At 69.8% G+C, this 56,333-nt stretch carries 53 protein-coding genes, 2 pseudogenes and 2 riboswitches (1 of these 57 running past the window's edge); of the genes and pseudogenes, 33 read left to right on the forward strand and 22 right to left on the reverse strand.

Annotated elements, in window-relative coordinates:
* Together ACGFSA_RS26410 and nadA are read right to left on the reverse strand one after the other, a co-directional pair.
* A pseudogene (locus tag ACGFSA_RS26410) lies at positions 1–307 on the reverse strand (transposase); the annotation flags it as partial.
* A gap of 197 nt (positions 308–504) precedes the next feature.
* Positions 505–1,701 (reverse strand): quinolinate synthase NadA, encoded by a 1,197-nt coding sequence (gene nadA, locus ACGFSA_RS26415; RefSeq protein ID WP_393308263.1) that lies wholly within the window; start codon positions 1,699–1,701, stop codon positions 505–507.
* A gap of 284 nt (positions 1,702–1,985) precedes the next feature.
* On the opposite strand from nadA, the gene ACGFSA_RS26420 reads away from it, so the two are divergent.
* Positions 1,986–2,342: an iron-sulfur cluster assembly accessory protein gene (locus ACGFSA_RS26420; protein WP_030933606.1), complete on the forward strand. Its 357-nt coding sequence runs from the start codon at positions 1,986–1,988 to the stop codon at positions 2,340–2,342.
* 164 nt (positions 2,343–2,506) lie between these two features.
* Here ACGFSA_RS26420 and ACGFSA_RS26425 read toward each other — a convergent pair whose 3' ends face one another.
* Both ACGFSA_RS26425 and ACGFSA_RS26430 read right to left on the reverse strand, forming a co-directional pair.
* A complete protein-coding gene (locus tag ACGFSA_RS26425) occupies positions 2,507–3,955 on the reverse strand; it encodes a hypothetical protein (RefSeq protein ID WP_393308265.1) in 1,449 nt (482 codons plus the stop codon).
* Between the two features lie 139 nt (positions 3,956–4,094).
* The gene (locus ACGFSA_RS26430; protein WP_393308267.1) at positions 4,095–4,292 is read right to left on the reverse strand and encodes a hypothetical protein; all 198 of its coding nucleotides are present in this window, start codon (positions 4,290–4,292) and stop codon (positions 4,095–4,097) included.
* A gap of 159 nt (positions 4,293–4,451) precedes the next feature.
* On the opposite strand from ACGFSA_RS26430, the gene ACGFSA_RS26435 reads away from it, so the two are divergent.
* Complete coding sequence (locus ACGFSA_RS26435; protein WP_393308269.1) at positions 4,452–5,426, forward strand: carbohydrate kinase family protein; 975 nt, start codon at positions 4,452–4,454, stop codon at positions 5,424–5,426.
* Positions 5,427–5,436: 10 nt separating this feature from the next.
* Here the strand turns inward: ACGFSA_RS26435 and ACGFSA_RS26440 are convergent, their stop codons facing one another.
* The gene (locus ACGFSA_RS26440) at positions 5,437–6,819 is read right to left on the reverse strand and encodes a cysteine desulfurase/sulfurtransferase TusA family protein (protein ID WP_393308271.1); all 1,383 of its coding nucleotides are present in this window, start codon (positions 6,817–6,819) and stop codon (positions 5,437–5,439) included.
* A gap of 269 nt (positions 6,820–7,088) precedes the next feature.
* Between ACGFSA_RS26440 and coxB the strand changes: the two genes are divergently transcribed.
* The 4 genes from coxB (at position 7,089) to ACGFSA_RS26460 (ending at position 11,563) form a co-directional block, all read left to right on the forward strand.
* Positions 7,089–8,051, forward strand: coding sequence for a cytochrome c oxidase subunit II (coxB, locus tag ACGFSA_RS26445; RefSeq protein WP_393308273.1), 963 nt, complete (start codon positions 7,089–7,091; stop codon positions 8,049–8,051).
* Complete coding sequence (gene ctaD / locus ACGFSA_RS26450; RefSeq protein WP_393308275.1) at positions 8,048–9,784, forward strand: cytochrome c oxidase subunit I; 1,737 nt, start codon at positions 8,048–8,050, stop codon at positions 9,782–9,784. Before coxB ends, ctaD begins: the two co-directional genes overlap by 4 nt.
* Positions 9,781–10,179, forward strand: a complete 399-nt coding sequence (locus ACGFSA_RS26455) for a cytochrome c oxidase subunit 4 (protein ID WP_366135071.1) — start codon at positions 9,781–9,783, stop codon at positions 10,177–10,179. Before ctaD ends, ACGFSA_RS26455 begins: the two co-directional genes overlap by 4 nt.
* Before the next feature lie 127 nt (positions 10,180–10,306).
* Complete coding sequence (locus tag ACGFSA_RS26460; protein ID WP_393308277.1) at positions 10,307–11,563, forward strand: Ig-like domain-containing protein; 1,257 nt, start codon at positions 10,307–10,309, stop codon at positions 11,561–11,563.
* A 75-nt stretch (positions 11,564–11,638) separates the two neighbouring features.
* Here the strand turns inward: ACGFSA_RS26460 and ACGFSA_RS26465 are convergent, their stop codons facing one another.
* Complete coding sequence (locus ACGFSA_RS26465) at positions 11,639–12,040, reverse strand: hypothetical protein (RefSeq protein WP_393308279.1); 402 nt, start codon at positions 12,038–12,040, stop codon at positions 11,639–11,641.
* A 187-nt stretch (positions 12,041–12,227) separates the two neighbouring features.
* Between ACGFSA_RS26465 and ACGFSA_RS26470 the strand changes: the two genes are divergently transcribed.
* From ACGFSA_RS26470 to ACGFSA_RS26495, 6 genes are all read left to right on the forward strand, one after another.
* Positions 12,228–12,848, forward strand: coding sequence for a heme-copper oxidase subunit III (locus tag ACGFSA_RS26470; protein WP_266986533.1), 621 nt, complete (start codon positions 12,228–12,230; stop codon positions 12,846–12,848).
* Positions 12,849–12,910: 62 nt separating this feature from the next.
* The gene (locus ACGFSA_RS26475) at positions 12,911–13,720 is read left to right on the forward strand and encodes a c-type cytochrome (protein ID WP_393308281.1); all 810 of its coding nucleotides are present in this window, start codon (positions 12,911–12,913) and stop codon (positions 13,718–13,720) included.
* Positions 13,717–14,769 carry a Rieske 2Fe-2S domain-containing protein gene (locus tag ACGFSA_RS26480; RefSeq protein WP_393308283.1) on the forward strand — a complete coding sequence of 351 codons (1,053 nt, stop codon included), beginning with the start codon at positions 13,717–13,719 and terminating at the stop codon, positions 14,767–14,769. Before ACGFSA_RS26475 ends, ACGFSA_RS26480 begins: the two co-directional genes overlap by 4 nt.
* Positions 14,766–16,391 (forward strand): cytochrome bc complex cytochrome b subunit, encoded by a 1,626-nt coding sequence (locus tag ACGFSA_RS26485; RefSeq protein ID WP_393308285.1) that lies wholly within the window; start codon positions 14,766–14,768, stop codon positions 16,389–16,391. Before ACGFSA_RS26480 ends, ACGFSA_RS26485 begins: the two co-directional genes overlap by 4 nt.
* Positions 16,392–16,513: 122 nt before the next feature.
* Positions 16,514–17,578 carry an anthranilate phosphoribosyltransferase gene (trpD, locus tag ACGFSA_RS26490; protein ID WP_393308287.1) on the forward strand — a complete coding sequence of 355 codons (1,065 nt, stop codon included), beginning with the start codon at positions 16,514–16,516 and terminating at the stop codon, positions 17,576–17,578.
* Between the two features lie 84 nt (positions 17,579–17,662).
* Positions 17,663–17,780, forward strand: a riboswitch (SAM riboswitch).
* A gap of 172 nt (positions 17,781–17,952) precedes the next feature.
* Positions 17,953–19,407, forward strand: a complete 1,455-nt coding sequence (locus ACGFSA_RS26495; RefSeq protein WP_393308289.1) for an aminotransferase class V-fold PLP-dependent enzyme — start codon at positions 17,953–17,955, stop codon at positions 19,405–19,407.
* Between the two features lie 67 nt (positions 19,408–19,474).
* On the opposite strand, the gene ACGFSA_RS26500 is transcribed toward ACGFSA_RS26495, so the two are convergent.
* Together ACGFSA_RS26500 and ACGFSA_RS26505 are read right to left on the reverse strand one after the other, a co-directional pair.
* Positions 19,475–19,756, reverse strand: a complete 282-nt coding sequence (locus ACGFSA_RS26500) for an Lrp/AsnC family transcriptional regulator (RefSeq protein WP_037694047.1) — start codon at positions 19,754–19,756, stop codon at positions 19,475–19,477.
* Positions 19,753–20,502, reverse strand: coding sequence for a rhomboid family intramembrane serine protease (locus ACGFSA_RS26505; RefSeq protein WP_393308291.1), 750 nt, complete (start codon positions 20,500–20,502; stop codon positions 19,753–19,755). Before ACGFSA_RS26505 ends, ACGFSA_RS26500 begins: the two co-directional genes overlap by 4 nt.
* A 163-nt stretch (positions 20,503–20,665) precedes the next feature.
* Between ACGFSA_RS26505 and ACGFSA_RS26510 the strand changes: the two genes are divergently transcribed.
* The 5 genes from ACGFSA_RS26510 (at position 20,666) to ACGFSA_RS26530 (ending at position 26,236) form a co-directional block, all read left to right on the forward strand.
* Positions 20,666–20,908, forward strand: coding sequence for a hypothetical protein (locus ACGFSA_RS26510; protein ID WP_266986548.1), 243 nt, complete (start codon positions 20,666–20,668; stop codon positions 20,906–20,908).
* A gap of 38 nt (positions 20,909–20,946) precedes the next feature.
* Positions 20,947–22,308: an NYN domain-containing protein gene (locus tag ACGFSA_RS26515; RefSeq protein ID WP_393308293.1), complete on the forward strand. Its 1,362-nt coding sequence runs from the start codon at positions 20,947–20,949 to the stop codon at positions 22,306–22,308.
* A 283-nt stretch (positions 22,309–22,591) separates the two neighbouring features.
* Positions 22,592–23,620 carry an NlpC/P60 family protein gene (locus ACGFSA_RS26520; RefSeq protein ID WP_393308295.1) on the forward strand — a complete coding sequence of 343 codons (1,029 nt, stop codon included), beginning with the start codon at positions 22,592–22,594 and terminating at the stop codon, positions 23,618–23,620.
* Positions 23,621–23,860: 240 nt separating this feature from the next.
* The gene (locus tag ACGFSA_RS26525; protein ID WP_393308297.1) at positions 23,861–24,889 is read left to right on the forward strand and encodes an NlpC/P60 family protein; all 1,029 of its coding nucleotides are present in this window, start codon (positions 23,861–23,863) and stop codon (positions 24,887–24,889) included.
* Between the two features lie 99 nt (positions 24,890–24,988).
* A complete protein-coding gene (locus ACGFSA_RS26530; protein ID WP_393308299.1) occupies positions 24,989–26,236 on the forward strand; it encodes a hypothetical protein in 1,248 nt (415 codons plus the stop codon).
* Here ACGFSA_RS26530 and ACGFSA_RS26535 read toward each other — a convergent pair.
* Positions 26,193–27,479, reverse strand: a complete 1,287-nt coding sequence (locus tag ACGFSA_RS26535; protein WP_393308301.1) for a glycosyltransferase 87 family protein — start codon at positions 27,477–27,479, stop codon at positions 26,193–26,195. The two genes, ACGFSA_RS26530 and ACGFSA_RS26535, sit on opposite strands and share 44 nt — an antisense overlap.
* 98 nt (positions 27,480–27,577) lie before the next feature.
* On the opposite strand from ACGFSA_RS26535, the gene ACGFSA_RS26540 reads away from it, so the two are divergent.
* Positions 27,578–28,720, forward strand: coding sequence for a glycosyltransferase family 4 protein (locus tag ACGFSA_RS26540; protein ID WP_393308303.1), 1,143 nt, complete (start codon positions 27,578–27,580; stop codon positions 28,718–28,720).
* An 84-nt stretch (positions 28,721–28,804) separates the two neighbouring features.
* Here ACGFSA_RS26540 and ACGFSA_RS26545 read toward each other — a convergent pair whose 3' ends face one another.
* Complete coding sequence (locus ACGFSA_RS26545; RefSeq protein ID WP_393308305.1) at positions 28,805–30,601, reverse strand: AMP-dependent synthetase/ligase; 1,797 nt, start codon at positions 30,599–30,601, stop codon at positions 28,805–28,807.
* A gap of 282 nt (positions 30,602–30,883) precedes the next feature.
* Here ACGFSA_RS26545 and ACGFSA_RS26550 point away from each other — a divergent pair, with 282 nt between their 5' ends.
* From ACGFSA_RS26550 to ACGFSA_RS26575, 6 genes are all read left to right on the forward strand, one after another.
* Positions 30,884–31,690 carry a metallophosphoesterase gene (locus tag ACGFSA_RS26550; RefSeq protein WP_393308308.1) on the forward strand — a complete coding sequence of 269 codons (807 nt, stop codon included), beginning with the start codon at positions 30,884–30,886 and terminating at the stop codon, positions 31,688–31,690.
* A gap of 105 nt (positions 31,691–31,795) precedes the next feature.
* A complete protein-coding gene (locus tag ACGFSA_RS26555) occupies positions 31,796–32,245 on the forward strand; it encodes an SRPBCC family protein (protein ID WP_393308310.1) in 450 nt (149 codons plus the stop codon).
* 4 nt (positions 32,246–32,249) lie between these two features.
* Positions 32,250–33,587, forward strand: a complete 1,338-nt coding sequence (locus ACGFSA_RS26560) for an ArsA family ATPase (protein WP_393308312.1) — start codon at positions 32,250–32,252, stop codon at positions 33,585–33,587.
* Between the two features lie 106 nt (positions 33,588–33,693).
* Positions 33,694–34,152 (forward strand): DUF5304 domain-containing protein, encoded by a 459-nt coding sequence (locus ACGFSA_RS26565; protein WP_393308314.1) that lies wholly within the window; start codon positions 33,694–33,696, stop codon positions 34,150–34,152.
* Positions 34,153–34,227: 75 nt separating this feature from the next.
* Complete coding sequence (locus tag ACGFSA_RS26570) at positions 34,228–35,169, forward strand: ROK family glucokinase (RefSeq protein ID WP_393308316.1); 942 nt, start codon at positions 34,228–34,230, stop codon at positions 35,167–35,169.
* Positions 35,170–35,249: 80 nt separating this feature from the next.
* Entirely contained in the window at positions 35,250–36,014 is a 765-nt protein-coding gene (locus ACGFSA_RS26575; RefSeq protein ID WP_393308318.1) for an endonuclease/exonuclease/phosphatase family protein, read from the forward strand.
* Positions 36,015–36,049: 35 nt separating this feature from the next.
* On the opposite strand, the gene ACGFSA_RS26580 is transcribed toward ACGFSA_RS26575, so the two are convergent.
* Together ACGFSA_RS26580 and ACGFSA_RS26585 are read right to left on the reverse strand one after the other, a co-directional pair.
* Positions 36,050–36,691 (reverse strand): hypothetical protein, encoded by a 642-nt coding sequence (locus ACGFSA_RS26580; RefSeq protein ID WP_393308320.1) that lies wholly within the window; start codon positions 36,689–36,691, stop codon positions 36,050–36,052.
* Positions 36,684–37,463 carry an alpha/beta hydrolase gene (locus ACGFSA_RS26585; RefSeq protein ID WP_393308322.1) on the reverse strand — a complete coding sequence of 260 codons (780 nt, stop codon included), beginning with the start codon at positions 37,461–37,463 and terminating at the stop codon, positions 36,684–36,686. Before ACGFSA_RS26585 ends, ACGFSA_RS26580 begins: the two co-directional genes overlap by 8 nt.
* A 195-nt stretch (positions 37,464–37,658) precedes the next feature.
* On the opposite strand from ACGFSA_RS26585, the gene ACGFSA_RS26590 reads away from it, so the two are divergent.
* The 5 genes and pseudogenes from ACGFSA_RS26590 to ACGFSA_RS26610 all read left to right on the forward strand — a co-directional run bounded on the left by ACGFSA_RS26590 (position 37,659) and on the right by ACGFSA_RS26610 (position 41,660).
* Complete coding sequence (locus tag ACGFSA_RS26590; protein WP_393308324.1) at positions 37,659–38,402, forward strand: lysophospholipid acyltransferase family protein; 744 nt, start codon at positions 37,659–37,661, stop codon at positions 38,400–38,402.
* A gap of 53 nt (positions 38,403–38,455) precedes the next feature.
* Positions 38,456–39,688: a MacS family sensor histidine kinase gene (gene macS, locus ACGFSA_RS26595; protein WP_393308326.1), complete on the forward strand. Its 1,233-nt coding sequence runs from the start codon at positions 38,456–38,458 to the stop codon at positions 39,686–39,688.
* A complete protein-coding gene (locus tag ACGFSA_RS26600) occupies positions 39,685–40,377 on the forward strand; it encodes a response regulator (protein ID WP_393308328.1) in 693 nt (230 codons plus the stop codon). The genes macS and ACGFSA_RS26600 overlap by 4 nt, the downstream gene beginning before the upstream one ends.
* A 12-nt stretch (positions 40,378–40,389) precedes the next feature.
* A pseudogene (locus tag ACGFSA_RS26605) lies at positions 40,390–40,578 on the forward strand (6-phosphofructokinase); the annotation flags it as partial.
* 77 nt (positions 40,579–40,655) lie between these two features.
* Positions 40,656–41,660, forward strand: a complete 1,005-nt coding sequence (locus tag ACGFSA_RS26610) for a 2-hydroxyacid dehydrogenase (RefSeq protein WP_393308330.1) — start codon at positions 40,656–40,658, stop codon at positions 41,658–41,660.
* Positions 41,661–41,850: 190 nt separating this feature from the next.
* Here ACGFSA_RS26610 and ACGFSA_RS26615 read toward each other — a convergent pair whose 3' ends face one another.
* The 3 genes from ACGFSA_RS26615 to ACGFSA_RS26625 all read right to left on the reverse strand — a co-directional run bounded on the left by ACGFSA_RS26615 (position 41,851) and on the right by ACGFSA_RS26625 (position 46,750).
* Positions 41,851–43,719 (reverse strand): anthranilate synthase family protein, encoded by a 1,869-nt coding sequence (locus ACGFSA_RS26615; protein ID WP_393308332.1) that lies wholly within the window; start codon positions 43,717–43,719, stop codon positions 41,851–41,853.
* 98 nt (positions 43,720–43,817) lie between these two features.
* Complete coding sequence (locus ACGFSA_RS26620; RefSeq protein ID WP_393308334.1) at positions 43,818–44,057, reverse strand: trp operon leader peptide; 240 nt, start codon at positions 44,055–44,057, stop codon at positions 43,818–43,820.
* The gene (locus tag ACGFSA_RS26625; RefSeq protein ID WP_393308367.1) at positions 43,964–46,750 is read right to left on the reverse strand and encodes an N-acetylmuramoyl-L-alanine amidase; all 2,787 of its coding nucleotides are present in this window, start codon (positions 46,748–46,750) and stop codon (positions 43,964–43,966) included. The genes ACGFSA_RS26620 and ACGFSA_RS26625 overlap by 94 nt, the downstream gene beginning before the upstream one ends.
* 198 nt (positions 46,751–46,948) lie before the next feature.
* Here ACGFSA_RS26625 and ACGFSA_RS26630 point away from each other — a divergent pair, with 198 nt between their 5' ends.
* Positions 46,949–48,295 carry a class II 3-deoxy-7-phosphoheptulonate synthase gene (locus ACGFSA_RS26630; protein WP_393308336.1) on the forward strand — a complete coding sequence of 449 codons (1,347 nt, stop codon included), beginning with the start codon at positions 46,949–46,951 and terminating at the stop codon, positions 48,293–48,295.
* A gap of 169 nt (positions 48,296–48,464) precedes the next feature.
* Positions 48,465–48,797: a bacterioferritin-associated ferredoxin gene (locus ACGFSA_RS26635; protein WP_393308369.1), complete on the forward strand. Its 333-nt coding sequence runs from the start codon at positions 48,465–48,467 to the stop codon at positions 48,795–48,797.
* 32 nt (positions 48,798–48,829) lie between these two features.
* Here ACGFSA_RS26635 and bfr read toward each other — a convergent pair whose 3' ends face one another.
* Entirely contained in the window at positions 48,830–49,309 is a 480-nt protein-coding gene (gene bfr, locus ACGFSA_RS26640; RefSeq protein WP_393308338.1) for a bacterioferritin, read from the reverse strand.
* 154 nt (positions 49,310–49,463) lie between these two features.
* On the opposite strand from bfr, the gene ACGFSA_RS26645 reads away from it, so the two are divergent.
* A complete protein-coding gene (locus tag ACGFSA_RS26645; RefSeq protein WP_327246867.1) occupies positions 49,464–50,096 on the forward strand; it encodes a sulfite oxidase-like oxidoreductase in 633 nt (210 codons plus the stop codon).
* 24 nt (positions 50,097–50,120) lie between these two features.
* Here the strand turns inward: ACGFSA_RS26645 and ACGFSA_RS26650 are convergent, their stop codons facing one another.
* The 6 genes from ACGFSA_RS26650 to thiO form a co-directional block, all read right to left on the reverse strand.
* Complete coding sequence (locus ACGFSA_RS26650) at positions 50,121–50,681, reverse strand: DUF4396 domain-containing protein (RefSeq protein ID WP_393308340.1); 561 nt, start codon at positions 50,679–50,681, stop codon at positions 50,121–50,123.
* A gap of 83 nt (positions 50,682–50,764) precedes the next feature.
* Positions 50,765–51,622 (reverse strand): deoxyribonuclease IV, encoded by an 858-nt coding sequence (locus tag ACGFSA_RS26655; RefSeq protein WP_393308342.1) that lies wholly within the window; start codon positions 51,620–51,622, stop codon positions 50,765–50,767.
* 6 nt (positions 51,623–51,628) lie between these two features.
* On the reverse strand, positions 51,629–53,539 hold the full coding sequence (gene pknB, locus ACGFSA_RS26660; RefSeq protein ID WP_393308344.1) for a Stk1 family PASTA domain-containing Ser/Thr kinase: 1,911 nt from the start codon (positions 53,537–53,539) through the stop codon (positions 51,629–51,631).
* Between the two features lie 123 nt (positions 53,540–53,662).
* Entirely contained in the window at positions 53,663–54,457 is a 795-nt protein-coding gene (locus tag ACGFSA_RS26665) for a thiazole synthase (RefSeq protein WP_393308346.1), read from the reverse strand.
* 2 nt (positions 54,458–54,459) lie between these two features.
* Positions 54,460–54,678, reverse strand: coding sequence for a sulfur carrier protein ThiS (gene thiS / locus ACGFSA_RS26670; protein WP_393308348.1), 219 nt, complete (start codon positions 54,676–54,678; stop codon positions 54,460–54,462).
* Positions 54,675–55,883 carry a glycine oxidase ThiO gene (gene thiO, locus ACGFSA_RS26675; RefSeq protein WP_393308350.1) on the reverse strand — a complete coding sequence of 403 codons (1,209 nt, stop codon included), beginning with the start codon at positions 55,881–55,883 and terminating at the stop codon, positions 54,675–54,677. The genes thiS and thiO overlap by 4 nt, the downstream gene beginning before the upstream one ends.
* Positions 55,881–55,993, reverse strand: a riboswitch (TPP riboswitch). It overlaps the preceding gene by 3 nt.
* A 51-nt stretch (positions 55,994–56,044) precedes the next feature.
* Here thiO and ACGFSA_RS26680 point away from each other — a divergent pair.
* Positions 56,045–56,333: the 5' portion of a hypothetical protein gene (locus ACGFSA_RS26680; protein ID WP_393308352.1), read on the forward strand. The gene runs 71 nt beyond the window's last position; the window shows 289 of its 360 coding nt (coding positions 1–289); it begins with the start codon at positions 56,045–56,047; the stop codon falls past the right edge of the window.

Here is a 56,333-nt window from a genome sequence, read left to right on the forward strand (position 1 = left end):
CGAAGCCCGGATCGCCGAGGTCCAGCGCGAGGGCGTACTTGAAGTCGATCCTGGCCCGGACCGCCTCCGCGGCCTGCCGGTCGGTGAGCCCCTCCCCGAACTGCAACACCAGCACCAACGCCAGCCGGCCCGGTCACCAGGCAGGCTTGCCCCGCACCGGGAACAGACCGGCGAACTCCGCGTCCGTGAACAACGGACCCAACTCGTCCCGGACCCGGATCGCCAGGCTCCCCTTCGGGAACGCCGCCCGCGCCACCCGAACGGTCTCCGCCGGGATCTCCCCCGACCCCTTCGGCTGCAACGACATCTCCACCCACCCCATACGACAACGTCGGCCCTCAAGACCACAACCAGGTCTTGAGGGCCGACGTCACGCACAGGCCCCGAATTAACCACCAGCATCCCGGTGAACGGTGCCGGGGCCCTCGTGTGCCGGCCTGCCGGGTCCGTACGGGCGACCCCGGCCCCCAGGCGGGGGCGGGGTCCCGGGGAGACCCTGTTGCCCTACGGGAGCGCCAGCATCCGCTCCAGCGCCAGCTTCGCGTACTTCTCCGTCTCGGGGTCGACCTCGATCCGGTTGACCAGGTTCCCCTCGGCCAGCGACTCCAGCGTCCACACCAGGTGCGGCAGGTCGATCCGGTTCATCGTCGAGCAGAAGCAGACCGTCTTGTCGAGGAAGACGATCTCCTTGTCCTCCGCGGCGAAGCGGTTGGCCAGGCGGCGCACCAGGTTCAGCTCGGTGCCGATCGCCCACTTCGAGCCGGCCGGGGCCGCCTCCAGGGCCTTGATGATGTACTCCGTCGAGCCGACGTAGTCCGCCGCGGCCACGACCTCGTGCTTGCACTCGGGGTGCACCAGCACATTGACGCCCGGGATGCGCTCGCGCACCTCGTTGACGGAGTCCACCGAGAAGCGCCCGTGCACCGAGCAGTGCCCGCGCCACAGGATCATCTTCGCGTTCCGCAGCTCCTCGGCGGTGAGGCCGCCGTTCGGCTTGTGCGGGTTGTAGAGGACGCAGTCCTCCAGCGTCATCCCCATGTCGCGGACCGCGGTGTTCCGGCCCAGGTGCTGGTCGGGGAGGAAGAGGACCTTCTCGTTCTGCTCGAAGGCCCACTCCAGGGCGCGCTTCGCATTGGACGAGGTGCAGATCGTGCCGCCGTGCCGGCCGGTGAAGGCCTTGATGTCGGCGGAGGAGTTCATGTACGAGACGGGTACGACCTGCTCGGCGACCCCGGCCTCGGTCAGTACGTCCCAGCACTCGGCGACCTGCTCGGCGGTGGCCATGTCGGCCATCGAGCAGCCCGCGGCCAGGTCCGGCAGCACGACCTTCTGGTCGTCGGTGGTCAGGATGTCCGCGGACTCCGCCATGAAGTGCACACCGCAGAAGACGATGTACTCGGCTTCCGGCCGGGCCGCCGCGTCACGGGCGAGCTTGAACGAGTCGCCGGTGACGTCCGCGAACTGGATGACCTCGTCGCGCTGGTAGTGGTGGCCGAGAACGAACACCTTGTCCCCGAGCTTCTCCTTGGCCGCGCGGGCGCGCTCCACCAGGTCCGGGTCGGACGGGGAGGGCAGATCACCGGGGCACTCGACGCCGCGCTCACTCTTCGGGTCGGCCTCGCGGCCGAGCAGGAGCAGGGCGAGGGGCGTCGGCTGGACATCGAGGTCCTGGACGGGGTGGGCCGTGGTCACGTCACGCACCCTTTCTTCTCTGCAGATAAGCCTTTTCGTCTAATTGACGTTATCTATCATATCCGGTTCACGTCACTTTGACGATGCCGATAGCGTCTATGTGACGAATTCCCTTTGGAGGAGGTCGGGGGCCGTTCCGGGGCCGCGAGAGGCCTCCTCGCCCCGCCCGGCAGCTCTTCCCGGAGGTGTGTGCGAGCATGAAAGGAACAGGCAAGCGCTCGGCCCGGAATGAATCCGCGGTCCCGACGGTTGCAACGTCGGCAAGCAGTCCGCACAACCCGGGAGAGAAGCAGATGTCCGTATCGGACGAGACCACCACCGTGAGCGACGGCATCCTCCTGTCCGACGCCGCCGCAGCCAAGGTCAAGGGCCTGCTGGAGCAGGAAGGCCGTGACGACCTGGCGCTGCGCGTCGCCGTCCAGCCCGGCGGCTGCTCGGGCCTGCGCTACCAGCTCTTCTTCGACGAGCGTTCGCTCGACGGCGATGTCGTGAAGGACTTCGACGGCGTCAAGGTCGTCACCGACCGGATGAGCGCTCCGTACCTGGGTGGTGCCTCCATCGACTTCGTCGACACCATCGAGAAGCAGGGCTTCACGATCGACAACCCGAACGCCACGGGCTCCTGCGCCTGCGGCGACTCCTTCAGCTAAGTCGCGAAGGCGGTTTCGGGCAGCAGCGCCCGACGAAGGCGGCGGCCCCCGGATTCCGGGGCCGCCGCCTTCAGTCATGCCAGGCATCGATCAGCGGGCTGTCACCGACGTCATGATCGAGTACGCCTGGTGCCGTGACAAGGCAAAGCTTGCGGGGAAGGGAGCTAGCCGCGCGGCACCGTGCCGCCCGCCGCGTCGAGCACCTGCCGGTCGCCCAGCGGGGCGTCCAGCGTCACCGTCCGGGTCAGCTCCTTGGCGATCATGATGCAGACCTTCTTCGGGTCCGGGGTCGACTCGGTGATCGTCACCCGTACCGCGTCCGCGCTCTCGGTCGCGCTCGCCGTGTACGTACTGCACACCCCGCCCCAGAACGTCACCCTCAGCGTCCGGCCGTCCGCGGTGTACGAGGTCAGCTGGTGCGTGGACCGGGACGCGTCCCCCGTGCCCGAATCCGGCCCCGGGTCCTTCGAAGGCTTCGCCAGCGAGTCCGGGTCCACCGCGACCTGCGCCACCGTGTTGCCCGTCCCGCCCGCCGCCGGCCTTACCGAGAAGAGCCACGACGGTACGAGCGTCTGCTCGCCGTCCACGTATTGCATCGCAAGGCCGAAGACCGCCTTGTCGACCGTGACGGTCGTCGTCTCCCGCTCCGCTCCGGTCCGTGCCCCGCACCTGACAGCCGACGGCTTCGCCTCGCCCTCCTCCAGCGGTACGGAGGTGGCGCACCCGCCGACGTCGCTCCGCGAAGCGGCCGCGCGACCGGCCTTGTTCAGCTGCTTCAGCGCATCGTCCGCGCTGATCACCGGATATTCCGCGCCTTTCTCCAGGCTCTTCAACTGCCCGCTGCCGCCGACCACTTGACCGTCCGGCCCCACCTGGATCCCAGTTGCCCAGCCGTACGTGGGCAGCCCTCCCGCCACCGGGTTCGCGTTCACCACCCTTACCGAGCCCATGAGTTGGGACGCGTCGAGGGTGGCACCGTCCTGGCCCGCCGCCTTCAGCACGGGCACCGCGGCGGCCCTGGCGGCGTTCTCGCTCACCGGCGATTCCGTGTCGCCCGGCGCCACGTCCTTGCCCGTACACACCGTCGTGCCACGGCAGTTGTCCGTTCCGCCGGAGCCGAAGCGGGCGAAGGACCAGGTACCCGGCGCCTGCTTGTTCACCCGCAGGACCGGACCCGAGCCGTCCCCGTCGGACCCCACCTTCCAGGCCGCGCCCTCGGCCCGCGGAGTGCCCTCCAGGCCCAGAACCTTCGCCAGCCGGGTCACCTCCGCCGCGGAGACGGTGCCCTTCGCGCGGTGGACGGCGGCCTTGGCCGGGCCGTCGGGCAGCTTGCCGGACACGCGGTAGACCACCCCGTCACCGCTGGGGTCGGGCTCGCCCGGAGCGATACCCTCCTGGGGTGCCGTCGGGCTCGACGCGCCCTCGTCGAGCGCGAGCAGGGGAGGCGTGCGGCCACTGCTGCCCGCCCGGCTGCCGCTGCCGCCGTCCGCGGCAGCCCAGTACGCGCTGCCGCCCCCGGCGAGCAGCACCGCTGCCGCCACCGTGGCCACGGCCAGCGGCGACCGCCGCCGCCGGGGGGCAGTCACGTCGTTGTCGGGTCGCTCGGTGCTCACCGGATCGCTCCTTCGACTGCGTTGCCGTCACCATGACCGTCGCACGGCCATCGCCTGTCCCGCGAGTGCGGACAGGGGTGGGACGGAGCAGGGGGGCACCCGGTTCCCCGAGGGTGCCGGAAGCGAGCGGTTGCGGCCGTCAGTCGCCGTACTCGGACATCGCGTCGATCAGCCGTGCGGACGCGTCCGGAACGGTGACGCCATGAATCAGGGACGGCGCGACAGGGGTGGGGGCGGCCTTGGGGGGTACGACCCAGTGCGGAGCCATCCGTGCGCAGTCACCGCGCAGCTCGGCCAGGCTGATCTCGGACTCACGCGGGGCGATGTTGTTCGGCATGTCCGCACCGTAGGCACCGCAGGCCTCAGGACAAAAGACCTACTATCGGGTAGTTTTTCCCCCTTCAGGGCGAGTGCGGCGAACGGGTAGCGTGAACTGTCACGCCGTCCCGGGAACGCGGTCACCCGTTCCCCCCGACCCCGCAGGAGCAGTCTTCCCGTGCGCATCGCAGTTACCGGCTCCATCGCCACCGATCACCTGATGACCTTCCCCGGCCGTTTCGCCGACCAGCTGGTCGCCGATCAGCTGCACACGGTCTCGCTCTCCTTCCTGGTCGACAACCTCGATGTGCGCCGGGGCGGTGTCGCCGCCAACATCTGCTTCGGCATGGGCCAGCTCGGTACCGGCCCGGTCCTGGTCGGCGCCGCGGGCTCCGACTTCGACGAGTACCGTGCCTGGCTCGACCGGCACGGCGTCGACACCGGCTCGGTGCGGATCTCCGAGGTCCTGCACACCGCCCGTTTCGTCTGCACCACGGACGCCGACCACAACCAGATCGGCTCCTTCTACACGGGCGCGATGAGCGAGGCCCGGCTGATCGAGCTGAAGGCCGTCGCCGACCGCGTCGGCGGCCTCGACCTCGTCTCGATCGGCGCCGACGACCCGGAGGCGATGCTCCGCCACACCGAGGAGTGCCGCTCCCGGGGCATCGCGTTCGCCGCCGACTTCTCGCAGCAGATCGCGCGGATGGACGGCGACGAGATCCGGATCCTCCTCGACGGGGCCACGTACCTCTTCTCCAACGAGTACGAGAAGGGGCTCATCGAGTCCAAGACCGGCTGGACCGACGAGGAGATCCTCGGCAAGGTCGGTCACCGCGTCACCACGCTCGGGGCCCGCGGTGTCCGGATCGAGCAGGCCGGTCAGGAGACCATCGAGGTCGGCTGCCCGGAGGAGGAGACGAAGGCGGACCCGACCGGCGTCGGTGACGCCTTCCGCGCCGGTTTCCTCTCCGGCCTCGCCTGGGGCGTCAGCCTGGAGCGCGCCGCGCAGGTCGGCTGCATGCTCGCCACGCTGGTCATCGAGACGGTCGGCACCCAGGAGTACACCCTGCGCCGCACCCACTTCATGGACCGCTTCACCAAGGCGTACGGTCACGACGCCGCCGCCGAGGTCCGCGCCCACCTGCGCTGATCCGGGAACGCTACGACAGCCGGCGGACCACATAGGCCGAGCCCCGGTCCGCCGGCTCCTCACCCACGTACTCCTGCTCCCGCATCTCGCACCACGCGGGGATGTCCAGCCGCGCAGCCTCGTCGTCGGAGAGCACGGTCACCGTCCCGCCCACCGGCACCTCTCCGATCACCTTTGCGAGTTCGATCACCGGGATCGGGCACCGCTTCCCCAGCGAGTCGACCACCAGGGACGCGGCCGTCGCGGGGGAGGGGGCCGGCGGGACGGGTGCGCCCAGCCTCTCCCGTACGCCTGCCACCACCCCCGGCAGCACGTGGAGGAAGCGGTCGACGTCCTCCTCCGTGGTGCCGGCCGGCAGGGACACCCGGACGTTGCCCTCCGACAGCACTCCCATCGCCTTCAGCACATGGCTCGGCGTGAGCGTGCTGCTCGTGCAGGACGAACCGGACGACACGGAAAATCCCTCACGGTCCAGTTCGTGGAGGAGTGTCTCCCCGTCGACATAGAGACAGGAGAAGGTCACCAGATGCGGCAGCCGCCGCACCGGATCGCCGACCACCTCCACATCGGGCACGACCGAGCCCACCGTGGCTCGAATCCGGTCCACCAGCGCCCGCAGCCGCACGGACTCCGCCGCCGCCTCGGCCCGGACGGCCCGCAACGACGCCGCCGCCGCCACGACGGCCGGGATGTTCTCGAACCCGGCGGCCCGCCCCGACTCCCGTTCGTCCGCTGCGTCCTGGGGCGCGAACCGGACCCCCTTGCGTACGGCGAGCAGCCCCACCCCCGAGGGTCCGCCCCACTTGTGGGCACTGGCCGCCAGCAGCGACCAGCCGCCCGGCACCGGACCCCAGCCCAGCGACTGCGCGGCGTCCACCAGCAGCGGTACGCCCGCCGCCCGGCAGGCCTCCGCGACCTCGGCCACCGGCTGCTCCGTACCGACCTCGTGGTTGGCGGACTGCAGGCAGGCCAGCGCGGTGTCCTCGCGCAGGACCTCCCCGTACGCCGCCGCGCTCACCGCCCCCGCCCGGTCCACCGGCACCTCGGCGAACGTTCCGCCCCGAGCCTCATGGGCGGCGGCCGAATGGAGTACGGACGAATGTTCGACCGCCGAGATCACCAGATGGCGGCCGACACGCCGACGCCCGGCGAGGGCTCCGGAAATCCCTGAGTGCACCGCCCGGGTTCCCGACGAGGTGAAGGCCAGCTCGTCCGGGCGGCACCCCACTGCCTCCGCGGCGGCCTCCCGGGCCGCGTCCAGCAGCAGCCGGGCCCGCCGCCCCTCCCGGTAGAGGCGGGCGGGGTCGGCCCAGCCCTCGTCCAGTGCGGCAAGCAGCGCCTGGCGGGCCACGGGGTGCAGAGGTGCGGAGGATGCGGCATCGAAGTAGGGCACATGTCCACGCTAGCTCGCGCCCGCCGTCGCCTCCGGGCGGGCCGCTCACGCAGCCAGGAGAGGGCCCGTCAGATGACGGCCGGAGGCCCGGATTCCACCCCTTCGGGGTGTCGGGCGGCGCGTTGGGCACCCTCCCCGCGCGACCCCAAATAGCGTCCAGTAGGGTTTGGTCCGCATAAACATCCAAACCCCTGCCCGCGTCAGGGCGGCGACCGACCAGACAGACGGCCGCGCCGGACACGCGGGCGAGACTCTCGGGAAGGCGCTACGTGAGTCCCAACGGCTCCGACCGCTCGTCGCGGCGCCCGATGCGGCGGAAGCTGCCGCAGGTGCTGACTGCGGGCCTGATCCTGGCGACCGCCACCGGTTGCACATACAAGGACTTTCCCCGCCTTGGTATGCCCACGCCGGTAACGGAAGAGGCACCACGGATCCTTTCCCTCTGGCAGGGCTCGTGGGCGGCAGCGCTCGCCACGGGTGTGCTGGTCTGGGGCCTGATCCTGTGGAGTGTCATCTTCCACCGGCGCAGCCGCACCAAGGTGGAGGTACCTCCGCAGACCCGGTACAACATGCCCATCGAGGCGCTGTACACCGTGGTCCCTCTGATCATCGTCTCGGTGTTGTTCTACTTCACCGCGCGCGATGAATCGAAGCTCCTCACGCTCTCCCCGAAGCCCGCCCACACCGTCAACGTGGTCGGCTTCCAGTGGAGCTGGGGCTTCAACTACATCGAGAACGTGGACGGCCTGGCCTCCACGGGCAGAGAGATCCCCAAGGAGCTCAACGCCATCCCCGACCGGCTCCGGAAGGACTTCCCCGAGGGTGCGGAAGGCGTCTACGACGTCGGCATCCCGGGAACCCGGAACCCGCAGAACGGCCACCCCGGCCCGACCCTGTGGCTGCCGAAGGGCGAAAAGGTCCGCTTCGTTCTGACTTCGCGTGACGTCATCCACTCCTTCTGGGTGGTGCCGTTCCTCATGAAGCAGGACGTCATTCCGGGCCACACCAACTCCTTCGAGGTGACTCCCAACCAGGAGGGCACCTTCATGGGCAAGTGCGCCGAGCTCTGCGGCGTCGACCACTCCCGGATGCTCTTCAACGTCAAGGTCGTCTCCCCGGAGCGCTACCAGGCGCACCTCAAGGAGCTGGCCAAGAAGGGCCAGACGGGCTACGTGCCGGCCGGTATCGAGCAGACGAACCCGGCCAGGAATGCGGAGACGAACAAACTGTGAGCATCCTCAACGAACCTCAGGGTGCCGCGGCAGCAGACGACTCGTACGAGGACGAGCTGCCGGCCCGCCTGAAGCAGCCGGGAAACGTCGTCGTCAAGTGGTTGACCACCACTGACCACAAGACGATCGGCACGATGTACCTGGTCACGTCGTTCGCGTTCTTCTGCATCGGCGGTCTGCTGGCGCTCTTCATGCGCGCCGAGCTGGCCCGTCCCGGCACGCAGATCATGTCGAACGAGCAGTTCAACCAGGCGTTCACGATGCACGGCACGATCATGCTGCTGATGTTCGCGACGCCGCTGTTCGCCGGGTTCGCGAACTGGATCATGCCGCTGCAGATCGGCGCGCCCGACGTGGCGTTCCCGCGGCTGAACATGTTCGCGTACTGGCTGTACCTCTTCGGCTCGATCATCGCGGTGGCCGGCTTCCTCACCCCGCAGGGTGCGGCGGACTTCGGCTGGTTCGCCTACTCCCCGCTCTCGGACGCCGTCCGTTCGCCGGGTGTCGGCGCCGACATGTGGATCATGGGTCTGGCCTTCTCCGGCTTCGGCACGATCCTCGGTTCGGTCAACTTCATCACCACGATCATCTGCATGCGCGCACCCGGCATGACGATGTTCCGGATGCCGATCTTCGTGTGGAACGTCCTGCTGACCGGTGTGCTGGTCCTGCTGGCCTTCCCGGTGCTCGCCGCCGCGCTGTTCGCGCTGGAGGCGGACCGCAAGTTCGGTGCGCATGTGTTCGACGCGGCCAATGGCGGCGCGCTGCTCTGGCAACACCTCTTCTGGTTCTTCGGCCATCCAGAGGTGTACATCATCGCCTTGCCATTCTTCGGAATCATCTCCGAAGTGATCCCGGTGTTCAGCCGGAAGCCGATGTTCGGCTACATCGGCCTGGTCAGCGCCACGATCGCCATCGCGGGCCTGTCCGTGACCGTGTGGGCGCACCACATGTACGTCACCGGCGGTGTGCTGTTGCCGTTCTTCTCGTTCATGACGTTCCTCATCGCGGTACCGACCGGTGTGAAGTTCTTCAACTGGATCGGCACGATGTGGAAGGGATCGTTGTCCTTCGAGACACCGATGCTCTGGGCCGTCGGCTTCCTGATCACCTTCACCTTCGGTGGTCTGACCGGCGTCATCCTGGCCTCGCCGCCGATGGACTTCCACGTCTCGGACTCGTACTTCGTCGTCGCGCACTTCCACTACGTCATCTTCGGCACCGTGGTCTTCGCGATGTTCTCCGGATTCCACTTCTGGTGGCCGAAGTTCACCGGCAAGATGCTGGACGAGCGGCTCGGCAAGATCACGTTCTGGACGCTGTTCGTGGGCTTCCACGGCACGTTCCTGGTGCAGCACTGGCTCGGCGCGGAGGGTATGCCGCGTCGTTACGCGGACTACCTCGCCGCCGACGGCTTCACCCTGCTGAACACGATCTCGACGATCTCCTCGTTCCTCCTCGGACTGTCGATGCTGCCGTTCTTCTACAACGTGTGGAAGACCGCCAAGTACGGCAAGAAGGTCGAGGTCGACGACCCGTGGGGCTACGGCCGTTCGCTGGAGTGGGCGACCTCCTGCCCGCCGCCGCGGCACAACTTCCTCACGCTGCCGCGGATCCGCTCCGAATCCCCGGCGTTCGATCTGCACCACCCGGAGATCTCGGCGCTCGAACAGCTGGAGCACCACTCCGAGGGTGAGAAGGCCCTCGCTGGTGGCAAGGAGGCCGGCAAGTGAAGATCCAGGGCAAGATGTTCCTCTGGCTGAGCGTCTTCATCCTCGCCATGGCAATCACCTATGGCGTGTGGTCGAAGGAGCCGGCCGGTACCACCGCGCTCGTCCTGGGCTTCGGTCTGAGCGTCATGATCGGCTTCTACCTGGCCTTCACGGCGCAGCGCGTCGACGCGATGGCTCAGGACAACAAGGAAGCCGATGTCGCGGACGAGGCCGGCGAGGTGGGGTTCTTCTCCCCGCACAGCTGGCAGCCGCTGTCACTGGCCATCGGTGGCTCCCTCGCCTTCCTGGGAATCATCTTCGGATGGTGGCTGCTCTACTTCTCGGTCCCGGTCATCATGATCGGCTTGTTCGGCTGGGTCTTCGAGTACTACCGCGGTGAGAACCGCACCCAGTGACACCGCTCCACCGGTGACACCGCTCCACCTGACGGGGGGCCCGCACTTCTCCTCCACGAGAAGTACGGGTCCCCCGTTTGCAGTCATCCGGCGCGCTGAAACTGATGAATCTTCTTAGCGTGGGTTCATGAACCTCACGCCGCGCCTCCGACCCGTAGCGAGCTGCACACTGCTGGTCGTGACCCTGGTTGCAGGGGCGACCGCCTGTGGTGGGCCCGATGGTCATCCGCTGTCCGCGCAGCCGTACGACGCGGCGGACGAGATCTCCTTCAACACCCCGGAGGGTGACAAGAAGGCTGATCCGGACAAGCCCCTCGAAGTCACCGTCACGGGTGACGACGGCCGGATCACGGACGTGACGGCCGTGGACGCGGCCGGACACCATCTCGCGGGTGAGCTCGCCGCCGACGGGAGCCGCTGGCACTCCACCGTCCCGCTCGCCGCGGGCACCCGATACACCGTCAAGGTCAGTGTCGAGGACGACGACGGCACCCCGGGTGCCCGTACGCTCGCTTTCGAGACGGCCCCGGCGAAGAAGTTCCTGAAGGTCGCCTTCGGCCCGCAGAAGGGCACCTACGGCGTCGGACAGCCCCTTACGGCGGTACTCAGCGCTCCGGTCAGGGGCAAGGCCGCCAGGGCCACCGTGGAACGCTCCCTGAAGGTCCGGTCCACGCCCTCCGTGCTGGGCTCCTGGTACTGGGTCGACGACAAGACCCTGCACTACCGCCCGCAGGAGTACTGGCCCGCCAGGGCCACCATCGAGGCCACCAGCACCATGGCGGGCATCAAGGTCACCAAGACGCTGTACGGGGCTCCCGCGAAGGCGTTGAAGATCACTACCGGCGACCGCATAGAGGCCATCACCGACGCCTCCGCGCACACCATGACGGTCAAGCGCAACGGACGAGTGATCAAGACCATTCCGGTGACCACCGGCAGGCCCGGCTTCGACACCCGCAACGGCGTCAAGGTCGTGCTGAGCAAGGAGTACTCCGTACGCATGCGCGGCGAGACGATCGGCATCGCGGAAGGCTCATCCGACTCGTACGACCTGCAGGTCTACTACGCGACCCGCGTCACCTGGAGCGGCGAATACGTGCACGCGGCCCCCTGGTCCGTCGGCTCACAGGGGCTCGCGAACGTCAGCCACGGCTGCACGGGCATGAGCACCAGCGAGGCCGCGTGGTTCTTCAACACCGTGCGCGAGGGGGACATCGTCAAGGTCGTCGGCAGCCAGGGCGCGACGATGACACCGTTCGACAACGGCTACGGCGACTGGAACCTGTCCTGGGCCAACTGGCAGAAGGGCAGCGCCCTGCAGAACAACACCACGCCGGACCGCTCGGACACGATCCAGGCGGCGCGCCTGCGCCCCGAGGTCTGACCGGCCAGGGGAGTGCGCTGCCCCTCGGTGGGACATGAAGAGCCGCGGATGCCGCCGCGGCGGCATCCGGGTCGGTCAGGTGTTTGCGCAGAGCCTGTTGCGCAGCAGAGCGGCCAGGGCGTCCGCGAACTCGACCGGCTCGACCGGAAGGGTCACCGCGGCGTCCGCGCGGCTCCAGGTGGCCAGCCAGGCGTCCTGAGGGCGCCCCATCAGCAGGAGCACCGGCGGACAGCGGAAGACCTCGTCCTTGATCTGCCGGCAGACGCCCATGCCGCCCGCCGGGGCCGTCTCGCCGTCCAGCACGCACGCGTCGATGCCACCGTTCTCCAGAGCGGTCAGGACGGCGGGCAGGGTGGCGCACTCCACGAACTCCAGCGGTGGCACGTCCGCCGCAGGCCTCCGACCGGCGGCCAGCCTCACCTGCTCACGGGTGTTGGCGTCGTCGCTGTAGACCAGGACCGTGGCGGTCGGCTGCATTGTTCCTCCGTGACATCTGTGTCTTCGGGGCTCTCGGGGCATGAACCGATGCGCGGATCGTACTCCGACGGACAGCCTGTCAGCACCGGTAATGACGCCGATTCGATGGGCCGTTCGGGGAGGACACACCCTGCTGACACACCGAACGGCACCCCCCGGAGTGAGGGCGGGATAAGCGACCGACATAATGTCGGTCGTGGCGACAGCAACGACAGTAGAAACCGGGCACGCGCACCCGTCGGTCAATCGACCGAACCTCACCAGCGTCGGAACCATCATCTGGTTGAGTTCCGAGCTGATGTTCTTCGCGGCCCTCTTCGCGATGTACTTCACCCTGCGATCGGTGATGGGACCCGACCACTGGAAGGAAATGGCTTCGGCCCTGAACTTCCCGTTCTCGGCGACGAACACCACGATCCTGGTGCTCTCCTCCCTCACCTGCCAGCTCGGCGTCTTCGCCGCGGAGCGGGGCGATGTGAAGAAGCTCCGTGCCTGGTTCGTGATCACTTTCGTGATGGGTGCGATCTTCATCGGAGGCCAGGTCCTCGAGTACACCGAGCTGGTGAAGAAGGACGGCCTCTCGCTGTCCTCCGACCCGTACGGCTCGGTGTTCTACCTGACCACCGGCTTCCACGGTCTGCATGTGACAGGCGGTCTCATCGCCTTCCTGCTCGTTCTGGGCAGGACATACGCAGCCAAGAGGTTCACCCACGAACAGGCGACCGCTGCCATCGTCGTGTCCTATTACTGGCACTTCGTCGATGTCGTGTGGATCGGCCTCTTCGCCACGATCTACATGATCAAGTAACCGGGCTCGAACCCGAACCACATCCAGCATCGACGCAGAAGATCCTGACACCGGGGTAATCCGTGAAAAAGCTCTCCGCACGACGACGCCATCCGTTGGCGGCGGTCGTCGTACTACTCCTCGCGCTGGCGGCCACTGGGGGGCTGTACGCCGCGTTTGCGCCCGCGAGTAAGGCGCAGGCCGACGACACCGCCCAGTCCCTCGCCATTGATGAGGGCAAGAAGCTGTACTCCGTCGGTTGCGCCAGCTGCCACGGAACCGGCGGTCAGGGCACCACCGACGGGCCGAGCCTGGTCGGCGTGGGCTCCGCCGCCGTCGACTTCCAGGTCGGCACCGGCCGTATGCCGGCGCAGCAGCCGGGTGCCCAGGTACCGAAGAAGAAGGTCATCTACACCCAGGCCGAGATCGACCAGCTCGCGGCGTACGTCGCGTCGCTCGGCGCCGGCCCGATCGTGCCGACCAAGGACCAGGTCAGCCCTGAGGGTGCGGACATCGCCAAGGGTGGCGAGCTGTTCCGTACCAACTGTGCGCAGTGCCACAACTTCACCGGCCAGGGCGGTGCGCTGTCGAAGGGCAAGTACGCGCCCAGCCTTGGGGGCGTGGAGCCGAAGCACGTGTACGAGGCCATGCAGACCGGCCCGCAGAGCATGCCGTCCTTCCCCGACACGACGATGCCCTCGCAGCAGAAGCGGGACATCATCGCGTACATCAAGACCGTGAACAGCGCCGAGTCCGAGAACCCTGGTGGCCTCGAGCTGGGCGGGCTCGGTCCGGTCAGCGAGGGTCTGTTCGCCTGGATCTTCGGTCTCGGCGCACTGATCGCAGTTGCCGTTTGGGTCGCGGCCCACACCGCTAAGGCCAAGAAGTCATGAGTAGCCAAGAGATTCCAGAAGAGAACCTGCCGACTGAGCAGGGCACCGCGCACACCGCGGTAGAGGTCGCGGACGACCCGTTCGCAGACCCGGGGCTGCCGGCCCACAGGCCGCGCATCCAGGACATCGACGAACGGGCCGCGAAGCGGTCGGAGCGCACGGTCGCGCTCCTGTTCCTGCTGTCCATGGTGGCGACGGTCGGCTTCATCGCCTCGTACGTCATCTTCCCGGTCGACAGGATCGTGTACATCTGGCCGTTCGGTCACGTGAGCGCGCTCAACTTCTCCCTGGGTCTGACCCTGGGCGTGGCCCTCTTCGCGATCGGAGCGGGCGCCGTCCACTGGGCGCGCACGCTGATGTCCGACGTGGAGGTGGCCGACGACCGCCACGCCATCTCGGCCGAGCCCGAGGTCAAGGCGAAGGTTCTCGCCGACTTCGCGGCCGGTGCCGAGGAGTCCGCGCTCGGCCGGCGCAAGCTGATCCGCAACACCATGTTCGGTGCGCTGGCCCTGGTGCCGCTCTCCGGTGTGATGCTGCTGCGCGACCTCGGTCCGCTGCCGGAGAAGAAGCTCCGCAACACCCTGTGGGCCAAGGGCAAGCAGCTCATCAACATGAACACGATGCTGCCGCTGCGTCCCGAGGACGTCGCCGTCGGTTCGCTGACCTTCGCCATGCCCGAGGGCCTGAACGAGGACGCGGAGGACTTCCAGAACCAGATCGCCAAGGCCGCGCTGATGATCATCCGTATCCAGCCGGAGAACATCAAGGACAAGCGCGAGCGCGAGTGGGCCCACGAGGGCATCGTGGCCTTCTCGAAGATCTGCACCCACGTCGGCTGCCCGATCAGCCTGTACGAGCAGCAGACGCACCACGTGCTCTGCCCGTGCCACCAGTCCACCTTCGACCTCTCCGACGGCGCCCGCGTCATCTTCGGTCCGGCCGGTCACGCCCTTCCGCAGCTGCGGATCGGTGTGAACGCCGAGGGCAACCTCGAAGCGCTCGGTGACTTCGAAGAGCCCGTCGGTCCTGCCTTCTGGGAGCGCGGATGAGTACTGTGACCGACACGAAGCGCAAGGCGCCCGCCGGTGAGCGGGTGGCCGACTGGGCGGACGGCCGGCTCGGGATCTACTCCCTGGCCAAGTCCAACATGCGCAAGATCTTCCCGGACCACTGGTCCTTCATGCTCGGTGAGATCGCCCTCTACAGCTTCATCATCATCATCCTCACGGGTGTGTATCTGACGCTGTTCTTCCACCCGAGCATGAACGAAGTCGTGTACCACGGCTCGTACGAGCCGATGCAGGGCATCCGGATGTCCGAGGCCTACGCCTCGACGCTGGACATCAGCTTCGACGTCCGCGGTGGTCTCCTGGTCCGCCAGATCCACCACTGGGCCGCGCTGATCTTCCTGGCCGGCATGTTCGTGCACATGATGCGCGTCTTCTTCACGGGTGCGTTCCGCAAGCCGCGTGAGATCAACTGGCTGTTCGGCTTCCTGCTGTTCGTGCTGGGTATGTTCACCGGCTTCACCGGCTACTCGCTCCCGGACGACCTGCTCTCCGGTACGGGTGTCCGCTTCACCCAGGGCGCGATCCTGTCGACGCCGATCGTCGGCACGTATCTCTCGATGTTCCTGTTCGGCGGAGAGTTCCCCGGTCACGACTTCGTCGGCCGGTTCTACTCGGTCCACATCCTGCTGCTGCCGGGCATCATGCTCGGCCTGCTGGTGGCGCACCTGATCCTGGTCTTCTACCACAAGCACACGCAGTTCGCGGGTCCCGGCCGGACGAACAAGAACGTCGTCGGCATGCCGCTGCTGCCGGTGTACATGGCGAAGGCCGGAGGCTTCTTCTTCCTGGTCTTCGGTATCATCGCCGTGATCGCGGGCATCGCCTCGATCAACCCGATCTGGGCCATCGGCCCGTACCGCCCGGACCAGGTGTCCACCGGCGCCCAGCCCGACTGGTACATGGGCTTCGCCGAGGGTCTGATCCGAGTGATGCCGGGCTGGGAGATCAACCTCTGGGGTCACACGCTCGTCCTGGGCGTGTTCATCCCGCTGATGCTCTTCGGACTGGTGCTCGCGATCATCGCGGTCTACCCGTTCGTCGAGTCCTGGATCACCGGGGACAAGCGCGAGCACCACATCCTGGACCGCCCGCGCAACGCCCCGACCCGGACGGCCTTCGGCGTCGCCTGGATCACCGAATACGTCATCGTCTTCATCGGCGGTGGCAACGACCTCTGGGCCACGCACTTCCACCTCTCGCTGAACGCCATCTCGTGGTTCGTCCGGATCTTCATCTTCGTGGGGCCGGTCCTCGCGTTCATCGTGACGAAGCGGATCTGCCTCGGCCTTCAGCGCCGGGACAAGGAGAAGGTGCTGCACGGACGCGAATCCGGCATCATCAAGCGCCTGCCGCACGGTGAGTTCGTCGAGATCCACGAGCCGCTCGGTCCCGAGCAGCTGCACACGCTCACCGCGCACGAGCAGTACAAGCCGGTCGAGATCGGCCCGACGGTCGACGAGAACGGTGTCGAGCGCAAGGTGCCCGCGATGCAGAAGCTGCGGGCCAAGCTCAGCAAGGGCTACTTCGGCGAGCACCACCAGATCGAAAAGCCCACCGTCGAGGAGTACAAGGAGATCACCAGCGGCCACGGCCACCACTGATCACCTGAACTGATCGCCACAGCGGGAGCCCCGTCCATTCGATGGACGGGGCTCTTCGCTGTCCGTGGGGCTCGATAGGGTGGGGTGCATCCCCTTTCGGCTGTGGACCCCAGGAGCGGACCATGAACGTTGTGACCCCGGTCGGCGGCGACAGCGTGGCGGCTCGTTCCTGGCCGGGCGTGCTGAACCCGCTGCTGCGTGGCGAGGACCTGACCGCCGACGACACTGCGTGGGCGATGGACAGCATCATGAGCGGCGAGGCGACCGACGTGCAGATCGCCGGTTTCGTCGTCGCCCTCCGGGCCAAGGGCGAGACCGTCGACGAGGTCACCGGACTCGTCCGCGCGATGTACGAGCACGCCACCACGATCCACGTGCCGGGCCGCACGGTCGACATCGTCGGCACCGGCGGCGACCTCGCCAAGACGGTCAACATCTCCACGATGTCCGCGATCGTCGTCGCAGGCACGGGCGCCAAGGTCGTCAAGCACGGCAACCGGGCCTCCTCCTCGGCCAGCGGCGCCTCCGACGTCCTGGAGAAGCTGGGCGTCAACCTGGAGCTGACCCCGCAGCGTGTCGTCGCGGTGGCGGAGGAAGCCGGCATCACCTTCTGCTTCGCCGTGAAGTTCCACCCCGCCCTGCGGTACGCGGCGAAGGCCCGCAAGGAGCTCGGCGCGCAGACCACGTTCAACATCCTCGGGCCGCTCACCAACCCGGCGCAGGTGCGCTCCCAGGCCGTCGGTGTCGCCGATCCGAAGATGGCTCCCATCGTCGCGGGCGTGCTCGCGGCGCGTGGCAACTCCGCGCTCGTCTTCCGCGGCGACGACGGTCTGGACGAGCTGACGACCACGGCGACCTCCCGCGTCTGGGTGGTCCGCGACGGAGAGGTGCGCGAGGAGGCGTTCGACCCCCGCGACGTCGGTCTGCAGCTGGTCCCCGTCGAGGCGCTGCGGGGCGCCGACGCGTCGTACAACGCCGAGGTGGCCCGCCGACTGCTGGCCGGCGAGACCGGTCCGGTACGCGAAGCGGTGCTGCTCAACTCGGCGGCGGCGCTGGTGGCGCTGGACCCGGGCGAGGGCACGCTGAACGAGCAGCTCGCCGCCGGAATGGCGAAGGCCGCCGAATCCATCGACTCGGGTGCGGCGCGGGCGGCGCTGGAGCGCTGGGTGGCGGTCAGCAACACCTGACCGTACGGAAATGTGGCACAGGGCGCAGTCCAGATCTTGGACCGCGCCTTGCACGTCGGCGCACGTATGGCAGGATGCTCGTCAGGTCATGAGTGACAGCGACTACGGCCCCGGCCCGCTGTCCGGCAACCCTCCGTCCGTGGCGGGGTGCCCCGGGTGAAGACCAGGCCGCAGGCAGCGAGGTCTGCGGCAAGCGCGGACCCCTCGACATCTCTGAATGTCACATCCCTGGGGTCCTGGTCCTCAAGGAGCCTCTTGTGAGCAAGCGAATGCGATAGGGCCCAAGGCCCTTCTCCGCGCACCCTTTTCTTCTTCCTGCGCTGCCGCGTGTCCGCCGGCGCAGTGAATTCGCCTGCCTGTTACGGGAGTTCGCCATGTCTGTCTGTACCGCTGCCGCCGATCAGTCCATTTGTACACCGCTGCCCGTTCTGGGGCGGGATGTGACCGTTCCTCTGGTGACCGGTGGTGAAGTCACGTACGCCGCCCTCGACTACGCGGCCAGCGCCCCGGCCCTGCAGCGCGTGTGGGACGACGTCGCCGCGTACGCCCCGTACTACGGCAGCGTCCACCGCGGCGCCGGCTACCTCTCGCAGCTTTCCACGGACCTCTTCGAGAACAGCCGCAGGACCGTCGCGGAGTTCCTCGGCTGCCGCCCCGAGGGAGACCAGGTGATCTTCACCCGGTCGACGACCGACTCGCTGAACCTGCTCGCCGCGGTGATCCCCGCCGACTGCCAGGTCTTCGTGTTCGAGACCGAGCACCACGCCTCGCTGCTGCCCTGGCGCGACGCCCGCGTCACCTACCTCAACGCCCCGCGCACCCCGGCCGAGGCCGTCGAGACGCTGGAGCGGGCGCTCGCCGACCGCGACCTTTCCCCAAACTCTCAACTCCGTTCGAGCAAGGGAGGCCCCCTGGGTCCGGCGCTGGTCTGCGTCACCGGCGCATCCAATGTCACCGGTGAGCTGTGGCCGGTGAAGGAGCTGGCCGCCGCCGCCCACGCGCACGGCGCGCGGATCGTGCTCGACGCCGCGCAACTCGCCCCGCACCACCCGGTGGACATCGCCGGGCTCGACGTCGACTGGGTCGCCTTCTCCGGACACAAGCTGTACGCGCCGTTCGGCTCCGGTGTCCTCGCGGGCCGCGCCGACTGGCTGCAGGACGCCGAGCCGTACCTCGCCGGTGGCGGCGCCTCGCGGAAGGTCGCCCGGCGCACCGACGGCGGAGTGGACGTCGAGTGGCACTCGACCGCCGCCCGCCACGAGGCCGGTTCGCCCAACGTCATCGGCGTCCACTCCATCGCTTCCGCCTGCAGGGCGCTCACCGAGGCCGGCTTCGACCGGCTCGTCGCCCGTGAGCAGCAGCTCGTCACCCGGGTCCGCGAAGGCCTCGCCGAGGTCCCCCAGGTCAAGGTGCTGTCGCTGTTCGGCGACGACGCCCCGCGGGTCGGCGTCATCTCCTTCGTGGTGGCGGGCTGGAACAGCTCGCACTTCGCCGCGGCGCTCTCCGCCGAATACGGCATCGGGGTACGCGACGGACTGTTCTGCGCCCACCCGCTGGTCCGCACCCTGCTGGGCAGCGGCCCGCAGGACCCGGGCGAGTGCGGTGCGCCGGAGGCCGAGCCGGGCGAGCTCCCCCGGTCTCGAACGGACTCGACCGGGGGGACCCCCTTGCTGAACGCGATCCGGGTCAGTTTCGGCGCCGGTACGCCGGACGAGCACATCGAGCGCTTCGTCCGCGCGGTCAAGGAGCTGGTGAGCAAGGGTGCCCGGTGGGCGTATCGCACCGAGGGCGGCCGCTGTGTCCCGGACCGGGGCGCAGCGCAGATCTGACGGGCCCGTCGGACTTCGGCCGGGGACGGGCAGTGCCGCCCGTCCCCGGCCGAAGTCCGACGCGAACCTACGCGTCGAGACCGATGGCGAAGGCCGCCTCCAGGTCGTGCTGCGAGTACGTACGGAACGCGACATGGGTGTCGGTGCCCTCGACACCCGGGATCTTGCTGATCCGGCCGGGGATGACGTCCGCGAGGTCGTCGTGCCTGGCCACCCGGACCATGGCGATCAGGTCGTACGTACCGGTGACCGAGAAGACCTCGCTGACATTGTCCAGCGCGGCGATGGCCTCGGCGATCTCCGGAATCCGGTCCACGCTGGTTTTGATGAGCACGATCGCGGTGATCACGGCTGGCTTTCTCCCTCGGTGGCCGTGGCTGGAGCCTTCACTCTAGCCCCACCGCGATAGCGTCCCCAGGCGTAGAGGAAGCCGCAGACGAAGCCGACCACATGGGCGAGATACGCCACCCCGGGACCGCTGCCCGCGCCCTGCGCCGCCATCCACTGCAGCACGAACCAGAAGATCAGCACGATCCAGGCGGGAAAGCGCAGCGGAAGGAAGAACAGGAACGGGAAGAGGCTGGTCACACGCGCCCTGGGGAACAGGTAGAGGAACGCCCCGAGCACCGCGGAGATCGCTCCTGATGCGCCGACGAGGGTCTGGTCGGAGTTCGCGTGCGCCGTCGCGTACGCCAGCAGGGCGAGATAGCCGCAGCCGAGGTAGAAGAAGGCAAATTCGGCACGGCCCATCCGCTCCTCGGCCATCGCCCCGAACACGTACAGGAAGAGCATGTTGCCGAGCAGATGAAGCCAGCTGCCGTGCACGAACAGCGCGGTCAGCGGGGTGAGCAGGGCCTGTGCGGAGCCCGCCCACAGCTCGCTCGGGATCACCCCCCAGCGCTCGAAGTACCCGGCCTGGGCGGCGAGCAGGGTGTCGGCGGTGCCGTAGGTGGAGTTGAAGCCGGAGAGCGGGCTGATCAGGAAGACGGCGCAGCACAGGGCGATGAGGGCATACGTCACCTGCGCACCGGCCGCCGTGGCGGCGTGCAGGAGCCTGCCGGTCACTCCGTCTCTCGCGGCCCGCCGATCGATCATGCACAGAGCATGACGCAAGGTGACGGAACGGGACAGACCGCCTCGCCGTGTCTATGGGTATGCGCAAGGCCGTAGGGTTACAGCAGGACATCCGCAGTTCGACGGCGCACCGCGAGATCCTGTGCGGGAAGCAGCACGACGCTCGACGAAAGAGGACGCAACGATGACGACGGTTCCCCAGCCGACCGACGGGACCCGCTGGCGCTGCACGCTCTGCGGAAATCTCACCCGCTTCGACGTGACCCGCACCTCCAAGGTCGTCGAATACGTCCATCTCGACCTGGCCGGTGAGTCGACCGTCGAGGAACGCGAGGTGGTCAGTGAGACCATCGAGTCGGTCCGCTGCCGCTGGTGCAACGCGGTGGACCAGATCGAACTAGTCGACAGACCGGGTGCCGACTCCTGACGGGGCCGTGCGGACAGACATTTTTGGGGTGACGGATCGTGGAGCAGCCCGATAGCGGCGCCGAGCCGGCCGATGGAGCCGGCGACGCCGTCGAGGCGCTCGACCGCCCGCTGCCCGAAGGTGTACGGCGGCGCGTCGTCGCGCTGGTCTCGGACGCGTTCGGCGGCCTGACCGTCACCGAACTCCCGGCCCAGCTCAGGCAGTACGCCCGCTTCACCCCGACCCGGCGCGCCAAGTTCGCCGGGAACGCGATGGCGGCCGCCCTGGAGAGCGCCCCCCTGTTCCGACAGCGCATCGGCGAACGGCTCCGGGAATCCCAGTCGGAGCTGGCCGCTGCCGTGGAGGCCGGGTCGCCGCCCGCCGCCGCCGATCCCGTCGATGTGGCCGCGGCCGCCTATGTGCTGCGCCCGGTCGGCTGGGTGAAACTGGTCGCCGCCGCCGGCGAGGAGGTCCAGCGCGCCGACGCCGAGCGGGCCGACGAGGAGGGCCGGCGCGAGCTGGAACGGCTGCGCGAGGAGCTCGCCCAGGCCCGGACCCAGACGAGGAGCGAGACCGAACGGCTCCGCGCCGAACTCGACGCGGCCCGCAAGGAAGCCGATTCGCTGCAGCGCAAACTCCGGTCCGCCCTCAACGAGGTCAAGCGCGGCGAGGCCGCGGTGCGCCGGGGCAAGGCCGAGGCCGACGCCCTGCGGGCCGAGGCGGCCGCCCGGACCTCCGCCGCCGAGAGCGAGACCCGGCGGCTGCGGGCCCGGCTCGGCGAGGCGGAGGCGTCCGTCGAGGCGAGCCGCAGAGCCTCCAGGGAGGGGCGTTCGGTCGAGGACATGCGGCTGCGGCTGCTCCTCGACACGGTGCTCGACGCGGCCCGGGGGCTGCGCCGCGAACTGGCCCTGCCGCCCTCCTCGATCCGCCCCGCGGACAGCGTCGACGCGGTCGAGCCCGGCGCGATGTCGCCCAAGGACATTGCCACCAGGGCTCTTTCGGAGACCGATCCGGCCCTGCTCGACCAGTTGCTCGCGCTGCCGCAGGCGCATCTGATCGTGGACGGCTACAACGTCACCAAGACCGGCTATCCGCAGCTGCCGCTGGAGAAGCAGCGGCTGCGGCTGCTGGGCGGCCTCGCGGTGCTCGCCGCGCAGTCGGGCGCCGAGATGACCTGTGTCTTCGACGGGGCCGAACTGGCCGCCCCGGTGCTGCTCGCACCTCCGCGCGGGGTGCGCGTGCTGTTCAGCAAGCCGGGCGTGACCGCCGACGAACTCATCCGCCAGCTCGCCCGCGCCGAACCGCCGGGCAGGCCCGTCGTGGTGGTCTCCACCGACCGTGAAGTGGCGGACGGCGTGGCGAAGGCAGGGGCCAGGCCCGTTGCGTCCGTCTTGCTCCTGAAGCGGCTTTCGCGCGTCTGACGCGCCTTGTGGCCACTTGTCGGAAATCAGGGAACGTACCGTCAAGTCGCTGCTACGCCCTGTGTGATGAGAGTAAAGAAGTACCTGTTGTGGCGAGATTTTTCTTGTGAGGATTTGAACTGATCACAAGATGGTCACTAGGGTCGGGCTTCGAACCTTCGCACGGTTGATCACCCATCCGGGGTGGCAGCGAAGGAACCGCCGAGTCCGTGACGTGCACGGAGCCGGGGATTCATCCCCCACAGCCCGGTAGGCGGCTCTGAGGAAGAAGGAGCTCGCCTTCGTGGCGTCCCACCGTCGTCCCAAGCAGCCGAGCCGCGCCCGTGTGACCGTGCTCACCGCGACCGCCGCCGCGGCTGTGGCCCTGACCTCTCAGGCCGCCCACGCCGACCCCAAGCCGACCAAGAGTGAGGTCAAGGCGAAGGTCGACAAGCTCTACCACGAGGCGGAGAAGGCCTCCGAGAAGTACAACGGGGCCAAGGAGCAGCAGCAGAAGCTCGAAAAGCAGGTCGGCGCGCTGCAGGACAAGGTGGCCCGCGGTCAGCAGGAGCTCAACACGCTCCGCAGCGGCCTCGGTTCGCTCGCCGCCGCGCAGTACCGCTCCGGCGGCATCGACCCGTCCGTGCAGCTCTTCCTCGCCTCGGACCCGGACACCTTCCTCGACGAGGCCTCGGCCCTCGACCAGTTGACGGCCAAGCAGACCCAGTCGCTGGAGAAGATCCAGGAGAAGCAGCGGGCCCTCGCGCAGCAGCGCAAGGAGGCCCAGGACAAGCTGAGCGACCTCGCGGACGTCCGCAAGGTGCTCGGCGAGAACAAGAAGAAGTACCAGGGCAAGCTTGCCGACGCGCAGCGCCTGCTCAACACCCTGACCGCCGCCGAGCGCGAGAAGATGGCCCAGGCCGACCAGCGCGCCAGCCGCGCCGCGAGCGACCGGGTCAACCTGGGCAACGAGGTCCCCGCCTCCGCCCGCGGCGCCGCCGCCCTGAATGCCGCCGCGGGCAAGGTGGGCACGCCGTACTTCCGCGGCGGCACCGGCCCCAATTCCTTCGACTGCTCCGGGCTGACCCAGTGGGCCTACGCCCAGGCCGGTGTCCACATCAGCCGCGTCACGTACACCCAGGTCAACGACGGCGTGCAAATAGGCCGCAGCGCCCTCAAGCCGGGCGACCTCGTCTTCTTCAACAGCACGTCGCACGTGGCTCTGTACGCGGGCAACAACACCGTGCTGCACGCCCCGTACCCGGGCGCCTATGTCCGCTACGAGTCGATGAACACGATCGGCAGCTTCCAGTTCGGCGTGCGCGTCGGCTGACGCCGCCCGAACGGGCGAATTCCCACGCCCCCGCAAGACGGCCCGCCCCGCCGGAGACCACAGGTCACCGGCGGGGCGCCGTCGTATCCGGCCTGCACCCATCCGGCACGGTCGTTCGTGCGCTCCGTAGTCGTCCGACTACTGTCTGCCTGCTGTGCGGCTCCCGTCCGTCGGTCCGCCCGTCCCGGGCGGCAGGGGGCCGCGTACGTCTGCGTACAGCGGAAGGGAGTGCGGCGTCCTGTGGTGTCCCATCGCCGTTCCACACAGTCCGGCGTCAACCGGAGCGTCCGGGTCACAGTCCTGTCCGCGGCTGCGGCGACCGCCGCCACGCTCGGGGCGGCAGCCGCGCACGCCGACCCGAAGGACACGTCCCGGACCGCCAGGGCCGAGATCGACCGGCTGTACAGCGAGGCCGAGCACGCCACCGAGCAGTACAACAAGGCGGGGGAGAACGCCGACCGGCTGCGCGGCGAGCTGAACCGGGCCCAGGAACGCTTGGCCCGCGGTCAGGAACAAATCAACCGGATGCGCATGGCGCTCGGTTCGGCCGCCGCCGCGCAGTACCGATCCGGTGGCATCGACCCGTCGCTCGCCCTGCTGCTCTCCGCCGATCCGGACAGCTACCTCGACCGGGTAGCCACCCTGGACCGGCTGAACGCCCGTCAGGCCACCGCCCTGCACGAACTCCAGCACGCCCGGCGCGGCCTCGCGCAGGTCCGCGCGGAGGCTGCCCGCTCGCTTGCCGGCCTGGAGCGCAACAAGGCAGCCGCCACCCGGCACAAACGGACCGTCGAGGGCAAGCTCCGGCAGGCCCGGCAGCTGCTGGGCGCGCTGCCCGCCGCGGACCGGGCGGCTTTCGATCGCGCCTCGCGCTCCGGCCGCGACGCCTCGTTCTCCGCCCCGGCCGATCTGCCGGCCGGGTCGTCCCGGGCGGCGGCCGCCGTCATGGCCGTCCGCCGGGCCGTCGGACTCCCGTACATCTGGGGCGCCAACGGACCCGCCGGATTCGACTGCTCCGGGCTGATGCAGTGGGCGTACGCCCAGGCCGGTGTCGGCCTGCCACGCACCTCGCAGGCGCAGCGGTACGCCGGCCACATGGTGCCGCTCTCCGAGGCCCGCCCCGGCGATCTGGTCGCCTACCGCTCGGACGCCAGTCATATCGGGATGTACGTGGGCAACGGGCAGGTGATCCACGCCCCGCACCCGGGTGCTCCGGTCCGCTACGACCCGGTCGGCATGATGCCGGTCTCCTCGGTGACCCGCGTCTGAGAGCCTGTCGGGGGACCTTCGATCGGAGAGCGTGCGTGCCAGGGCGTGGCCGCCCGATCAGAGGTCACCCGACAGGCTCTGACCCGTACCCTCGGTCACGTGGCTGATCAGGGGCGCACCGCAGGGCGGGGGCATGACGGACGGCGGCGCGCGGCGGGCGCGGCGCTCGCCGGACTGCTGCTCGCGTCCGCCTGCACGGCCCCCGCCCCCGCCACCCCCGACCCCACCGTCCGGGCGATCGGCGCCACCCTGGACCGCCGCGCCGCCGCCGTCCTGGACCACGACCCGGACGGCTTCCTCGCCGCACTCGCCCCCGGGGCCACCGGGCTGCGGACGGCCCAGCGCCGCGAGCTGGACCACCTCGCCGACGTGCCGCTGAGCTCATGGGCGTACAAGGTGACGGACGTGCGCAGGCGCGGAGCCGACCGGGCCACCGCCGACGTCGAGTTGCGCTACCGGATCGCGGGCTACGACAGCGCTCCGGTCACCGCGGACCGGGTGCTCGACCTGGAGCGGGACCCGGCGGACGGCCGCTGGTACATCACCGGGGACCGGGCCGGCCGGGACGGCGGCCTGCAGTTGTGGCAGCAGGGCGACGTCCAGGTCGTACGGGGCAGGCGAAGTCTCGTCCTCGGTGTGGGGCGGACAACGGCGGAGCTCCGCGAGATCGCGGGCACCGCGGACCGTGCGGTGCCCGCCGTCTCCGCCGCCTGGCCGGAGCGCTGGGCCGGCCGCGTGGTGGTCCTCGTACCGGAGACGATCGACGACATGGCCGGGCTGCTGGGGTCACCGGCGGCGAACTACCGGGGCATAGCGGCCGTCACCACCGGCGAGAGTGGCGGACGGGCGCCCGCGGACCGGGTGATCGTCAACCCTCAGGCGTACGCGACGCTCGGCACGTTCGGGCAGCGGATCGTCCTCACCCACGAGACCGCCCATGTGGCCACCCGCGCCCGCACCACCGCGTCCACCCCGACCTGGCTCTCCGAGGGCTTCGCCGACTGGGCGGCCTACCGTGCCGAGCACCGGACCGCTGAGCAGGCCGCGCCCGAACTGGCCGACGCGGTCCGGCGCGGTGAGCTGCCCGCCGAACTGCCCGCCGACGAGGAGTTCGGGTTCGCGGGAGACTCCGGGCGCCTCGCGAGGGCGTACGAGGGCGGCTGGCTGGCCTGCGCACTCATCGCCGACCACTGGGGCGAGAAGAAGCTCTTCGCCTTCTACCGGGCCGTCGGGGGGCACTCAGGACGGGACGGAGCGGTGGAGCAGGCGATGCGGGACGTGCTCGGCACGACGCCGCAGGAGTTCACGGCGCGCTGGCGGGAGTATCTGCGGTCCCGTCTCGGCTGACCCGCCCCGCCGCAGCGGCCGACCGGACCGGCAGCCGGTGCCGGTCCCGGCGGACCGGCGCGGGCACCGTCTCCTTCCACAGTCGCCGGGACGCGACCAGGGTCGCCGCGACCAGCAGACCGTTGCGCACGAACATCAGCGTCACGCCCTGCGCGTCGCTGGTCACCACGTGGATGAACCCGAGCGGGAACTCCAGCTGGGTCACGCCCGTCGCGACCAGCACCAGAACGGCCGGCAGCCCCATGCGGCTGGACCGGAAGACAAGACAGACCGCCGCGAGACCGACCAGCCACAGCATGTACTGGGGGCTGATCACCCGGCTCGTGGTCGTGAACAGCAGCACCGCCGTGAACGCCGTATCGGCCGGCGTGCTCACCCCGAAGTCACGGGCCAGCAGCCGCCACACCACCAGCCAGCCGAACGCGACGATGCTCAGCCCCAGCGCCAGCGTGCTCACCAGCGGCACATGCGGCCCCAGGAACTCCAGCGACCCGTAGTTCAGCTCCACCCGGCCCTGCCAGCCGAACTGCCGCGCCACATGGAAGACCAGCGCCCCCAGCGACTCGACCTCGGTCCCGCGGTCGCGCTGGAACCCGAGAAAGGCCAGCGCTCCCGGCAACGCGGCCGTGCACACCACCAGCAGCCCGGCCGCCGTCACCACCGCCGCCGTCCATGAGCGGCGGGTCGGCTCCCCGCGCGCGGTCCCGGCCAGCAGCAGCACCGGCCACACCTTCAGCAGCGCGCCGAAGGCGGCCAGCGCCCCCAGCACCCGCGGATGCCGTACCCCCGCCAGCAGCGCCGCCACCGCGACCGCCGTCACCATCACGTCGTACCGCGCGTACGCGGTCGTGCCGAGCAGGGGCACCCCCGCCACCCACACCCAGCCGCCCGCGGTCCGCCTGCCGGTACGGCGGCCCGCGTACAGCAGCAGGCCGAGCACCAGCGCGTCGCAGAGGCAGGCGAGGACGAAGAAGGCCGAGGCGTAGTCCAGGAACGGCAGCAGGGCGGGGGAGAGGATGGCGAGCGCGGCGACGGGCGGGTACTGCCAGGTGACATCGTCCAGCGGATACGTCCCGGACTTCAGCACCTCGGACCAGCCGTGGTAGATCACCGAGACGTCGCTCGTCACGTCCGGGCCCGGCAACGTGACGACCTTGAAGACGCAGAGCAGCAACACGGCCCTGGTGAGCGCCCACACTGCGACGGGTGCGAGAAATCTGCCGGTGCCGCCTGCTGCTGTCATGCCCGTGCCCATCCCCTTCGCCAGTGGCTCCGAGCCATGATGCACGGCCTGACCGTGGGCGAGCCATCAAGCCGGGCTGTTCGGTACTGTCGGCGGCGATGGACAAGACCCTGATCGTGACCAACGACTTTCCGCCCCGGCCCGGCGGTATCCAGGCATTCCTGCACAATATGGCACTTCGCCTGGACCCCGGCCGGCTCGTCGTCTACGCCTCCACCTGGAAGCGGAGCCCCGAGGGTGTCGCGGCCACCGCCGCCTTCGACGCCGAGCAGCCGTTCACCGTCGTCCGTGACCCTACGACGATGCTGCTGCCGACCCCGCGGGTGACCCGGCGCGCGGTCCAGCTGCTGCGCGAACACGACTGCACCTCCGTCTGGTTCGGGGCCGCGGCCCCCCTCGGGCTGATGGCACCGGCACTGCGGAGAGCGGGTGCCCGGCGACTGGTCGCCACCACCCACGGGCACGAGGCCGGCTGGGCCCAACTTCCCGCGTCTCGCCAGCTGTTGCGCCGGATAGGCGAGGGCACGGACGCGATCACGTACCTCGGCGAGTACACCCGCTCCCGGATCGCCGGCGCGCTCACCCCCGAGGCCGCCGGCCGCATGGTCCAACTGCCGCCCGGCGTCGACGAGAAGACCTTCCACCCGGACTCGGGCGGGGACCGGATCCGGGCCCGGCTCGGACTCGCGGACCGGCCCGTCGTCGTCTGTGTGTCGCGGCTGGTGCCCCGCAAGGGCCAGGACACCCTGATCCTCGCGATGCCCGCGATTCTGGCGCGGGAGCCGGACGCCGTCCTGCTGATCGTCGGCGGCGGACCGTACGCCAAGGAGCTGGAGAAGCTGGCCGCGGAGACCGGCGTCACCGACTCGGTGCGGTTCACCGGACCGGTGCCCTGGGAGGAGCTGCCCGCCCACTTCGGCGCGGGCGACGTCTTCGCGATGCCGTGCCGCACCCGTCGCGGCGGCCTCGACGTCGAGGGGCTCGGCATCGTCTACCTGGAGGCGTCCGCCACCGGACTGCCGGTGGTGGCGGGCGACTCGGGCGGCGCCCCCGACGCCGTCCTCGACGGCGAGACCGGCTGGGTGGTGCGGGGCGGCTCCGTCGAGGAGACCGCCGACCGCGTCGCCACCCTGCTCGGCGACCCCGAACTGTGCCGGCGGATGGGGGAGCGGGGCCGGGCCTGGGTCGAGGAGAAGTGGCGCTGGGACCTGCTCGCGGAGCATCTCAAGGCGCTGCTCTGAAGAAAGGCGCTGCTCTGAAGATACGGGGAGGGGCCCGCACGACCAGTCGCGCGGGCCCCTCCCCCTACACCTGCAACCGCGGGATCAGCCGTGGTAGATCGACTCCACCTCGTCCGCGAAGTCCTTCGCCACCACATTCCGCTTCAGCTTCAGCGAGGGCGTGATGTGGCCGGCCTCCTCGGTGAACTGCGAGGCCAGGATGCGGAACTTGCGTACCGACTCCGCCTTGGACACCGCCGCGTTGCCGTCGTCCACCGCCCGCTGCACCTCGGCCAGCAGCTCCGGGTCCTCGCGCAGCGACACCGCCGTCGAGCCGGCCGGCTTGCCGTGCTCCTCTGCCCAGCGGCCCAGGAACTCCTCGTCCAGGGTGATCAGCGCACCGACGAACGGCCGCCCGTCGCCGACCACCATGCACTCCGCGACCAGGGCATGCCCGCGGATCCGGTCCTCGATCACGGCGGGAGCGACGTTCTTGCCGCCCGCCGTGACGATGATCTCCTTCTTGCGGCCGGTGATCGTCAGATAGCCGTCCTCGTCGAGGATGCCGATGTCGCCCGTGTGGAACCAGCCGTCGGCCAGCGCGTCGGCCGTCGCCGCCTCGTTGTTCCAGTAGCTCGCGAACAGGTGCTCGCCGTGCAGCAGCACCTCGCCGTCGTCGGCGATCCGGACGACCGAGCCGGGCAGCGGCTGGCCGACCGTACCGATCTTCTGCCGGTCCCACGGGTTGAACGCGGTGGCCGCGCACGTCTCCGTGAGACCGTAGCCCTCCAGCACCGTGAAGCCGATGCCGCGGTAGAAGTGCCCGAGCCGCTCGCCCAGCGGCGCACCGCCCGAGATCGCGTACTCGCCGCGGCCGCCGAGCACGGCGCGCAGCTTGCTGTAGATCAGCCGGTCGAAGACCCTGTGCTTGAACTTCAGGCCGATGGACGGACCCTGAGGGGTGCCGAGCGCACGGCTGTAGGCGATCGCGACGTTCGCGGCCCTGTCGAAGATCTTGCCCTTGCCGTCGGCCTGCGCCTTGGCACGCGCCGAGTTGTAGACCTTCTCGAAGACCCGCGGCACACCGAGGATGAGCGTCGGCCGGAACGCGGCCAGCTCATCGGTGAGGTTCTTGATGTCCGGTACGCAGCCGAGCCGGATCGGGGCCATCACCGCGGCCACCTCGACCAGTCGGCCGAAGACATGGGCAGCGGGCAGGAAGAGCAGTACGGAGCACTCGCCGGTACGGAAGAGGGGCTTCAGCCGCTCCACCACGTTGCCGCACTCGGCGAAGAAGCTGCGGTGCGTGAGTACACAGCCCTTGGGGCGGCCGGTGGTGCCCGAGGTGTAGACGATGGTGGCCGGGTCGTCGGCCTTGGCGCCGGCGCTGCGCAGGTCGACGGTCTCGTCCGAGACCTCCGCACCCGACGCGGTCAGCTCGTCGACCGCGCCCTTGTCGATCTGCCACACGTTGCGCAGCTCCGGCAGCCGGTCGCGCATGGCGGCGACGGACTCGGCATGCCCGTCGCTCTCCACGATCACCGCGACCGCGCCGGAGTCGCCGAGGATCCACTGGACCTGCTCGGCGGAGCTGGTCTCGTACACCGGGACGGTGACCGCGCCCGCGCTCCAGATCGCGAAGTCCAGCTGCACCCACTCGTAGCGGGTACGGGACATCAGACCGATCCGGTCGCCGGGCTGCACACCCGCGGCGATCAGGCCCTTGGCGGCGGCTCCGACCTCGGCCAGGAACTGGGTGGCGGTGACATCGGTCCACACGCCCGCCACCTTGCGGCTCATCACCGCTGCATCGGGATGCTGAGCGGCATTGCGGCGGATGAGATCCGTCAGGTTGCCGTCCGAGGGGACCTCGTACAGGGCCGGAAGGCTGAACTCGCGCAAGACTGCTGCTCCTCATCGGGCTCCGGTGCCACGGCTCTGTGTGACGCACCGGCTGCGGTCCAAGACTGGCAGGGTGCTCAGCGAGGTGAGCACGACTGGACTGCCCGGACGTTACCCACCAGTACTCGATTCCGGATAGGGGGTTCCGGCCAGATGTCTTATGCGTCACACATATCGGTGATCCTCGCGCGCACAGTAGTGCACCCAGCTGACAAGCATGAAGTATTCGCAGGTCCGGCGGGCTCTACCCAGGCCGTCGGTGACGCCCTTAGGGTGATCGCCATGCCAGCCGGAGCGAACAGCCGCGAGGGTGCCACCGCACGCCGTACCCGGATCCACGTGGTCAGTGACGTGCACGGGAACACCGAAGCCCTGGCCCGGGCCGGGGACGGCGCCGACGCCCTCGTCTGCCTGGGTGACCTGGTGCTCTTCCTCGACTACGCCGACCACTCGCGCGGCATCTTCCCCGAACTCTTCGGCGTGGAGAACGCCGACCGGATCGTCGAGCTGCGCACCGCCCGCCGCTACGAGGAGGCCCGTGACTTCGGCCGCGCTCTCTGGGCGGGCCTGGACCGCGACGCCGCCATCGTCGGTGCGGTGCGCCATCAGTATGCCGAGATGTTCGCGGCCTTCCCCACGCCGACGTACGCCACGTACGGCAATGTCGACATCCCCGACCTCTGGCCCGAATACGCCCGCCCCGGCACCACCGTCCTGGACGGCGAACGCGCCGAGATCGGCGACCGCGTCTTCGGCTTCGTCGGCGGCGGGCTCCGAACCCCGATGCGCACCCCGTACGAGATCAGCGACGAGGAGTACGCCGCCAAGATCGAGGCGGTCGGCGAGGTGGACGTCCTGTGCACGCACATCCCGCCCGACGTACCGGAACTGACCTACGACACCGTGGCGCGCCGGTTCGAGCGCGGCAGCAGGGCGCTCCTCGACGCGATCCGCCGGACCCGCCCCCGGTACGCCGTCTTCGGCCATGTCCACCAGCCGCTGGTCCGCCGGATGCGGATCGGCGCCACCGAATGCGTCAACGTCGGTCACTTCGCCTCGACCGGCCGGCCCTGGGCCCTGGAGTGGTGACCACACGGCCCCGACCCTGGGACGACGCGCCCCGCGCACGCGATAGCCTTCTGGCGGCAGGCATCTGCCGACCGACCGGTACACCGCACTGGAGGAGCCACAGCGATGGCTGAACACACCAGCTCGACCATCACGATCGAGGCGGCACCGGCCGACGTCATGGGCGTCATCGCCGACTTCGACCGGTACCCGGAGTGGACCGGTGAGGTCAAGGAGGCCGACGTCCTCGCCAAGGACGAGCAGGGTCGCGCCGAGAAGGTCCGGCTGGTCCTCGACGCCGGTGCGATCAAGGACGACCACACGCTCGCCTACACCTGGACCGGCGACCACGAGGTCAGCTGGACCCTGGTCAAGTCCCAGATGCTGCGCGCCATCGACGGCTCCTACGCACTGGCCCCGCTCGGCGACGGCAGCCGCACCGAGGTCACCTACCGGCTGACCGTCGACGTCAAGATCCCGATGCTCGGCATGATCAAGCGCAAGGCGGAGAAGGTCATCATCGACCGCGCGCTGGCCGGTCTGAAGAAGCGCGTCGAGTCACTCCCGCGGGACTGACCGGATGCGTACGGTCCTCGTCACCGGCCTTGGCGGCGCCGGCCGTACCACTGTTGCGGCGGCGACCGCACTGGCCGCGGCCCGCCGCGGCCGTCGCACACTGCTGCTGTCCGCCGACGCCATACCCGGTTTGCCCACCGGGACGGAACCCACCGAGGTCACCGAGGGACTCCGGTTCGCCCGCATCGACTCCGGCGAGCACTTCCGTACCGAACTTCTCTCCCTCCAGGACAAGGCGTCCTCCGTACTCGACCTGCTCGGCGGGAACCGGCTCGACGGCGAGGAGCTGACCGAACTCCCCGGCAGCGCCCAGCTGGCCCTGCTGCACACCCTGCGCCGGGCCGCCCGGGGCGACTGGTCGCGCGACGGCTACGACACCCTCGTCGTCGACCTGCCGCCGCTGCGCGAAGCCCTCGCCGTGCTCGCCCTGCCCGAGCAGCTGCGCCGCTATCTGCGCCGCCTGCTGCCCCCGGAGCGCCAGGCCGCCCGCGCCCTGCGCCCGATGCTCGCCCAGCTCGCCGGCGTCCCGATGCCCGCCCAGTGGCTGTACGAGACCGCCGCCCGCCGGGACGCCGAGCTGGCCTCCGTCCAGACCCTGGTCGAGGACCGCAGCACCACGGTCCGCCTCGTCGCCGAACCGGGACCCGCCGCCGAGGACGCCCTGCGCACCGCCCGCACCGGACTCGCCCTGCACGGACTGCGCGTCGACACGCTCACCGCCAACCGGGTGCTGCCCAGGCACTCCTCCGATCCCTGGTTCGCCGATCTCGCCGCCCAGCAGGAAAAGTGCATCGGCCACTGGTACGAGGAGTGGGTGCCGGCCGCGTCCCTGTGCGAGGTGCCCCATCTCGGCCGGGACCCGCAGGGGCTCGACGACCTCACCCTCCTCGACACCTCGTCGAGCTGCACCACCTTCGAGGCGGCGGGCACCGGCGGCGGGCTCTTCGCGGGGGACGGGCTCGCCGTCGAGCTGGACGACCGGCCGGGCGGACGCGCCCAGGACCCCTGGTGGATCGAGGACCCGAACGCCCCGGACGGCCACGACGAGCTGCGGGAACTGCTCCGCGGCCGACCGGACGCGACCGTCTCGCCGCGGCCGGCCGTCGGTGAGAACGGCGACGGGGTCCTGGTCTGGTGCCTGCCGCTGCCCGGAGCCGTCAAGGAGGACCTGCAGCTGGTCCGGCGCGGCGACGAACTGCTCCTGACCGTCGGCCCGTTCCACCGGATCGTGCCGCTGGAGTCCGGGCTGCGCCGCTGCACCGTCTCCGGCGCCGCACTGACGGACGGTGTGCTGCGGGTCCGGTTCACGCCGGACCCCGCACTGTGGCCGCGGACCTCCTGAACGGCGTACCACCGTTCGGGTAACGTCGGTAGTACGCGTCCCGTATGCGGCGGTGGACCACACCCCCGCACGCGCGACGTCCGCCACCACGTCGCAGGAGTCCGCCATGAGCGAAGCCACCGATCGTCCCGCCGACGACGACGCGTGGGCCAAGGCCTGCGCCGAGGACCTGGAAGCCGAGAAGGCCCGTCGCCGCGCCGAGTACGGCCCGCCGACCGGTTCCGCGGCCGAGGAGCTCCGCAAGCTGGTCGACGCCGTGGCCGACAAGGTCGCCTCCCTCCGGTCACCGCTGTTCGGCGCCGCCGCCCAGGGTGCTGTGCAGCAGGTGATCAAGCAGGCGAAGGCCGCCGTCGAGCCCGTCATCGAACGCAATCCGGACGTCTTCGACCACATCGCCGCGGCCGGCGGCGAACTCCTCGCCGCCTACCGCTCCGCCGTCGAAGGCCAGGAACGCCGCTGGACCCAGGGCGCCGCCGACCCTGGCGGCGCCTCGAAGAAGGCCGGCGACCCCACCGACCCGCGCGACGACGACAGCGGGCCGGGCGAACACATCGACCTGGACTGACCGGCACCGACAGGGCGGGAAGCAGGGCTCGGGTACGGTTGGCCATAGCGGGGCTCGACCGAAACTGAGGGATTCATGGGACTCACCATCGGCGTCGATATCGGCGGCACGAAGATCGCGGCTGGAGTGGTCGACGAAGAGGGCCGGATCCTCTCGATGTTCAAGGTGCCGACCCCTCCGACGGCTGAAGGCATCGTGGACGCGATCGCGGCGGCGGTGTCCGGTGCCAGCGAGGGACACGAGGTCGAAGCGGTCGGCATCGGCGCTGCCGGATATGTCGACGACAAGCGCGCCACGGTGCTGTTCGCGCCGAACATCAACTGGCGGCACGAGCCGCTGAAGGACAAGGTCGAGCAGCGCGTCGGCCTCCCCGTCGTCGTCGAGAACGACGCCAACGCGGCGGCCTGGGGCGAATACCGCTTCGGTGCAGGCCAGGGCCACGACGACGTCATCTGCATCACGCTCGGCACCGGCCTCGGCGGCGGCATCATCATCGGCAACAAACTGCGCCGCGGACGCTTCGGTGTGGCCGCCGAATTCGGCCACATCCGGGTCGTCCCGGACGGGCTGCTCTGCGGCTGTGGCAGCCAGGGCTGTTGGGAGCAGTACGCATCCGGGCGCGCGCTCGTCCGGTACGCGAAGCAGCGTGCCAACGCCACCCCGGAGAACGCCGCGGTCCTTCTCGCCCTGGGCGACGGCACGGTGGACGGCATCGAGGGCAAGCACATCAGCGCGGCCGCCCGGCAGGGCGACCCGGTGGCGATCGACTCGTTCCGCGAGCTGGCCCGCTGGGCCGGCGCCGGACTCGCCGACCTCGCCTCGCTCTTCGACCCGTCCGCATTCATCGTCGGCGGCGGCGTCTCGGACGAGGGCGAGCTCGTCCTCGACCCGATCCGCAAGTCGTTCCGGCGCTGGCTGATCGGCGGCGAATGGCGGCCGCACGCCCAGGTGCTCGCGGCCCAACTGGGTGGCAAGGCAGGCCTGGTGGGCGCGGCCGACCTGGCCCGCCAGGGCTGAGCCCACCACGTCACGGACAACACCGGACGCCCGTCGCGCCCTCACCGGGAGCGGCGGGCGTCCGTCGTATGGTGAGCCGTATGGCCATGACAGAGCTGCCCGACTCCCGTACCGAGCCGGACGGTTCGGCCGTCGTCAGAGTGCTCAGCTACAACATCCGGTCGATGCGCGACGACCGTGAGGCGCTGGCCCGCGTCATCCGCGCCTGCGCACCCGATCTTGTCTTCATCCAGGAGGCTCCGCGCTTCTTCCGCTGGCGCAAGCGCGCCGCCTGGCTCGCCGCCCACACCGACCTGGTGGTCCTCTCCGGCGGCGCCACCGCCGCCGGGCCGCTGCTCCTGTGCTCGCTGCGCGCCACCGTGGAACGCACGGAGGACCTGCTGCTGCCGCGCACCCCCGGACTGCACCGCAGAGGCTTCGCCACGGCGGTGGTACGGATCGCGGGCACCCGGATCGGCCTGCTGAGCTGCCATCTGAGCCTGCGCCACGAGGAGCGCGTGGTCCAGGCGGACCTGCTGCTCGACCGGCTGGACGCCATGGAGGTCGAGCACGTCATCGTGGCCGGCGACCTCAACGACGCACCGGAGGGGAAAGCCTTCCAGCTGCTGGCCGGGCGACTCCAGGACAGCTGGTCCGTCCGGCCGTGGGGTGGCGAGCTCACCTTCCCCGCCCACGATCCGCGCCTGCGCATCGACGCGGTCTTCGCGAGCAGAGGCATCGAAGTCCTCGGCTGCGGAGTCCCGTCGGGACTGCCCGGCGTCACGGAGCAGGACCTGCGCGCGGCCACCGACCATCTGCCGGTACTGGCCGCGCTCAGGGTGCCCGCTCTGTCCTCGCTCGCCTAGGAGAGCACTGCACTACGTGTATTGCCTCCCCCGGATCAGACCACAGCCCCGCGCCCGGGGTCGTCGTCATCCTCGTCGTCGTGCTGCATCCGCGCGACCAGGGTGACGAAACCGCCCAGGAAACCGCCTATGCAGACCGTGGTGAGCCACCACGTCATCTCCCACTGCAACAGCACGGCGAGCAGCATCAGCACCGGCCCGCCGACGACCGCGAGCCAGGCGAACTTCGCCGTGACATCGGCCTCCGGCAGCGGAGGCGGCTCCGGCGGGACGAAGTGTCCCTCGTCGCCGTCGCCGTCCGCCGGCTCCGCCACCTCGTAGTCACGGGGACCGCCGACACCGGGGGCGAAGACGACCGAGCTGCCGAGCGGCTTCTCCGGCGGCTTCTTCCTGTTGGTGCCCTTGTCCGGCTCCAGGACGTTGCGCTCGCCGTCCTCCAGGAGCGCGAGGCCCTCGATCGACTTGAACGGCTTGGCGCCCGGCGGGTCCGGCGGCTCCTCGCCGTAGCCCGCGACGATCGCCTCCCAGGCGGCGTCCTCGTCGAGCGCGTCACCCTGGCCCGGACCCCCGGGGACGTGTGGCGCACCCGCGCCGTTCTCGGGCACGGCCGTTCCCTCGGCGGGGCGCGGTTCGCGCTCCTCCTCGCTGCCCGCGCGCTCCGCGTCGTGCTCAGCCACCTGACGTGCTCCCCTTCTTCCCGACGCTCGGAGCGAGGCGGCCGATGAACGAGTAGCTCTCGTCGAAGATCCGCTCCGCATCGTGGTCCAACGTCGCCACGTGGTAGCTCTGTTCCAGCAGGATCTCCGCGACATCGGTGGACGACACCCGGCTGAGGATCCGCGCCGAGTCCGCCGGCGGCACCACATGGTCCTGCGGGCTGTGCAGCAGCAGGAGCGGCTGGGTGACCTGCGGCAGCTCCGCGTCGACCAGCCGGAAGAAGTTCCGCAGGGAGTGCGCCGCGTGCAGCGGCACCCGGTCGTAGCCGATCTCGGTGGAGCCTTCCCGGGCGATGTCGTTCGCCACGCCCTTCGTGGACGGCAGCAGATGGCGGACGACCGGCAGTGCGTACGCCGCCAGGCCATGCACCTTGTTGCCCGGATTGACGAGCACCAGACCGCTGATCGCGTCCCCGTGCTTCGCCGCCAGCCGCAGCGACAGCGCACCGCCCATGGACAGCCCGAAGACGAAGACCTGACGGCACCGCTCCGACAGGGCCCGCAGCTCCCGGTCCACCTCCGCGTACCAGTCCTGCCAGCCCGTGACCTGCATGTCCTCCCAGCGGGTGCCGTGTCCGGGCAGCAGCGGCAGCGCGACCGTGAGTCCGCGCTCCGCGAGATACTCGGCCCAGGGGCGCAGCGACTGAGGCGAACCGGTGAATCCGTGACAGAGGAGGACGCCGACCTCTCCGCCCTCGTGGCGGAACGGCTCGGCTCCAGGAAGGACCGGCACCGGGGTCTCCTGTTCGTGAGGCTCGAAAGGGAGCGAAAGGGGGAGTGCAAGAAGGATTACTTCACCGTACGCGACCGGACTGACACCGACCAGGGCCGTCACCGGTCACAGCCGTGCTTCGGCCCCGTGCCGGGCAGGAACGGCGGCAGTACCACGGGTTAAGGTCAGTGCGACAGCACACAGGAGGCACCCGAGTTGATCTACGGCGCAATGAAGTTCTCCATCGGCGGGTCATTGAAGCTCGCCTTCAGGCCGTGGGTGGAGGGCCTGGAGAACATCCCCGCTCAGGGGCCGGCGATACTCGCGAGCAACCATCTCTCGTTCTCCGACTCCTTCTTCCTGCCGGCCGTGCTGGACCGCAAGGTCACCTTCATCGCCAAATCCGAGTACTTCACCGCGCCCGGCGTGAAGGGCAAGCTGACCGCCGCCTTCTTCAAGGGCGTCGGCCAGCTCCCGGTGGACCGGTCCGGCGCCCGCGGTGCCGGTGAGGCGGCGATCAAGGCCGGTATAGAGGTCATCGAGAGCGGCGGGCTCTTCGGCATCTACCCGGAGGGCACCCGGTCGCCCGACGGCCGCCTGTACCGCGGCAAGCCCGGCGGTCTCGCCCGGGTGGCGCTTGCCACCGGAGCACCCGTCATCCCCGTGGCGATGATCGACACGGAGAAGATCCAGCCGCCCGGTCAGGTGATCCCCAAGCTGATGCGCCCGGGCATCAGAATCGGCAAGCCGCTCGACTTCAGCCGCTACCACGGCATGGACGGCGACCGCTTCATTCTCCGCTCGGTCACCGACGAGGTGATGTACGAGATCATGAAGCTCTCCGGGCAGGAGTACGTCGACATCTACGCGACCGCGGCCAAGCGCCAGATCGCCGACGAGGCGAAGCGCCGCGCGGAGGAAGAGAAGCACGCGGGCAGAAAGTCCGGCACGGAAGGGTGACGGAACAGCCGGCGCGTCACCGCGTCGGCGTCCGTCCGGGGGGGGTGGGGGACATGGCCAAGCGCGAGCGGGTCGTACGGATGTCGGTCGAACAGCCGCTGTGGCGCGCCCTGACCGGGTACCGGCTTCTGACGATGGTCTACGCGATCCTGCTGGCCACTTTCGGCCGGGAGAAGTACGAGCGGCCGTGGGTGGCCATCGCCTTCCTGGTGGTGATGGCGGCCTGGACGCTCGGCACTCTTCCGAAGGTCGCGGGCGCCGTCGCCTGCACCAAACGCTTCCTCGGCGCCGACCTGGCCCTCGCCCTCGTCGGCATCCTCCTCACCCCGCTCGCCGACGTCGACGCCCAGCACATCGACGGCCCGACCCTGCCGTCCATCTGGACCGCGGGCTCCGTCCTGGCGTTCGCGATCAAGGGCGGCTGGCGGTGGGCGGCGCTGGCCTCCACCTTCGTCGCCGTCGCCAACATCATCGAGCGCGGCGAACCCAGCCGGGACACCTTCCACAACGTGCTGCTGGTCTGGGTCGCCTCCATCGCCGTCGGGTACGTCGTCGAGGTCGCCCGCGCCAGTGAGCGCACTCTCGCCCGTGCTCTGGAGATCGAGGCGGCGACCCGGGAGCGGGAGCGGCTGGCCCGTGACATCCACGACAGCGTGCTCCAGGTCCTCGCCATGGTGCAGCGCCGCGGCACGGCGCTGGGCGGCGAGGCCGCCGAACTGGGCCGGATGGCCGGGGAACAGGAAGTCGCCCTGCGCACCCTCGTCTCCAGCGGCCTGGTGCCCACCACCCGGGTCTCCGAGGACACTTCCGAGGGCGCGGTGGTCCGTACGATCGAGGTCGACGACCGGGAGGACGGCCCGTCCGGTTCGGCCGACTGCGATCTGCGCGCCCTGCTGGCCCCGCACGCCGGCTCCCGGATCAGCTTCGCGGAGCCCGGCGCTCCGGTCCTGCTCGCCCCGGCGGCGGCGAAGGAACTCGCGGCCGCTGTCAGTGCCGCCCTGGACAATGTCAGGGTGCACGCCGGCCAGGACGCCCAGGCGTGGATACTCGTCGAGGACTGGCCGGACGAGGTGATTGTCACGGTCCGGGACGACGGCCCCGGCATCCCAGAGGGGCGGCTGGCCCAGGCCGAGGGGGAAGGCCGGATGGGGGTCGCCCTGTCGATCCGGGGGCGGCTGCGCGACCTGGGTGGCACAGCAGAGTTGATTTCGGTGCCCGGCCAGGGCACCGAGGTCGAGTTGAAGGTTCCGAAGGTTTCACGGGGGAAGGCAGGATCCGGCCGATGAGTACGGAGAACACCGCGGGCGCCGAGCAGCGGACCATCAGGGTGATGGTCGTCGACGACCATCCGATGTGGCGCGACGCCGTCGCCCGCGACCTCGCCGAGTCCGGCTTCGACGTGGTGGCGACCGCGGGTGACGGACCGCAGGCCGTGCGCCGGGCAAGGGCCGCCACCCCCGACGTCCTGGTCCTCGACCTGAACCTGCCGGGGATGCCCGGCGTCCAGGTCTGCAAGGAACTCGTCGGCTCCCACCCGGGCCTGCGGGTCCTGGTGCTCTCGGCGAGCGGTGAGCACGCCGACGTACTGGAGGCGGTGAAGTCCGGTGCCACCGGCTATCTGCTCAAGTCGGCCAGTACGCAGGAGCTGACCGAGGCCGTGCGGAGCACCGCCGTCGGCGACCCGGTCTTCACCCCGGGCCTCGCGGGACTGGTGCTCGGCGAGTACCGCAGGCTGGCATCCGAGCCCACGCCCGTCGCGTCGGACGAGCCGAAGGCGCCGCAGCTGACGGACCGGGAGACCGAGGTGCTGCGGCTGGTCGCCAAGGGGCTCTCGTACAAGCAGATCGCCGAGCGTCTGGTCATCTCGCACCGCACCGTCCAGAACCATGTCCAGAACACCCTGGGCAAGCTCCAGTTGCACAACCGGGTGGAGCTCGTGCGGTATGCGATCGAGCGTGGCCTCGACGACGCCTGAGCTCGACGGCGCGCCTTCGACCGGTGGCCGGCCACCCGCTTCGGGCTGCACGCCATCGAAGCCGTCCGGGACGGCGACAACGGCGTGATGGTCGCCCTGCGCGGCACGGACATCGTGCGGGTGCCGATCGCCGATGCGACCGCCCGGCTCAAGACGGTCGATCCGGCGCGCTGCGCGGAGGTCGGCGTCTTCTTCGGCTGAGTTCGAGCGGCGCACCAGGGATACGGGCCGTATATTCGCGGCTGTCCGGCCTGTGACTCTGTCTTTCTGGAGAAGTCGTGGAAATCCTGGCATTCGGTGTGCAGTCCGACGAGAAGCCGCTGATCGAGAAGGCCTTCGCCGGACAGCACGAGGTCCGCTGCCTGGACGTATTCCTCAACAAGGACACCGCACCCATCGCGGCGGGCTACGAGATCATCTCCACCAGCGTCAACGCCGACCTGGGCAGCGGCGTTCTGCAGGCGCTCGCCGCGGGCGGCACGCAGATGATCGCCCAGCGCTCCACGGGCTTCAACAACATCGACCTCGATGTCGCCGAACGTCTCGCCCTGCGGGTCGCCCGGGTCTCGTACTACTCGCCGTACTCGGTCGCCGAATTCGCCTGGACGCTCGCCATGGCGGTCAACCGCCGCATCATCCGCGCCGCGAGGCGCACCCGCGACTTCGACTTCCGGCTCGACGGTCTCCTCGGCCGGGACATGCGCGGCCGCACGGTCGGCGTGATCGGCACGGGCAAGATCGGTGAGGCCTTCACCCGTATCGCCCATGGCTTCGGGATGAGGCTGCTCGGCTGGGACGTGGCAGAGAACCCCGCCTGCACCGAACTCGGCATGACCTACGTCGAGAAGGAACAACTCCTCGCCGAGTCCGACCTGATCAGCCTCCATGTTCCGCTGCTGCCCGCGACCCACCACATCATCGGCAAGGACGCCCTGGCCGCGATGAAGGACGACGTGATCCTGATCAACTCCAGCCGTGGCGGACTGGTGGACACCTCGGCCCTGGTCACCGCATTGCGGGCGGGCCGCTTCACCGGTGTCGGACTCGATGTGTACGAGGCGGAGGCCGGGCTCTTCTTCCTCGACAAGTCCCTGGAGGTCGTCGACGACGACACCCTGGCCCGGCTTGTCACCTTCCCGAACGTCATCGTCACCTCGCACCAGGCGTACTACACGGAGGACGCCGTGGCGCAGATCATCGATGCCACCGTGCAGAACGTCGCCGACTACCTGGCCGGCCGCCGCAGCGACAACGTCCTCGTCCCCAGGCATCCCCAGGACTAGTGCCCTCCCGGCGAGCTCTGCCCTGTCGCGCCGCCCGGCACGCCCGCACCGGACGACGCTCCTCATGGGGCAGACATGGCCGGTCACGGCACTGGGTCCTGTCGTCGGATCAGCCCGGGCTGATCCGAAAGAAAGGCCGTGAGGCCCCGGACCGCCTCGGCGGATTCCGGAGCCCCGTCCGCGGCCGCGGTCAGCCGGGCACAGGCAGCCCCGCCAGCAGCTCGGCGACGATCGACGCGCCGCGCAGCGTCAGCACCGACTCCGGGTGGAACTGCACCGACGCGAACCCGCCCCCGCGCAGCGCGTGCAGTTCCCCGGTGGCCGCGTCCCGGCTCACCTCGATGGAGTGCGCGGCCAGCTCGGTGACCGTCTCGTCGTCGCAGCGTGCGGTGAAGCTGTTGTAGAAACCGACCGTCTCCGGGCGCCCGAACAGCTCGATCCGGGTCTGCGCGCCCTGGTATGGCACGGTCTTGCGGACGATCTCCAGACCCAGCTCCGCCGCGATCAGTTCATGGCCCAGGCACACCCCCAGCAGCCCGTGCCGGTGCTCCCGCACCAGCTCCGCGGCGAACTCGCGCAGCAGCCGCATCTTCGGATCGCCGGTGTCGGCCGGATCCCCGGGCCCGGGGCCCAGCACGACCGGGCCCGTGTGCGCCCGTACGGTCTCGCTCAGCCCCGGCTCGTCGTAGCGGTGCACCGACACCTCAAGGCCCGAGGCGCGCAGCAGATGCGCCAGCATCGCGGTGAAGGTGTCCTCCCCGTCGATCACCAGCGCATGGCCGGAGAGCTCCTGCGTGCGCTCCTGCATCCGCAGCCAGAACGGCGCGAGCCCGTCCCGCCGGGCGTCCAGGGCGGCCCGCACCCGGGGGTCGCCGGCCAGTTGCGGGCGCGTCTCCTCCGTCCGAGGCCGTCCCGGCCGCACGCCCAGCGCGGTCAGTACCCCCGCCGCTTTCGCGTGGGTCTCGGCGACCTCGCTGTCCGGATCGGAGTGGCGTACGAGCGTCGCCCCGACCGGCACCCGCAGCCGTCCGTCGGCCGCGATGTCGGCGGTACGGATCAGGATCGGCGAGTCCAGGGTCTGTGCCCCGCCCGGTTCCTGCCGCAGCAGGGCCAGCGCGCCCGCGTAGTAGCCGCGGCCGCCGGGCTCGTACCGCTCGATGACCCGGCACGCGTTCTGCACGGGCGAGCCGGTGACGGTCGCGGCGAACATGGTCTCCTTCAGCACCTCCCGCACATCCAGCGAGGAACGCCCGCGCAGTTCGTACTCGGTGTGCGCGAGATGGGCCATCTCTTTGAGCCGCGGCCCGATCACCACGCCGCCCATGTCGCCGACGGTGCACATCATCTTCAGTTCCTCGTCGACCACCATGGAGAGCTCCTCGGTCTCCTTGCGGTCGCCGAGGAAGGTCAGCAGGCTCTCGGCGGTCGGCCCTTCGGCGGGGTAGCGGTACGTTCCGCTGATCGGGTTCATCACGACCGTCCCGCCGGACATCCGCACATGCACCTCGGGGCTGGCGCCGACCAGCGTCCGCTCGCCGGTGTGTACGACGAACGTCCAGTACGCACCCCGCTCACCGGCCAGCAGCCGACGGAACAGGGCCAGCGCGTCGGTCCGCCCGAACCCCGGGATGTCGCCCTGGAAGGTCCGCCGGATGACGAAGTTCGCGCCCTCGCCCTGCCCGATCTCGTCCTCGATGACCCGCCGGACGATGCCGGCGTACTCCTCGTCGGGGACATCGAAGGCGCCGCCCTCGACCCGTACGTCATGGGTGGGCAGTTGCGCGAGGGCCTCGGAGAGCGGCAGTTCGTACGTCTCCTGCGCGACCAGCACCGACAGTGGCGTCCCGTCGTCGCGGACGTCGAAGCCACGCTCGGCGATCTGCCGGAACGGCACCAGCGCCAACGTGGGCAGTTCGCCCACCGGGAGGTCCGCGAGCCGCTCGGCCTCGTGCACCGCGCCGATCAGGACCTCGACGGTGTCGTGATCACGGCCCGGTGTCCGGCGGCGGAGGAGCGCGAAGGGCGGGCAGTCGGCGGCGAGGAGTTTCTCGATGAGCATGGGTGGTGTTCCTTCCCCTGGGTTCAGCTGGGAGGAACGGCCCCGGACACGAAAAAGGCCGCCCCTCGGGCGGCCTCTGCGATGGTGCGTACGCGCAGTCAGTGGGCCGCCGGATGAGCGGTCCACCACCAGTTCTGGATCGAATGCGCGAACACGCTTTGCACCCTAACCCACGACGGGACGGAAACGGGGCCCGCTCCACCCGGCAGGTGGAACGGGCCCCGGCAGATCCGTGAGGAACCGGTCAGAACAGCAGGTTGTAGATGCTCCAGCCGCTGCCGACCTGGGTGCGGGCGCCGAACGGGGCGGTGGCGCTGCCGGTGCCCTTGTAGAACCACAGGACCCCGGAGGTGTCCCGGGCGATCAGGTCCCCGATGCCGTCGCGGTTGAGGTCGCTCGGGCCGACGAGGCTGTTGTAGACCCCCCAGCCCTTGCCGACCTGGGTGCGGGCGGCGTACGGAGCGGTGGCGCTGCCGGTGCCCTTGTACAGCCACAGCACACCCGCGGAGTCCCGGGCGACCAGGTCCGGCTTGCCGTCACCGGTCAGATCGCCGGTGGAGGCCAGCGAGTTGTAGATCGACCAGCCGCCGCCGACCCGCGCCTTTGTCGCGAACGGCGTCGCCGGATTGCCGGTGCCCTTGTAGAACCAGAGGACGCCGGAGGTGTCCCGGGCGATCAGGTCCGCCTTGCCGTCCGCGTTGAGGTCGCGGGCGCCCCAGAGGCCGTTGTAGACCCCCCAGCCGCCGCCCACCTTGAGCCGGCTCAGGAAGGGCTTGCTCGGGTTGGAGCCGCCCCGGTAGTACCAGAGTGTGCCGCTCTTGTCCCGGGCCACCATGTCGCCCGTGCCGTCGGCGCGCAGCGCGGTCATCGCGGTGACCGCGTTGTAGTCCTGCCAGCCCGGTCCGACGCGGTAGCGGCCGTAGAAGGGCGCGGTGGCGCTGCCGGTGCCCTGGTACTGCCAGAGGACACCGGAGGAGTCACGGCCGAGGATGTTGTAGCGGTTGGTGCCCGCGTCCGGGACCGTGCTGCTCGCCTGCTGGACGTCGCTCGCCTTCACCCACGCCATGCGGTGGTTGAAGCGGATCGGGTAGAAGAGGTTGGTGCTCCCCTTCACCAGGGTGCGGTCGGCCGCGGCCGTCCCCGCGAACGTCCCCGCGAACCAGTAGTCGCCGACCTGCGCCGGACCGGCCTGAGGGTAGGTCTGGCCGGCCGGAATGCTGTACTTCGACAGCGACTCGTTGTTCTTCGTCTGGATGTCCACACCGGTGCCCGCGTACGCCGCGTCCTCCGGGTAGGCGCGCCCGTACACCGGGATGGACGTGGCGCCCGCCTTGGGCTTCAGCACCGGCTGGGCGGTCTTGCCGACCGGGGCGGTGAACTGGCCGCTCGGGTTCTGGAACCAGGCCTTCTTGCCGCCGTACCAGATGGCGGTCCAGTTCGTCTGGGCCTCGGCGACGACATAGGTGCCGCCCGCGACGACCTTGTTGCCCCAGTTCGGGCCGTCCGTGGACGTCACATTGGGGATGTACGGGTCGGTGATCTTCGTCGCGGTCGTCGAGGGCGAGGTGTACAGGTAGCCGAAGTTGGCCGGCTGCTTGGCGACCGTGGCGCCGCCGTACGTCAGCGTCGGCTGGTTGGCCGTGGTGAACGGAGGCACCACCCGGACGACCTGACCGGCCTTGAGCGGCCCGCCGGCCCCTCCGGCACCGGTGGGGGCGCCGATCAGGGACATGTAGTGGTTCCAGTCCCAGAACGGGCCCGGGTCCCAGTGCTGGCTCGCCACATTGCCGTCGAGCACGCCCGGTACCTCGTCGTGCCCGATGATGTGCTCACGGTCGAGCGGGATGCCGAACCGGTTCGCCAGATACTTCACGAGCGTCGCCGAGGACTCGTACTGCGGCTCGGTGTACCAGCTGCCCGACTTGATGGCGTAGCCCTCGTGCTCGATCCCGATCGAGTGCATGTTCGCGGTCTTGTTGGCCGCGTGCCATGCCTCGTTCTTGGTCTCGACCATCTGGGTGACCAGACCGTCGCTCGCCCGGATCAGGTAGTGCGCACTGGCGTAGGACGCCGGGTTCTGGAACGTGGCCAGCGAGCCGGCGTAGCCGCCCTCGGTGTCATGGATGACGATCGAGCGGATGTCCTCGCCACTGGCCGGACGGTCGGCGACGTTGTAGTTGCCGAAGTCGTCCGGGGTGGTGCTGTTCTGCTTGTACCCGGCGGGCTTGAAATCGCAATTCAGACCGGTGGGGCACTCCGGCGTCGGGGTCGCGGTGGTGGCGATGGTCGTCGCCGCCAGCGGCATCTTCGCCGGCTTGACCGGGGTCACCGACGGGTCGGCGGGCAGCGACAGCTGCTGGCCGTCCGCCGTCAGCCGGGACTCACCGCTCCTGACCGACTGGAAGACACGGTTCGCGAACAACGTGGCGCCCTTGGTGTCCGGCGCCTGGCTGTAGCGGGCGACGGCCGGGTACCACTGACCGGCGTCCTTCGGCAGCGAGTCCGTGGCCTCGCGCTGGTACTGCGCGAGCAGGGCGGCGCCCGCGCGGATGCTCTGCGCGGTGTCGTCCTGCACCGCGCCGGCCGGCTTGTCGATGAGCTTCGCGGCCTCGTCGAGCGTGTGCAGCTCGGGAGCGCTGGTGTCCACGCTGTCCGGCATGCCCTTCAGCGCCCGCGCGGCGTCGAAGTGCTTCATGACGGCCGGGTCGCCGCTCATGTTCAGATGGGCGAGTCGTTCCGCCTTTGTCGGCTTCTCGACATCGTCCTCGGTGACGCGGGTGAGCCCCATGACGTTGTACGCGCCGCTGGTGCTCGGCTGCCCGTCGTGGCTCTCCCACAGCGTCTGCCGGTACGACACCGCCATGAGGACGCTCTGCGGGACATTGAACTCACGTGCCGCGTCCTCGAACTGTCCCTGCAGCACCGCGGTCGGTGACGCCGGCTTGCCGTCCGTGGTCGCCGTGTCCTGCGAGGCCATGGCGATCGTGCCGACCGTGGCCGTCACGAGGACCGCTGCGCCGACCCCGTACATCACGCGTTTCTTCTTGAGATCTCTGCGGTGATTCCGTTTCAACGTCCCACCCCTGTGGTGACTTTGTTCGAATCCGAAAGGCGTGAGGCTAGCAGGGCTCCTTGTGGCGACCGTCACTGCCCGGCAGGAAACGCCGTCTCAGCCATTGAGCACGGGGATTATCAGGGGACACGACCCCGTAATGTTGTGGTTGTGACCGTGAACGCCAATACCTCCGTCGCCGGTGGCAACACCTGGCGAGACCTTCCCGCGGCGCAGCAGCCCGAGTACCCCGATGCCGAGGCTCTGCGCGATGTACTCGCGGACCTCGCGTCGTATCCGCCGCTCGTCTTCGCAGGCGAGTGCGACCAGCTGCGTGCCCGTATGGGAGCCGTCGCCAAGGGCGAGGCGTTCCTGCTGCAGGGCGGCGACTGTGCCGAGGCCTTCGACGCCGTGTCGGCCGACCACATCCGGGCCAAGCTGAAGACGCTGCTCCAGATGAGCGCCGTCCTGACCTACGCGGCCTCCGTGCCCGTCGTCAAGGTGGGCCGGATCGCCGGCCAGTACTCCAAGCCGCGCTCCAAGTCGACCGAGACCCGCGACGGCGTGACCCTCCCGACCTACCGCGGCGACTCGGTCAACGGCTTCGCCTTCACCGAGAAGGACCGGGTCCCGGACCCGGACCGGCTGAAGCAGATGTACCACGCGTCCGCTTCCACGCTGAACCTGGTCCGCGCCTTCACCACCGGCGGTTACGCCGACCTGCGCCAGGTCCACGCCTGGAACCAGGACTTCGTGAAGTCGTCCCCGTCCGGTCAGCGTTACGAGGCGCTGGCCCGCGAGATCGACAACGCGCTGAACTTCATGAAGGCGTGCGGCACGGACCCGGCCGAGTTCAAGGCGGTCGAGTTCTACTCCTCGCACGAGGGGCTGCTGCTGGACTACGAGTCGGCGCTGACCCGCATCGACTCGCGCACCGGTGAGCTGTACGACACCTCCGGTCACATGGTCTGGATCGGTGAGCGCACCCGCCAGATGGACGGCGCGCACATCGAGTTCGCCTCGAAGATCCGCAACCCCATCGGCATCAAGCTCGGCCCGACGACCACTGTCGACGAGGCGCTCGGCTACATCGACCGCCTCGACCCGGACCGCGAGCCCGGCCGGCTGACCTTCATCGTCCGGATGGGCGCCGACAAGGTCCGCGACAAGCTCCCCGCGCTGGTCGAGAAGGTCACCGCCTCCGGTGCGGTCGTCGCCTGGGTCACCGACCCGATGCACGGCAACACCTTCGAGGCGGCGTCCGGCCACAAGACCCGTCGCTTCGACGACGTCCTGGACGAGGTCAAGGGCTTCTTCGAGGTGCACAAGGGCCTCGGTACGCACCCGGGCGGCATCCACGTCGAGCTCACCGGTGACGACGTCACCGAGTGCGTCGGCGGCGGCCACGAGATCTTCGTGGACGACCTGCACCAGCGGTACGAGACGGCTTGCGACCCGCGGCTCAACCGCAGCCAGTCGCTGGACCTGGCGTTCCTGGTCGCCGAGATGTACCGGGACCAGTAGCCGTCACCGCAGGTAGCGCGCGTACGACTGTGGGGCACGGATCGATGTGATCCGTGCCCCACAGGGCGTTCCGGGCCTTCTACCGGTCCTGGGCGCCGGGTAAGGTTAGGTTAGCCTCACCGTTCAGCGGGGTGGCATCCATGACCCATCCTGTCGGGAGGTGAACCGCATGTACGTCTGCTCGTGTTTCGGCATTACGGAGCAGCAGGTCAAGGAACATGCGGACGCCGGGGCGTGCACCCCCCGCCAGATAGCCAACGCCTGCAAGGCGGGCACCGACTGCGGTGGCTGTGTCCGCCGGATTCAGGCGATGCTCGGTCGCGGTGCGTGCGCGCGCCGGGAACTGCTGGACCAGAAGCAGGCCCCCGGCGAGGCCCCCGAGCTGACCCCCTCGACCGCACCGGGTGCGGCCCCCCGTATCGGTCCGGGCATCGCCCCCGGACGGATCCCGGGCATCGGTCCCGGTCCGGTCCCGGGCATCCGGCTCCCCGACGCGGCCTGAACCCGGCTGTCCTGGACCCGGCTGTCCCGGACTCAGCTGTCAGGCTGCTCGATCTGCTGCGCGATGTAGAGCGGCTCACCGAGCTTCTCGATCAGTTCCAGCTGGGTGTCGAGGTAGTCGATGTGCTGCTCCTCGTCCTCCAGGATCGATTCAAAGATATTTGCGGACGTGATGTCGCCCTTCCCGCGCATCAACTCGATACCGCGCTTGAGCCGGTCGATCGCCTCCACCTCGACCTGGCGGTCGGCCTGGAACATCTCGGTGACCGTCTGGCCCACGCGTACATGGAAGAGCCGCTGGTAGTTGGGGAGTCCGTCGAGGAAGAGGATGCGGTCCGTCAGGGTCTCGGCGTGCTTCATCTCGTCGAACGACTCGGACCGGGTGTACTTCGCGAGCTTCGTCCAGCCGAAGTTGTCCTGCATCTTCGCGTGCAGGAAGTACTGATTGATGGCAGTCAATTCGGCGGTCAGCTGTTCGTTCAGGAACTCGAGGACCTCGGGGTCGCCCTGCATCGCAGAGGCTCCTTCCAACCGGTGAACTGGGCACGTTGGCCGCATCCTCGCACCGCACCCCCCGGCCGTCCAGTAAGTACATGCTTAGTATGAGTTGCCCGAATAGTCGCCACCCTGGTCATGACCACCCCTGCCTGTCTGTCACCATGGAGGCATGGGTCAGCCGGAAAGCCGGGAATACCGCGAATCAGAGCAGTCCGAGCTTCCTCCGGGGCAGCGACTGCAGCGCGGTTGGCCGGTTACCCACTACGGGCCGGTTCCCAAGTTCAAGCCCGATCGCTGGGAGTTCCGGGTCTTCGGAGCCACCGCGGACGGCGAGAAGCACTGCTGGAACCACCAGGAGTTCTCGGCCCTGCCGTTCTCCTCGGTTGTCGCCGATCTGCACTGCGTCACGAAATTCAGCATGCTCGGGGCCGAATGGGGCGGGGTCCTCGCCCGTACGATTCTGGAACTCGCGCCACCCGCGCCCCAGGTCACGCATGTGATGGTCTGGGCCGAGTACGGATTCAGCTCGAACCTGCGGCTCGCCGACTTCACCTCGGACCGCACGCTTTTCGCCACCCACAAGGGCGGTGAGCTGCTCACTGCGGAGCACGGCTTCCCGCTGCGCCTTGTCGTGCCGCACCTGTACGCCTGGAAGGGGCCCAAGTGGGTCCGGGGCGTCGAGTACATGACGGCCGATCGCCGGGGCTTCTGGGAGGAGCGCGGCTACCACAACATCGGCGACCCGTGGCGCGAGCAGCGCTACTCCTACCAGGAAGAGCCCGGGGAAGGCCCCGAGCTCTGACCTGACGGTCCCGGTGCGGGGCCGTCAGTGGTGGTATTGGTGCACTACCGCGTGGCCCTTGCCACGGCCGATCATCCACTTGTTGACCGGTGTGGTGACGACGAAGGCGACGGCCAGCGACAGCGCGAGCGTTCCCCAGAACAGCGCGTCGGCGAGCTGTGCGTCCATGGCGCCCGGCCACAGGGCGATCACGCCGTTGTCGATCAGTTCCATCACCGCGATGGAGAGGGTGTCGGCGGCCAGGGCGACCCGGAACGCGGTACGGAAGTCGACGCCGGCCTTCAGGATCGAGCGCAGTGTCAGCGTGTAGCCGAAGAAGAACGCCAGGACGATCGCGACGATCATCGTCCCCGTGTTGCTCCAGTCGAGCGCCGTGCCGATCACCATGCCGAGGATCTCGCCGATGGCGCATCCGGTGAGGCAGTGCAGTGTGGCGCGCGCGGCCATGGACCAGTCGACCCGGCCGGGGGAGTGCGCCGCGTGGCCGGCGTGAGCCGAGTGGTCGGCGCGGCTGCTGCCGTCGTGTCCCTGCCCGTGGTGCTCGTGGTGCTGCTGGTGCTCTCCGTCACGCGTGTGGTGCTGCATGGCGATCCCCCAATGCCGGTGCGGTTCCTGTCGACAAGAAGAACCGTATACCCCATGGGGGTATTCCTCAATGGGTTTCGCGGTCAGCCGCAGTCGCGTAGCCCCTTCAGTCGCGCCACATCCGCCGCATGGCCTTCCTTGCCGCCCGGCGTCTCGATGATCAGCGGTACTCCCGCCGTCGCCGGATGGGCGAACAGTTCCCGGAACGGCTCCTCGCCGATGTGTCCGGCGCCGATGTTCTCGTGCCGGTCCTTGTTGGCTCCCACCACGTCCTTGGAGTCATTGGCGTGTATCAGCTTCAGCCGCCCCTCGCCGACCGTGTCCACCAGCAGGTCCAGGGTCTGCTTCATGCCCGCGGGGCCCGCCAGATCGTGCCCCGCCGCGTAGATGTGGCAGGTGTCGAGACAGATACCGAGCTTGGGGTGGGCGTCGAGTGCGTCGAAATACGGGCCGAAGTCCCAGGTCCGCGAGCAGAGCGAGAACCCCTGTCCGGCGGTCGACTCCAGCAGCAGATATGGGTCGTCGTCATGGGTCAGCTCGTCGAGGAGCGGCCTCATGTGCGTCCGTACCTGCGCCAGGGCCTCCGCGCGCGGCCGGCCGCCGGTCGCCGAGCCGGTGTGCACCACGACGCCCAGGGCGCCGATCTCACGGGCCCGGCGCAGGGAGTGGCGCAGCGAGTCCACGGACTTCTCCACGGTGGCCTCGGTGTGCGAGCCGAAATTGATCAGGTACGGGGCGTGGACGTATGCCGGTATCGACTCGGCTGCACACTCGGCGCGGAACTGTTCGTCCTGCGCCGGCTTCCCGGTGGGCGTGGCCCAGCCACGCGGATTGGCGACGAAGACCTGGACGGCCTCCGCCCCCATCTCACGGGCGTAGGGCAGACCGACTTTGGCCAGGCCGCCGGCCACGGGGACATGGCCGCCGACGGGGTTGCGCATATGGATCTAGAGCCCCTTGGTCTTGATGGTGATGGTGCTGCCCTCGGGGGCCTGTGTGCCGCCGTCCACGGACTGACTGGCGATCTTGTCACTGAAGGAGAGGAACGGGCGGTCGACCTTGACCTCGAAGCCCGCCTTCTTCAGCAGCCTCGTCGCCTCGTCGACGTCCTTGCCGGTGACGTCCGGTACGTCGATCATCCGCGGGCCCTTGGAGACCGTGAGCGTGACGGTGTCGCCCTCGGCGACATGGGCACCCTGGCCCGGGGACTGGTGCGCGATGTCGCCCTCGACCTCGGGAGAGTTGACGCGGCCGGGCAGCACCTCGGCCTTCAGCCCTTCCTCGTCCAGTGCGGCGGTGGCGTCCTGGACCGACAGTCCGGTGACATCGGGGACATCGACCGGGCTGCCCTTGCTGACGACCAGGGCGACCGCGGAGTCGGGGTGGCGCTCGGCGCCCGCTGCGGGATCCGTACGGATCACGTGGCCCCGGTCGAACTCCCCGCTGAACTCCCTGGTGACCATGCCGGGCACCAGCCCGCTCTTCTTCAGCGCCTGCCTGGCCTCGGCCAGCGCCATGCCCTCGACGGCGGGCACCTTCACGATCTCCGGGCCGCGCGACACGGTGATCGTCACCGAGCCGTTGCCCCGGATCCGGGCGCCGGACTTCGGATCACTGTCGATGACCCTGCCGCGCTCGACGCTGTCGCTGTAGGCCCGCTTGACGCTCTTCAGCTCCAGCCCGGAGTCGGAGAGCCGCTGCCCGGCCTCCTTCTCGGTCTGGCCGAGGAGGGAGGGGACCCGGGTGAACTGTCCCGAGTTGATGTACCAGACACCGGTACCGGCCCCGAGCACCAGCAGCACGGCGAAGATCGCGACAAGCATTCCGCGCCGCGGCCCGCGTCGGGCCTGCCGGTCCTGCTCGGGCGGCAGCGGCGGGGGCATCTCCAGCCGGCTGGTGTGGTGGGCCGTGCCCTGACCCTCCGGGAGCACCCGGGGGATCACACTCGTGCGGTCCTCGGCGACGTCGTGCACCTCGGCGAGGGCCTGCGGCGGTACGGCGTCCAATTGTTCGTCGGTGAGCGCGGCGCGCGCGGTGCGGGCCTCGGCCAGCAGGGCCACCGCGTCGAACGGGCGGACCTCGGGGTCACGGGCGGTGGCGCTCGCGACCAGGCGGTCCAGCTCGACCGCGAGCCCGGGGACGGCGGCCGAGGGGGCCGGGACGTCCTCGTTGAGGTGCTGGTAGATGACCTGGGCGGGGGAGTCACCGGTGTGCGGCTTGGCGCCCGTCAGCATCTCGTACAGCACGACACCGCAGGCGTACACATCGGCGCGGGTGTCCGCCGTGCCGTGCTCGATCTGCTCGGGGGCGAGGTAGGAGACGGTGCCCAGGACGGATCCGGTGGTGTTCGTGACCGCGCCCACAGCCCGTACGAGACCGAAATCCGCGACCTTCACCCGGCCGTCGTCCCCTATCAGGACGTTCTCCGGCTTCATGTCGCGGTGCACGAACCCCGCCCGGTGTGCGGCACCGAGCGCGGCGAGGACCGGCTCCAGGATGTCCAGGGCGGCCCGCGGCTGCAGGGCGCCGCGCTCGCGCAGGATGTCGCGCAGCGTGCAGCCCGCGACGTACTCCATCGCCAGGTAGACGTACGCCCCCTGGGCGCCCTGGTCGAAGACCGCGACCACATTGGGGTGGGCGAGCCTGGCCACCGACTTGGCCTCGCGGATGAAGCGCTCGACGAATGAGACGTCGGTCGCGAGCGCCGGGTGCATCACCTTGAGGGCGAGCACCCGGTCGAGCCGGGTGTCCATGGCCCGGTAGACCGTGGCCATCCCGCCCACGGCGATGCGGGCATCGACGCGGTAACGGCCGTCGAGCAGCTGCCCGACAAGGGGGTCCTGGAGGGTCTTATCCACGCAGCCGAGTCTACGAGCCACCGCGGACACGACCGACGGGCCGGGGCGATCCCGGGTCCGTACTGCAGCCGAGCCGTGACAGGGACATGCGCTTCAGCAGCGTACGGACCCGGGGACGCGCGCTCAGAACGCCGCCCGCTCCGGGTCCAGTACCGCCCGCCCCTCCACCGGTGAGGAGGCCTCGGCGAAGTGGCGCCGCGGGATCCGGCCCGCGCGGTACGCCAGCCGCCCGCCGTCCACCGCGTGCCGCATCGCCGCCGCCATCAGCTCGGGCTCCTGCGCCCGGGTCACCGCCGACGCCAGCATCACCGCCGCGCACCCCAGCTCCATCGCCAGGGCCGCGTCCGAGGCGGTCCCGGCGCCCGCGTCGAGAATGACCGGCACCCGGGCCTGCTCGACGATCAGCTGGAAGTTGTGCGGATTGCGGATGCCGAGCCCGGAGCCGATGGGGGAGCCGAGCGGCATGATCGCCGCGCATCCCACGTCCTCCAGTTTCCGGGCGAGCACCGGGTCGTCGCTGGTGTACGGCAGGACGGTGAACCCGTCGTCCACCAGGGTCTCCGCGGCGTCCAGCAACTCGATCGGGTCGGGCAGCAGAGTCCGTTCGTCGGCCACGACCTCCAGCTTGATCCAGTCGGTGCCCAGCGCCTCACGGGCCAGCCGGGCGGTCAGCACGGCCTCGCCCGCGGTGAAGCAGCCCGCCGTGTTCGGCAGGACGCGGATCGAGAGGCGTTCGAGGACGGAGAGGACCGAGCCCTGCACGGTCGGGTCGAGGCGGCGCATCGCGACGGTGGTCAGCTCGGTGCCGGACGCCGTCAGGGAGCGTTCGAGCACGTCGAGGCCGGCCGCCCCGCCCGTTCCCATGATCAGCCGGGAGCCGAACGTGATGCCACCGAGGGTGAAGAGATCGTCGGACATGGTCAGCCTCCCTGGACCGCGGTGAGGACTTCGATCCGGTCGCCGTCGGCGAGGGCGGCGGCCGACCAGCGGCTGCGCGGGACGACGGTCTCGTTGAGGGCCGCGGCGACCCCGGAGGGCGCCGCCGTCAGTGTCGCCACAAGGGCCTCCAGAGTGGTGCCCGCGGCGATCGAACGGGGATCGCCGTTCACGGAGACGGTGAGCGGACGGGAGTCGGTCATGCGGGCTGCTCCTGACGTACGGAGGCGGAGGGCGGTACGGGGGCGGGTGCGAATCGTCCGGGGGCGAAGGGGCGGGCCACGGCGGGCAGCTCGCCGGTGGTCAGCAACTCGGCCATGGCGTCACCGGTGACGGGGGTGAGCAGCACGCCGTTGCGATGGTGGCCGGTGGCGAGGTGGAGGCCGGACAGGGCGGTGGGGCCGAGCAGCGGGGCGTTGTCCGGGGAGGTGGGGCGAAGGCCGGCTCGGGTCTCGGTGAGCGGCAGTTCGGTGATGCCGGGCACCAGCTCGTGGGCGTCGCGCAGCAGCTCGTACACCCCGCCCGCCGTGACGGTGGTGTCCCAGCCCATCTCCTCGCTGGTCGCGCCGACGACGAGCTCGCCGTTCTCGCGCGGGACGAGATAGACATGGCTGCCCCGGACCACGGCCCGCACGGTGCGGGTGAGGAACGGTGCGTAAGCGGCGGGCACGGTCAGCCGGAGCACCTGTCCCTTCACGGGTCGCACCGGGGGAACGACCTCGTCCGGCAGCCCGGCGAGCCGCCCGCTGAGGCTGCCCGCGGCGAGTACGACCTGGTCGGCGGCCAGCTCCGTACCGGCCGCGAGTACGGCTCCGGCGGCCCGGTCCCGTGCCACCCCGAGGCGTTCCGCCCAGTCGCGGTGGAAGACCACCCCGGCCCGTTCGCAGGCCGTCAGCAGAGCGGCGGCCAGTCGGCGGGGATCGACCTGGTGGTCCCCGTCGACCCGCAGACCGCCGCGCACGCCCGGCGCCAGCATGGGCTCCAGCCGACGGCACTCACGGCCGGTGAGCCACTCCGACTCCAGCCCCGAACGCTGCTGCAGCGCGTGCAGCTCCCGCAGATGGGCGCGGTCGTCCGAGTCCAGGGCGACCGCCAGGGTGCCGCAGGCGCGGAAGCCGATGTCCTGGCCACTCGCCGCCTCCAGTTCGGCCGCGAAGGCCGGGTAGCGCGCGGCGGACGCGACATTGAGGCCGAGCAGCATCTGCTCGCCGTAGTGGAGTTCGGTGACGGCGGCGAGCATCCCGGCCGCGACCCGGGCGGCCCCGCCGCCCGGGTCGGGGTCGACGACCGCGGTGCGCAGACCGCGCTGCGCAGCCCGCCAGGCGGTCACCAGACCGATGATCCCGCCCCCGATGACGAGGACGTCGGATTCTTGTGCGGATACGGATGTGTTCCCGGAAGAACGCATGGGCGTCCAGCCCCTCCCTTCGCCGGCATGACCCGGATCAGGTTCGTACGGTCGGAGGCCGCCCAGCCTCCCTCTCAGCCCGGTGCGTCCGGGCTCCCGCGAGTGTCTTACGGTGGCCACCCTAGACCCCGTTCCCCGGCCCCTGTAAGGGAGCAGCCACCGTGGCCCGTTCGCTCGACGGACTCGTCCTCTCGCCGGTCGCCGACCAGGCGCCGGGCCAGGTCGGCACCCGTACCCGCTTCACGTACCACGAGCAGGACGGCCGGATCTGGGCCGAGTACGCGGGCGGCGACGTGGTCCGGGGCCATCTCGTCGGCACCAGGACCGCCGATCGACTCGACTTCCGGTACGTCCAGTTGAAGCAGGACGGAACGACATCCTCCGGACACTGCCGTTCCACCGTCGTCGAGCTCGCCGACGGCCGCGTGCGGCTGGACGAGCGGTGGGAGT

Source organism: Streptomyces sp. NPDC048496, from assembly GCF_043200055.1.
Taxonomy (GTDB): Bacteria; Actinomycetota; Actinomycetes; order Streptomycetales; family Streptomycetaceae; genus Streptomyces.

What these genes read in the sequence shown, in the direction of transcription:
- ACGFSA_RS26420 (WP_030933606.1), top strand. Translation starts at nt 1,986, where the DNA reads ATGTCCGTATCGGACGAGACCACCACCGTGAGCGACGGCATCCTCCTG.
- ACGFSA_RS26430 (WP_393308267.1), bottom strand. Translation starts at nt 4,292, where the DNA reads ATGCCGAACAACATCGCCCCGCGTGAGTCCGAGATCAGCCTGGCCGAG.
- ACGFSA_RS26460 (WP_393308277.1), top strand. Translation starts at nt 10,307, where the DNA reads ATGAACCTCACGCCGCGCCTCCGACCCGTAGCGAGCTGCACACTGCTG.
- ACGFSA_RS26465 (WP_393308279.1), bottom strand. Translation starts at nt 12,040, where the DNA reads ATGCAGCCGACCGCCACGGTCCTGGTCTACAGCGACGACGCCAACACC.
- ACGFSA_RS26470 (WP_266986533.1), top strand. Translation starts at nt 12,228, where the DNA reads ATGTCGGTCGTGGCGACAGCAACGACAGTAGAAACCGGGCACGCGCAC.
- ACGFSA_RS26480 (WP_393308283.1), top strand. Translation starts at nt 13,717, where the DNA reads ATGAGTAGCCAAGAGATTCCAGAAGAGAACCTGCCGACTGAGCAGGGC.
- ACGFSA_RS26485 (WP_393308285.1), top strand. Translation starts at nt 14,766, where the DNA reads ATGAGTACTGTGACCGACACGAAGCGCAAGGCGCCCGCCGGTGAGCGG.
- trpD (WP_393308287.1), top strand. Translation starts at nt 16,514, where the DNA reads ATGAACGTTGTGACCCCGGTCGGCGGCGACAGCGTGGCGGCTCGTTCC.
- ACGFSA_RS26495 (WP_393308289.1), top strand. Translation starts at nt 17,953, where the DNA reads ATGTCTGTCTGTACCGCTGCCGCCGATCAGTCCATTTGTACACCGCTG.
- ACGFSA_RS26505 (WP_393308291.1), bottom strand. Translation starts at nt 20,502, where the DNA reads ATGATCGATCGGCGGGCCGCGAGAGACGGAGTGACCGGCAGGCTCCTG.
- ACGFSA_RS26510 (WP_266986548.1), top strand. Translation starts at nt 20,666, where the DNA reads ATGACGACGGTTCCCCAGCCGACCGACGGGACCCGCTGGCGCTGCACG.
- ACGFSA_RS26535 (WP_393308301.1), bottom strand. Translation starts at nt 27,479, where the DNA reads ATGACAGCAGCAGGCGGCACCGGCAGATTTCTCGCACCCGTCGCAGTG.
- ACGFSA_RS26540 (WP_393308303.1), top strand. Translation starts at nt 27,578, where the DNA reads ATGGACAAGACCCTGATCGTGACCAACGACTTTCCGCCCCGGCCCGGC.
- ACGFSA_RS26550 (WP_393308308.1), top strand. Translation starts at nt 30,884, where the DNA reads ATGCCAGCCGGAGCGAACAGCCGCGAGGGTGCCACCGCACGCCGTACC.
- ACGFSA_RS26555 (WP_393308310.1), top strand. Translation starts at nt 31,796, where the DNA reads ATGGCTGAACACACCAGCTCGACCATCACGATCGAGGCGGCACCGGCC.
- ACGFSA_RS26560 (WP_393308312.1), top strand. Translation starts at nt 32,250, where the DNA reads ATGCGTACGGTCCTCGTCACCGGCCTTGGCGGCGCCGGCCGTACCACT.
- ACGFSA_RS26565 (WP_393308314.1), top strand. Translation starts at nt 33,694, where the DNA reads ATGAGCGAAGCCACCGATCGTCCCGCCGACGACGACGCGTGGGCCAAG.
- ACGFSA_RS26570 (WP_393308316.1), top strand. Translation starts at nt 34,228, where the DNA reads ATGGGACTCACCATCGGCGTCGATATCGGCGGCACGAAGATCGCGGCT.
- ACGFSA_RS26575 (WP_393308318.1), top strand. Translation starts at nt 35,250, where the DNA reads ATGGCCATGACAGAGCTGCCCGACTCCCGTACCGAGCCGGACGGTTCG.
- macS (WP_393308326.1), top strand. Translation starts at nt 38,456, where the DNA reads ATGGCCAAGCGCGAGCGGGTCGTACGGATGTCGGTCGAACAGCCGCTG.
- ACGFSA_RS26600 (WP_393308328.1), top strand. Translation starts at nt 39,685, where the DNA reads ATGAGTACGGAGAACACCGCGGGCGCCGAGCAGCGGACCATCAGGGTG.
- ACGFSA_RS26615 (WP_393308332.1), bottom strand. Translation starts at nt 43,719, where the DNA reads ATGCTCATCGAGAAACTCCTCGCCGCCGACTGCCCGCCCTTCGCGCTC.
- ACGFSA_RS26625 (WP_393308367.1), bottom strand. Translation starts at nt 46,750, where the DNA reads ATGTACGGGGTCGGCGCAGCGGTCCTCGTGACGGCCACGGTCGGCACG.
- ACGFSA_RS26635 (WP_393308369.1), top strand. Translation starts at nt 48,465, where the DNA reads ATGTACGTCTGCTCGTGTTTCGGCATTACGGAGCAGCAGGTCAAGGAA.
- bfr (WP_393308338.1), bottom strand. Translation starts at nt 49,309, where the DNA reads ATGCAGGGCGACCCCGAGGTCCTCGAGTTCCTGAACGAACAGCTGACC.
- ACGFSA_RS26645 (WP_327246867.1), top strand. Translation starts at nt 49,464, where the DNA reads ATGGGTCAGCCGGAAAGCCGGGAATACCGCGAATCAGAGCAGTCCGAG.
- ACGFSA_RS26650 (WP_393308340.1), bottom strand. Translation starts at nt 50,681, where the DNA reads ATGCAGCACCACACGCGTGACGGAGAGCACCAGCAGCACCACGAGCAC.
- ACGFSA_RS26655 (WP_393308342.1), bottom strand. Translation starts at nt 51,622, where the DNA reads ATGCGCAACCCCGTCGGCGGCCATGTCCCCGTGGCCGGCGGCCTGGCC.
- ACGFSA_RS26665 (WP_393308346.1), bottom strand. Translation starts at nt 54,457, where the DNA reads ATGTCCGACGATCTCTTCACCCTCGGTGGCATCACGTTCGGCTCCCGG.
- thiS (WP_393308348.1), bottom strand. Translation starts at nt 54,678, where the DNA reads ATGACCGACTCCCGTCCGCTCACCGTCTCCGTGAACGGCGATCCCCGT.
- thiO (WP_393308350.1), bottom strand. Translation starts at nt 55,883, where the DNA reads ATGCGTTCTTCCGGGAACACATCCGTATCCGCACAAGAATCCGACGTC.